47 protein-coding genes (2 of these 47 only partly in view) are annotated in these 57671 nt (G+C 41.3%); 28 read left to right on the top strand and 19 right to left on the bottom strand.

The window, feature by feature from the left end; genetic code table 11:
- From ACYVM0_RS04820 to ACYVM0_RS04800, 5 genes are all read left to right on the top strand, one after another.
- Positions 1 to 2480 carry the end of a DUF7379 domain-containing protein gene (locus ACYVM0_RS04820; protein ID WP_460553290.1) on the top strand. 2866 nt of this gene lie to the left of the window's left edge, so the window shows 2480 of its 5346 coding nt (coding positions 2867-5346); its start codon lies beyond the left edge, outside the window; it ends in the stop codon at positions 2478 to 2480.
- A gap of 243 nt (positions 2481 to 2723) precedes the next feature.
- Positions 2724 to 4901, top strand: a complete 2178-nt coding sequence (locus ACYVM0_RS04815) for a S9 family peptidase (protein ID WP_460553287.1) — start codon at positions 2724 to 2726, stop codon at positions 4899 to 4901.
- A gap of 147 nt (positions 4902 to 5048) precedes the next feature.
- Positions 5049 to 6641 carry a M1 family metallopeptidase gene (locus ACYVM0_RS04810; RefSeq protein ID WP_460553284.1) on the top strand — a complete coding sequence of 531 codons (1593 nt, stop codon included), beginning with the start codon at positions 5049 to 5051 and terminating at the stop codon, positions 6639 to 6641.
- Between the two features lie 99 nt (positions 6642 to 6740).
- Positions 6741 to 7280 carry an RNA polymerase sigma factor gene (locus tag ACYVM0_RS04805; protein ID WP_460553281.1) on the top strand — a complete coding sequence of 180 codons (540 nt, stop codon included), beginning with the start codon at positions 6741 to 6743 and terminating at the stop codon, positions 7278 to 7280.
- The gene (locus tag ACYVM0_RS04800; protein ID WP_460553279.1) at positions 7273 to 9339 is read left to right on the top strand and encodes an anti-sigma factor family protein; all 2067 of its coding nucleotides are present in this window, start codon (positions 7273 to 7275) and stop codon (positions 9337 to 9339) included. Before ACYVM0_RS04805 ends, ACYVM0_RS04800 begins: the two co-directional genes overlap by 8 nt.
- Positions 9340 to 9429: 90 nt before the next feature.
- Here ACYVM0_RS04800 and ACYVM0_RS04795 read toward each other — a convergent pair whose 3' ends face one another.
- Positions 9430 to 11838 carry a WG repeat-containing protein gene (locus tag ACYVM0_RS04795; RefSeq protein WP_460553276.1) on the bottom strand — a complete coding sequence of 803 codons (2409 nt, stop codon included), beginning with the start codon at positions 11836 to 11838 and terminating at the stop codon, positions 9430 to 9432.
- A gap of 164 nt (positions 11839 to 12002) precedes the next feature.
- On the opposite strand from ACYVM0_RS04795, the gene ACYVM0_RS04790 reads away from it, so the two are divergent.
- On the top strand, positions 12003 to 13355 hold the full coding sequence (locus tag ACYVM0_RS04790; RefSeq protein ID WP_460553273.1) for a TlpA family protein disulfide reductase: 1353 nt from the start codon (positions 12003 to 12005) through the stop codon (positions 13353 to 13355).
- Between the two features lie 63 nt (positions 13356 to 13418).
- Here ACYVM0_RS04790 and ACYVM0_RS04785 read toward each other — a convergent pair whose 3' ends face one another.
- Both ACYVM0_RS04785 and ACYVM0_RS04780 read right to left on the bottom strand, forming a co-directional pair.
- On the bottom strand, positions 13419 to 14642 hold the full coding sequence (locus tag ACYVM0_RS04785) for a T9SS type A sorting domain-containing protein (RefSeq protein ID WP_460553271.1): 1224 nt from the start codon (positions 14640 to 14642) through the stop codon (positions 13419 to 13421).
- A gap of 211 nt (positions 14643 to 14853) precedes the next feature.
- Positions 14854 to 17292 carry a prolyl oligopeptidase family serine peptidase gene (locus tag ACYVM0_RS04780; RefSeq protein ID WP_460553268.1) on the bottom strand — a complete coding sequence of 813 codons (2439 nt, stop codon included), beginning with the start codon at positions 17290 to 17292 and terminating at the stop codon, positions 14854 to 14856.
- Positions 17293 to 17507: 215 nt separating this feature from the next.
- On the opposite strand from ACYVM0_RS04780, the gene pelA reads away from it, so the two are divergent.
- The 7 genes from pelA to ACYVM0_RS04745 all read left to right on the top strand — a co-directional run bounded on the left by pelA (position 17508) and on the right by ACYVM0_RS04745 (position 26674).
- Positions 17508 to 18680, top strand: coding sequence for a pectate lyase (gene pelA / locus ACYVM0_RS04775; protein ID WP_460553266.1), 1173 nt, complete (start codon positions 17508 to 17510; stop codon positions 18678 to 18680).
- 277 nt (positions 18681 to 18957) lie between these two features.
- A complete protein-coding gene (locus ACYVM0_RS04770; protein WP_460553264.1) occupies positions 18958 to 19539 on the top strand; it encodes a porin family protein in 582 nt (193 codons plus the stop codon).
- 144 nt (positions 19540 to 19683) lie between these two features.
- Positions 19684 to 20127, top strand: a complete 444-nt coding sequence (locus ACYVM0_RS04765) for a DoxX family membrane protein (RefSeq protein WP_460553262.1) — start codon at positions 19684 to 19686, stop codon at positions 20125 to 20127.
- A 221-nt stretch (positions 20128 to 20348) separates the two neighbouring features.
- A complete protein-coding gene (locus ACYVM0_RS04760; RefSeq protein WP_460553260.1) occupies positions 20349 to 21212 on the top strand; it encodes a CE1 family esterase in 864 nt (287 codons plus the stop codon).
- A 99-nt stretch (positions 21213 to 21311) separates the two neighbouring features.
- Positions 21312 to 22274: an aspartyl protease family protein gene (locus ACYVM0_RS04755; RefSeq protein WP_460553257.1), complete on the top strand. Its 963-nt coding sequence runs from the start codon at positions 21312 to 21314 to the stop codon at positions 22272 to 22274.
- Complete coding sequence (locus ACYVM0_RS04750; protein ID WP_460553254.1) at positions 22271 to 23710, top strand: hypothetical protein; 1440 nt, start codon at positions 22271 to 22273, stop codon at positions 23708 to 23710. The genes ACYVM0_RS04755 and ACYVM0_RS04750 overlap by 4 nt, the downstream gene beginning before the upstream one ends.
- A gap of 534 nt (positions 23711 to 24244) precedes the next feature.
- Positions 24245 to 26674, top strand: coding sequence for an outer membrane beta-barrel protein (locus ACYVM0_RS04745; RefSeq protein ID WP_460553251.1), 2430 nt, complete (start codon positions 24245 to 24247; stop codon positions 26672 to 26674).
- A gap of 129 nt (positions 26675 to 26803) precedes the next feature.
- Here the strand turns inward: ACYVM0_RS04745 and ACYVM0_RS04740 are convergent, their stop codons facing one another.
- Positions 26804 to 27235, bottom strand: a complete 432-nt coding sequence (locus tag ACYVM0_RS04740) for a hypothetical protein (protein WP_460553248.1) — start codon at positions 27233 to 27235, stop codon at positions 26804 to 26806.
- 41 nt (positions 27236 to 27276) lie between these two features.
- Positions 27277 to 28605, bottom strand: coding sequence for a hypothetical protein (locus ACYVM0_RS04735; protein ID WP_460553245.1), 1329 nt, complete (start codon positions 28603 to 28605; stop codon positions 27277 to 27279).
- Positions 28606 to 29151: 546 nt separating this feature from the next.
- Here ACYVM0_RS04735 and ACYVM0_RS04730 point away from each other — a divergent pair.
- The 8 genes from ACYVM0_RS04730 (at position 29152) to ACYVM0_RS04695 (ending at position 36900) form a co-directional block, all read left to right on the top strand.
- Positions 29152 to 29805 carry a hypothetical protein gene (locus ACYVM0_RS04730; RefSeq protein ID WP_460553242.1) on the top strand — a complete coding sequence of 218 codons (654 nt, stop codon included), beginning with the start codon at positions 29152 to 29154 and terminating at the stop codon, positions 29803 to 29805.
- Between the two features lie 84 nt (positions 29806 to 29889).
- Entirely contained in the window at positions 29890 to 30567 is a 678-nt protein-coding gene (locus ACYVM0_RS04725) for a hypothetical protein (RefSeq protein ID WP_460553239.1), read from the top strand.
- A 160-nt stretch (positions 30568 to 30727) separates the two neighbouring features.
- Complete coding sequence (locus tag ACYVM0_RS04720; protein ID WP_460553236.1) at positions 30728 to 31147, top strand: helix-turn-helix domain-containing protein; 420 nt, start codon at positions 30728 to 30730, stop codon at positions 31145 to 31147.
- 438 nt (positions 31148 to 31585) lie between these two features.
- Complete coding sequence (locus ACYVM0_RS04715; RefSeq protein ID WP_460553233.1) at positions 31586 to 32581, top strand: SDR family NAD(P)-dependent oxidoreductase; 996 nt, start codon at positions 31586 to 31588, stop codon at positions 32579 to 32581.
- A gap of 76 nt (positions 32582 to 32657) precedes the next feature.
- Positions 32658 to 33488, top strand: coding sequence for a helix-turn-helix domain-containing protein (locus tag ACYVM0_RS04710; protein ID WP_460553230.1), 831 nt, complete (start codon positions 32658 to 32660; stop codon positions 33486 to 33488).
- Between the two features lie 12 nt (positions 33489 to 33500).
- Positions 33501 to 33944: a hypothetical protein gene (locus ACYVM0_RS04705; protein WP_460553227.1), complete on the top strand. Its 444-nt coding sequence runs from the start codon at positions 33501 to 33503 to the stop codon at positions 33942 to 33944.
- 493 nt (positions 33945 to 34437) lie between these two features.
- Positions 34438 to 34929, top strand: coding sequence for a hypothetical protein (locus tag ACYVM0_RS04700; protein ID WP_460553224.1), 492 nt, complete (start codon positions 34438 to 34440; stop codon positions 34927 to 34929).
- 582 nt (positions 34930 to 35511) lie between these two features.
- Positions 35512 to 36900, top strand: coding sequence for a T9SS type A sorting domain-containing protein (locus ACYVM0_RS04695; protein ID WP_460553221.1), 1389 nt, complete (start codon positions 35512 to 35514; stop codon positions 36898 to 36900).
- 60 nt (positions 36901 to 36960) lie between these two features.
- Here ACYVM0_RS04695 and ACYVM0_RS04690 read toward each other — a convergent pair whose 3' ends face one another.
- From ACYVM0_RS04690 to ACYVM0_RS04660, 7 genes are all read right to left on the bottom strand, one after another.
- Complete coding sequence (locus ACYVM0_RS04690) at positions 36961 to 37353, bottom strand: hypothetical protein (protein WP_460553218.1); 393 nt, start codon at positions 37351 to 37353, stop codon at positions 36961 to 36963.
- Positions 37354 to 37361: 8 nt separating this feature from the next.
- Positions 37362 to 38129 (bottom strand): cupin domain-containing protein, encoded by a 768-nt coding sequence (locus ACYVM0_RS04685; protein WP_460553215.1) that lies wholly within the window; start codon positions 38127 to 38129, stop codon positions 37362 to 37364.
- A 79-nt stretch (positions 38130 to 38208) separates the two neighbouring features.
- Positions 38209 to 38946, bottom strand: coding sequence for a TMEM175 family protein (locus tag ACYVM0_RS04680; RefSeq protein ID WP_460553211.1), 738 nt, complete (start codon positions 38944 to 38946; stop codon positions 38209 to 38211).
- A 159-nt stretch (positions 38947 to 39105) separates the two neighbouring features.
- Positions 39106 to 39492, bottom strand: coding sequence for a GerW family sporulation protein (locus tag ACYVM0_RS04675; protein ID WP_460553207.1), 387 nt, complete (start codon positions 39490 to 39492; stop codon positions 39106 to 39108).
- Between the two features lie 31 nt (positions 39493 to 39523).
- Entirely contained in the window at positions 39524 to 40015 is a 492-nt protein-coding gene (locus tag ACYVM0_RS04670; protein WP_460553204.1) for a hypothetical protein, read from the bottom strand.
- Positions 40016 to 40165: 150 nt separating this feature from the next.
- Positions 40166 to 40666 (bottom strand): hypothetical protein, encoded by a 501-nt coding sequence (locus ACYVM0_RS04665; protein ID WP_460553201.1) that lies wholly within the window; start codon positions 40664 to 40666, stop codon positions 40166 to 40168.
- A gap of 124 nt (positions 40667 to 40790) precedes the next feature.
- Positions 40791 to 41846, bottom strand: coding sequence for a nucleoid-associated protein (locus ACYVM0_RS04660; protein ID WP_460553198.1), 1056 nt, complete (start codon positions 41844 to 41846; stop codon positions 40791 to 40793).
- A 128-nt stretch (positions 41847 to 41974) separates the two neighbouring features.
- Between ACYVM0_RS04660 and ACYVM0_RS04655 the strand changes: the two genes are divergently transcribed.
- The 6 genes from ACYVM0_RS04655 (at position 41975) to ACYVM0_RS04630 (ending at position 50613) form a co-directional block, all read left to right on the top strand.
- A complete protein-coding gene (locus ACYVM0_RS04655) occupies positions 41975 to 42376 on the top strand; it encodes a BlaI/MecI/CopY family transcriptional regulator (RefSeq protein ID WP_460553195.1) in 402 nt (133 codons plus the stop codon).
- Between the two features lie 15 nt (positions 42377 to 42391).
- Positions 42392 to 44512, top strand: a complete 2121-nt coding sequence (locus ACYVM0_RS04650) for a M56 family metallopeptidase (RefSeq protein WP_460553191.1) — start codon at positions 42392 to 42394, stop codon at positions 44510 to 44512.
- Positions 44513 to 44701: 189 nt separating this feature from the next.
- Complete coding sequence (locus tag ACYVM0_RS04645; protein ID WP_460553188.1) at positions 44702 to 44923, top strand: hypothetical protein; 222 nt, start codon at positions 44702 to 44704, stop codon at positions 44921 to 44923.
- A gap of 712 nt (positions 44924 to 45635) precedes the next feature.
- Positions 45636 to 49016 (top strand): sensor histidine kinase, encoded by a 3381-nt coding sequence (locus tag ACYVM0_RS04640; protein ID WP_460553186.1) that lies wholly within the window; start codon positions 45636 to 45638, stop codon positions 49014 to 49016.
- Positions 49017 to 49319: 303 nt separating this feature from the next.
- Positions 49320 to 49865, top strand: coding sequence for a lipid-binding SYLF domain-containing protein (locus ACYVM0_RS04635; RefSeq protein ID WP_460553182.1), 546 nt, complete (start codon positions 49320 to 49322; stop codon positions 49863 to 49865).
- Positions 49866 to 50109: 244 nt separating this feature from the next.
- On the top strand, positions 50110 to 50613 hold the full coding sequence (locus tag ACYVM0_RS04630) for a DinB family protein (protein ID WP_460553179.1): 504 nt from the start codon (positions 50110 to 50112) through the stop codon (positions 50611 to 50613).
- A gap of 111 nt (positions 50614 to 50724) precedes the next feature.
- Here the strand turns inward: ACYVM0_RS04630 and ACYVM0_RS04625 are convergent, their stop codons facing one another.
- From ACYVM0_RS04625 to ACYVM0_RS04595, 7 genes are all read right to left on the bottom strand, one after another.
- Positions 50725 to 51519 carry an ABC transporter ATP-binding protein gene (locus ACYVM0_RS04625; RefSeq protein ID WP_460553176.1) on the bottom strand — a complete coding sequence of 265 codons (795 nt, stop codon included), beginning with the start codon at positions 51517 to 51519 and terminating at the stop codon, positions 50725 to 50727.
- The gene (locus tag ACYVM0_RS04620; RefSeq protein WP_460553173.1) at positions 51516 to 52295 is read right to left on the bottom strand and encodes an ABC transporter permease; all 780 of its coding nucleotides are present in this window, start codon (positions 52293 to 52295) and stop codon (positions 51516 to 51518) included. The genes ACYVM0_RS04625 and ACYVM0_RS04620 overlap by 4 nt, the downstream gene beginning before the upstream one ends.
- A 116-nt stretch (positions 52296 to 52411) precedes the next feature.
- A complete protein-coding gene (locus ACYVM0_RS04615; protein WP_460553170.1) occupies positions 52412 to 54178 on the bottom strand; it encodes an OmpA family protein in 1767 nt (588 codons plus the stop codon).
- 81 nt (positions 54179 to 54259) lie between these two features.
- A complete protein-coding gene (locus ACYVM0_RS04610) occupies positions 54260 to 55255 on the bottom strand; it encodes a hypothetical protein (RefSeq protein ID WP_460553167.1) in 996 nt (331 codons plus the stop codon).
- 41 nt (positions 55256 to 55296) lie between these two features.
- Positions 55297 to 55914: a kinetochore Spc7 family protein gene (locus ACYVM0_RS04605; protein WP_460553164.1), complete on the bottom strand. Its 618-nt coding sequence runs from the start codon at positions 55912 to 55914 to the stop codon at positions 55297 to 55299.
- 112 nt (positions 55915 to 56026) lie between these two features.
- On the bottom strand, positions 56027 to 56215 hold the full coding sequence (locus ACYVM0_RS04600; protein WP_460553161.1) for a hypothetical protein: 189 nt from the start codon (positions 56213 to 56215) through the stop codon (positions 56027 to 56029).
- Between the two features lie 430 nt (positions 56216 to 56645).
- Positions 56646 to 57152, bottom strand: a complete 507-nt coding sequence (locus ACYVM0_RS04595; protein WP_460553158.1) for a deoxycytidylate deaminase — start codon at positions 57150 to 57152, stop codon at positions 56646 to 56648.
- 130 nt (positions 57153 to 57282) lie between these two features.
- On the opposite strand from ACYVM0_RS04595, the gene ACYVM0_RS04590 reads away from it, so the two are divergent.
- On the top strand, positions 57283 to 57671 hold the start of the coding sequence (locus tag ACYVM0_RS04590) for a Gfo/Idh/MocA family protein (protein WP_460553155.1). The gene runs 601 nt beyond the window's last position; the window shows 389 of its 990 coding nt (coding positions 1-389); its start codon is at positions 57283 to 57285; its stop codon lies beyond the right edge, outside the window.

Here is a 57671-nt window from a genome sequence, read left to right as displayed (position 1 = left end):
TGGGATTGGGCGAACCGGGTAAACTGACTGCATTCCTGCTTACAAAAACTGTAGAACAGGGTGTGGCAAAATACCTGCTTGATATTAATGGTAAATCAGGCAACAAAAAAGAAATTGGTATATCTGCTTTAATGATAGGCTGCGGTTATGGAGGGCTTTCAATTGAAAATTCTGTAAAGGCAGTGCTGGAAGGAGTTAATAATGCCAACAACAAAGTAATACAATGCCTGGAGACTGATGCAAAGATAGTTCAGTCGGTAGAGTTTATTGAATTGTATGAAGACAAAGCGCTGGGCTGCTTATATGCATTGGGAAAAATTGAACGAAAAGAAAACCGGATCTATAATATCAGCATAGTCAATAGAAAAATAAAAGGACTGTTTGGTTTAAGAAAACGCCTGCCTGTTAACAGCTCCGATGAATGGTGGAACAGGCTTACTGTAAAACGCAAAATATCAAACGAGGGGGCACCGGGTAAAGAAGTAGCCGTGACCAGCCTTTTATTTAACGCTTCTACCAGCGATGCCAGGGAAGAAGAAAAAGAATTATTCAGCACCGGCCTTATTGACCCTTTTATAGAGCAGGTATCTTCTAAAAATCAATGGACTGCTGAAGCTGCAAAAACTCTTTTTGAATTGATGATACCCAATGAGTTTAAAGAAAGTTTAAAAAAGAAAGGCAGTATTTGCTGGGTACTGGATAAATATACTGCCGGGTATCCGTGGGAGTTATTACAGGAAAATGTAAACGAAACAAAGCCATTGTGTATTGGTGCCGGTATGATCAGGCAACTGGCCACCACTGCTTACAGGACCAATATAAAACGGGGCGCAACAGAAATGGCATTGGTGGTAGCTGATCCGCTGTTGAATGGTTTTATCGACCAGTTACCGGGCGCTAAAGCCGAAGGGGTATTGGTAGACAGTTTATTAACCACTAACGGTTACCCTAAAGTGTCGTTGATAAATAAAACCGCTCCCGAAATTGTATTGCAGCTTTTTAGTAATGATTTTAAGATCATCCACCTTGCAGGGCATGGTGTTTACAATCCCCTGGTACGCCAGAAATCGGGGATGGTGATTGGGGAAGGTGTATTTTTAACTACTGCCGATATTGAGCAGATGGGTACTGTGCCAGAACTGGTTTTTGTAAATTGTTGCCACCTGGGAAAAGTTGATAGTAACGGGGAAGAATATTTTAAAGACAGGTATAAACTGGCTGCCAATATAGGTACCCAGCTTATTGAAATTGGCGTAAAAGTGGTTATAGCGGCAGGCTGGGCTGTTGATGATGCCGCCGCTTCTGATTTTGCCAATATATTCTACACCAGGATATTTGAAGGATATAATTTTGGCGATGCGGTAAGTGCTGCAAGAACTTTTGTCTACGAAAATCACCCGGCTAATAATACATGGGGGGCATATCAATGTTACGGCGATCCTTTTTATAAACTGATCAACAGGTCGGTGGCCAAAAAAGAATATATGCCCAATTATATTATAGAAGAAGAAGCAGAGATAGACCTTAATAACCTGAGGAATGACCTCGATACAAGAAACATTACTTCGCTGCAGGCGGCTGAACGGCTTAAATCAATATCTGAAGCAGTAACCGCTGCCGAAATTGAAGGCGGCGCTATTTTTGAACAACAGGCATTGATTTACTATGAACTGGGAGAATATGATGAGGCGGCTAAAAAATATGCCGCACTTTTAAGATTGGAAAAAGCCAGTTATTCAGTATCCGCATTGGAAAAATATTTTAATTCGCTGGCCAAACAATGTATGCTGGATTTTAAGCAGGGCAAAAACAAAACAACTTTGGCGAATAGCATCGACTCAACTATACGGCAATTGAAAAAACTGTTAGAGGTAGGAAAAACAGCCGAACGATTCAGCCTGATTGGCAGCGCTTACAGAAGAAAGGCCATGATAAGTATCAGGCGTACAGAAAAATTAGCTGCCTATAAGGCCGCCGTTGATTTTTATAATAAAGCTTTAGAGGTAAATAGATATCCCTATCCGCTGAATAACTGGCTGGTATTGCAGATTATTTTAGACCTTACGCAAAAGGATGCAAAACAAATGGTGCTTACACCCGCAATAAAAGCCGCAACAAAAAAAGAGATCAACGCACTAAAGGCAAAAGTTGTTTTAACCAACGGCAATATGGATTACTGGACCGCTATCAATGATATATGTTTTGATTTTTCACTGATCATGCTTGATCTTGATGCTCATCGTGGTGCAGACAGTAAAAAAAATAATCTTTATAAAGACGACAAAACCTGGACAGGCCTTGCCAATAGTTACAAACACATCTGGAAACGTTACGGGTCAAAAGGAAAAAAACTGGCAGAAATAGAAAATTTTGAAATTATTGCAGATGCATTAAGCCTTTCCACATCAAAAATTGCCATTGATTTAAAAGACAGGGTAGATACATTAAAGAAAGAATTGGAACAATTGTCACTGGAATAAGCGGCTTCACAATTAAATTGAGCACACTCTTTTTATAATACTATGGCATGGTGCATCGTATGGCTATACAGGCGTTGATAAAGGCTTATGCTTACATCTTAGTGTGATATTTTATATACATACCTTCCGTTCATCATAAATTATACCCACCGTGGGCTATTTCATTATTTTATCTATAAATTTGGCATAGTTCAATACTTCTCCCTAACCTTTTGAAGCGCCATAAAAAAACAAAAAATCATTATGAGAAGAAATCTTATCGCAACAGCAATAATCTCCTTTATTGCGTTTCCTTCATTTGCACAACAAGACAAAAAAACAACAGCCGATTACGACCAGGCAACAAAGTTCCTGAGTTTCAACACCAGTAAATTAGTGTACAACAGCAATGTTAGTCCCGTATGGTTGCCGGATGGTAAATTCTGGTATTCTGTAAACACTGCAACAGGAAAACAATTTGTACTTATCAATCCTGCTGATGGCAGCCGTAAAACCGGAGCCGACCTTAAATCAATATTACCCGAAGGCGGCAATGATAAAGCACCTGCAATGGGCGGCCGCCGCGGTGGTGGTTCAGCAGAAGTACTTTCTCCTGATGGTAAAAAAGCAGCCTTCATCCGCAACTGGAATTTATGGGTACGTGATGTGGCCACTAAACAGGAAACGCAATTAACAACCGATGGCATAAAAGATTATGGTTATGCAACCGATAATGCAGGATGGAAACATAGCGACCGTGCTATTTTATTATGGTCGCCCGATTCAAAAAAGATCGCCACTTTTCAGCAGGACCAACGCAATGTGAGTGATATGTACCTGGTATCCACCAATGTGGGCACACCAAAACTGGAGGCATGGAAATATCCATTGCCGGTAGATAAAGACATCATTCGTATTGAAAGAGTAATTATTGAAGTGGAGCAACCTAAAGTGATCCGTTTAAAAATTCCGTCAGACCCCAGGAGAGGAACCTTATGTGATGATATAGCCTGCTCCGGTTCTTTTGATGACAACGAGTGGAGTACTGATGGATCTAAACTAGCCTTCGTTTCTACTTCACGTGATCATAAAGAAGAAAAAATGAGGATTGCTGATGCGGCAACCGGAGAGGTAAAAGAAATATTTGAAGAAAAAGTAGCCACACAATACGAGAGCGGTCAGGGTAGTGTAAACTGGCATTTCCTGGCTGGTACCAATGAGATCATCTGGTATTCTGAAAGAGACGACTGGGGCCATTTATACATGTACGATGCCAATACCGGTAAACTCAATTCGCAAATTACCAAAGGCAATTTTGTAGTAACAAGATTAATTAAAGTGGATGAGAAAAGCCGTGTATTATATTTTGAGGCCAATGGCCGTGAAAAAGGACAGGACCCTTATTTCAGCCATTTTTACAGGGTGGATTTCAGTGGAAAAAATTTAATGCTGCTTACACCCGAAGATGGCAACCATAGTATTACTTTATCTCCCGATAATAAATACATTGTAGATAATTATTCAAAACCTGATGTTCCGCCGGTATCTGTTTTAAGAGATGTAAAAGGTAAACTGATTGCTACACTGGAAAAAGCTGATATTACCAAACTGGTGGCTTCAGGATGGAAAGCACCTGAGCCCATCACTGTAAAATCCCGTGATGGTAAATGGGATCTATACGGGCTGATGTTTGCCCCCACGAATCTTGATAAATCAAAAAAATATCCCATCATCAATTATATCTATCCCGGTCCGCAGGGCGGCGGTGTTGGCGGACGTTCGTTTAGCCCTTCACGTGGTGATAACCAGGCGCTGGCTGAATTAGGTTTTATTGTAGTGGTGATTGATGGTACCTGTAACCCCGGCCGCTCCAAATCTTTTCATGATGTATGCTATGGTAACATGGCCGACAATACTTTGGAAGACCAGATAGGAGGCATAAAACAACTGGCAGCCACACGTTCATATATGGATGTTGACCGTGTAGGTGTATGGGGACATTCGGGAGGCGGCTTTGCAACTGCTGCAGCCATGTTCCGTTATCCCGATTTTTATAAAGTAGGTATTTCAGAATCGGGTAACCACGAGAACAGGAATTATGAGGATGACTGGGGCGAAAGATATATTGGTTTGATGACAAGAGAAACAGGTGCTAAATCAAATTATGACGGACAGGCCAACCAGAATTTTGCCACCGGCTTAAAAGGAAAATTAATGCTGGCACATGGCAATATGGATGATAATGTGCCGCCTTACAATACTTACCTGGTAGTGGAAGCATTGGAAAAAGCCAATAAGGATTTCGACCTGGTGATTTTCCCTAATGCTCACCATGGCTATGGCGCAGACAGCTATTATATGATGCGCCGCCGCTGGGATTATTTTGTAAAGAACCTGCAGGGTGCAGAAACACCAAAAGAATATAAAATAAAGACTGATTAAAACCAGGATTAATTTGCGTTGATATCTTAAAGAGATGCTGTATTATGCAAATGCTACAGCATCTCTTTTTTTGTATTATATTTAATCATCAGAAAGATCGTTATGCAACGGTCGGCCTTATCTTTTTTAATTATTTAAAATTCCCTAATGCTCCGTTTTAAGATCCTTTCCTTGCTGCTACTCTTCCTGTTGTCTTTAAGTATCACCATCAATGCACAAAATACCACGCTCATTGATGTGCAGCATTACAAATTTGAATTGACATTGGCCGACAATACAGATACTATACAAGGGATCGCATCAATAAAGACCAGGTTTTTACGCAGCACCAGATCAATTCAACTCAACCTCGGTGGCATTGATGCTACCGGAAAGGGAATGCTGGTAATGAGTGTTACTGCAAATGGTAAGAATATTTCTTTTACACACACAAATAATTTGCTGTTGTTACATACGGGCAAGTCAAATGCAGGTGATAGCGCCACTGTTGTTATCAGTTACAAAGGCATTCCTGCTGATGGCCTTATCATTGGCAAAAGTATTTTTAATAAACGTACTTTCTTTGGCGATAACTGGCCCGACCGTGCCCGCTACTGGTTGCCCTGCAATGATATTCCTGCAGATAAAGCCAGCCTTGAATTTATTGTTACTGCACCGTCTCATTACAGTATTGTAAGTAATGGAATAAAAGCCGGCGAAAACATGATTAACGACAGTACCAGGCTTACGCATTGGAAAGAAGATGTGCCCTTGCCAACAAAAGTAATGGTGATAGGTGCCGCTGATTTTGCAGTGAGCGATGCAGGTTATGCCGGCGATATACCCGTAACCAGCTGGATATACCAGGAAGACAAAGAGCAGGGCTTTTATGATTATGCCAAAGCAAAAGATATCCTGCAATACTTTATTCATTATGTTGGCCCTTACGGGTATAAAAAACTGGCTAACGTACAATCCAAAACTATATTCGGCGGAATGGAAAATGCCGGTGCTATTTTTTATTTTGAACAATCAGTAACCGGCAAAGGCAGGGTAGAAGACCTGCTGGCACATGAAATTGCACACCAGTGGTTTGGTGATATGGTTACCGAAACCAATTTTAAACACCTCTGGCTAAGTGAAGGTTTTGCCACTTACCTCACTGATATTTATTTGGAATCGAAATATGGAACAGATAGTATGTTGCACCGCTTATCCGGTGAAAGAGAGAGTGTGAGCGGCTTTGCAAAAAGATCGGCCTCACCGGTTATTGATACAACGTCTGATTATAAAAAATTGTTGAATGCTAACTCTTATCAAAAAGGAGCCTGGGTATTGCATATGCTGAGGAATAAAGTGGGTGACAGTGTGTTTAAAAATATCATCCGGGAGCAGTATCGCAAATATGCAGGCCGCAATGCATCATCCGAAGATTTTATTGCTACGGCAGAAAAAGTGTCGCACCAGAATTTACAGGCATTCTTTAAACAATGGTTGTATAAGCCGGGTATACCTGTACTGGCAACGGATTGGAAATATGATCCGGTTAAAAAGAAAGTACTCATTACTATTGAACAGCAACAACCGGGTTTATTTAACTTTCCTATGGAATTTTTACTGGTAACTGAAAAAGGGAAGTTGCTGAAAACCGTTACTGCACAAAAAAGAAAAACAGTAATGCTCTTTTCTGCCAGGAACAAAGTGACTGATGTTATACCCGACCCCAATACCAGGCTACTGTGGCAGGCGGTAAGTAAATAGGCTGTAATTGTAGCGCAGCCGATCTCTTTCTGAAAAATATTTTATTTTATTTGATGACCTTTTGCCAAAACAGGCATTAAGTAATATAAGCGCCCTGCAATGACTGATAAAGAAATTATAGACCATTTACAAAACAATAAATATTCGCTGGCTATAAAGGGCCTGTACAATATTTTGCCCTCCGTAAAGCAATACATTAAAGCCAATAATGGTACGGCTGATGATGCACAGGATATCTTCCAGGATGCATTGGTGATATTGTATAAAAAAATTCATGCCGGTAATTTTATTTTAACCGTACCCTTGAAAACTTACCTGCTGGCCGTGGTAAAAAATTGCTGGCTGCAGGAATTACGGCAAAGAAAAAAATTACCGCCCGGGGAAGCACCCGGTGATATTGCTGCGGCAGAATTTAACGAAGAACCCGGTTTTGCCTTTGCTAATGCAGCATTTAATTTATTGGGCAACAAATGCAAAGAGCTGCTCATCCTGTTTTATTTCAAACAAAAAAGCTTTAAAGAAATTGCTGCAGCACTGGCATTCAGTGATGAACGTGTGGCTAAGAACCAGAAGTACCGGTGCATGCAAAAAGCAAAAGACAATTACTTAACCCTTTCTAAAAACGGCACTCATGAATAATAACAGCATATTAATAGACCGTTACCTGCAAAATGAAATGAGTGCTGAAGAAAGAACGGCTTTTGAAAATCAATTGGCTGCCGATAAAGCTTTACAGCAGGAAGTGTATTTGCAGCAGCAAATAATAAAAGCTGCCACCACTGCCGGGTTAAAAGGAGAATTTGCAAAAGCCATCCATAAAAAAATTATTACCAGGCAATTATTACAATGGGGTGCAGTAATCGGGGTGGTTGCTATTGCTGCAGCTTTATTTTTTACGTTTAAAAATAATAGCACTGCAAAAGAAAAAAACAGGCAGGAGCAAAGTAAAGCAGTAGAAAAATTTGAGATCAATACTGCTGCAGATACAATTATTGAAACCAAGGACGGCGTTGTATTCGGCATACCGGCCGATGCATTCGGTACCGGTGGAAAAACAGTGCAGCTGGAAATAAAGACCGCTTTAAGTGCCTTCGATATTATTAATAACGGGCTTTCCACAACAAGCAACGAGGCTTTGTTGCAAACAGCCGGTATGTTTTATATCAATGGTTTTGTGGATGGCAAAGCTGTGCCGCTGGCAAAAGATATCAGTGTAAGTGTGCCTGCGAATACTATCAACCCGAATATGCAATTATTTGATGGGGTAGAAGACAGCAGTGAAAATATCAACTGGGTTAATCCTAAACCGGTGGAGAAAAAATTACGCACTTATGATATTACCACATTGGATTTTTATCCGGTTAAATATATTCCTACAGTAAAAGCATTGGGCAAAGCGTACCAGGATAAAAAATATACGGATAGTTTGTATTATTCTTTTAGTGGTTATCCAAATCAACAAGGTGTTATGGAAGAAGTTATTGGCGATTCTGTTGTGGCAATTCAAAAAGAAGGAAATGATTATCCTTCCGGAGATACCGGAAAGTTGGAAAAAAAATTGGATGCATTATCAAAATCAAAAATTGCTTCTGATCTCTCAACTGATTTTTCAGCTTACCAGGTAGATCCTTCTATAATCAGAGCTATCTGGAATAAAAAATTCAATAATACTTTTCTTGCTACAAAAGAATTTGAGGAAAGACTTCGGTTTATGCATACACTATGCACTGCAGAGTATTTAAAAATCTATTTGAATAATTTAGATAAGCCGTTGTATGTATCGGACAAACTTTGTGCTAAAGCTTTGGGTGGCGATGCGTATAATAAATTCGAAGAATTTGCTGCAAGAAAAGACGGAGGCGTAATAATCCCCAATGGTATGCAGCAAAAACTCAGCAATTACTTTCAGCAAAAATATAAAGCCTATAAAGATGCCGCAGCAAAAACATGGGCTAAATACCAGCATACATTGGATAGTTTAAGTACAATAGCAGATGTAAAAAGGCGTGGGCAATTGATTGATGATTTTAAAAGAGACAACAACAATTTCAGGGAAGAGTTTTGTGCGAATGTTACGGATGCGTACCGGCAGATAGGGCAGGCGCATGATTGCAACGATAATTTAAGGGCGCCATCTGCACAATATTACAATACCACCATCAGCAGTACCGGCTGGAAGAATTTAGATGTATATGTTTATGATGCTACAGTAAAACGCCAGGGCATGACCTACACAGACCCTGTAAGTGGAAGAACTGCTACACTTACTTACAGCGCTGTTTCTTTTACTATAGAAAATGCAGCACAGTTTGACCGGGTACTGGTGTATTTAATTCCTGATAGCCTCAGTAGTTTTCAAAGAGTAGCAAAAGAAGGCAATGTATTTAAAGAACAACTTAACGGGCTGTTTAAGTACGAAGCCATAGCAGTAGCTTATAAAGGCACACAGGCTTATTTTTTCAAACAACAAAATGTACAGGCAAAAGATTATGTGCTTACTGTTTTGCCGGTTACAGATGAAGCATTGCGTAAATCACTGAATACTTATTCGCTTAGCAAAGGCAATGCGCTAAAAAATGACTTTGACTACCAGTTATTTGAACAACAGGAAACCATACGCCAGGTACAGTTGCAGAAAGATATGGAGTTCAGGGACAAGATTGCGGCGTCTATTTTTACATGTGGTAGTAAAAAATAAAAAGAGATGCAGTGGTAGAAGGACTGCATCTCTTTTTTAAAATACAACGTAAGTGATTTTAGTTTGATAAGCTACCAGGCTGCTGATCGTTTATTTTATTTCCACCAGCAATGAATAATTGCCCGCCTTATCCAATACAATGCTCATGTTCAAACTTCTTACATAACCTGTAGTGGCAGTTAAGGTATGTATCTTGCCATCTTTATCCGCAGGGTCATCACTGGTCTTAAATTCCCAGTCATCAACAAGGCAGGAGCGGATGAGTTTTTCATACTCATTAAATTTCTTCTCCACCTCTTTTTTATTGGCAGCAGCAAATATTGTACTGCTGTATAAGGTACGGAATCCTTTTTCAATGGTCGCCGTTTTACCTTTTACCAATTCGGCAGTAGTGGCGTAATAAGTGGCAGTAAAAATGCCTTTCTCCACTTTTACAACATCACCTGTTGCAAATTCAAAATAAGCATCGGCATGTTTTTCAATAAATTTTAACCGGCTGCAAAAATCGGCATTGGCGTTTAATGCCATTGCCGCAGGAGATGCTAATTTTTTACCTGCAGAGTAACGGCCCGTCTTTCCCGGTTCAGAAGAAGTGATGAATAAATTGTAATTGCCTTCTTCCTGTAACACCGTATCTAATTTTGCCGAGCTTTGATATTGATTGGCATCACCGATCATAATGGCTTGCTTACCCGAAGGAGATTGCAGAACAGCAGCAATGGTAAATTCCATGGAACTGATATTCAGTTTTACACGATCGCCCGCTTTAACGGTAATTGGATAGTTATCAATATAGCGTTCCTGTTTATCTGATGATATTGCTGCTTTTGTATCGCCTGCTGACAAATAGCCAACATACACATCATCTTTTTTTATTTCAGTACCACCATCAGACGGATGTTCATTTAATTCATTGGGTTTGTTCACATACTTATCATCTTCCGATTTTTTTATGGCTATTGCGGCAGCAGCGGCATCATAATATTCGGTGCCCTTTGTATCAATATAATAACCCAGGTCGGCACCGCCGTTAAAATTTACCCAGGCAATACCATTATTGAATTCATAGGCGTAATCATATTTAAAATCGGTAAAGGGTTTATATTTTGCAGCCTGTGTGGCAAAAGCTTTTTTGTGGTCTTTATCTTCCAATATCACTATACCATTGCTGAAGCTGGTTATTTTTTCGTAGTTATCTTCCACCACTCTTTTTCCTGCGCCATTAACAGGGTAATAATTATAATCAGCATCTGCCACCACGGCATACCCGTTTATAAATTCACCGGCATAATTGAATTGAACATCAATATCCATCTGGCCTCTTTTATTGCTGTAGCCATAATCAGAAGTAAAGCTGCTTCCTTTGCTTACTGCAATCATGCCATTGGAATAACCACCGTTTACCTGGCCGAATTTTTCTGTGCTCAACGTTTCCCCCTTCTTGTTTATCAGCGTCCACCTGCCGGTAGGGTTGGACGCAATATCATCTTCTACAATTGCCGCCACGCCATTTTTAAAATTCTCTGCATTTTTATATTTGCAATTCAGCATCTCCTTACCGTACTGATCTATATAACCGTACCGTTTTCCGTCATACACTTTGCATAACCCGTTAGAGAATTTGGGAAAGTAAATAGAGAACTCATATTTAAACGGCGTTACCTCTCTTCCGTAACCATTTATAAAAGCATAATGTTTATTGAGTGCTACAGCAGCAAGGCCATAATTAAAATCATCAGCCTCATCATATTTCATCTCTGTAATTTCTTTACCGGTTTTATCAATAAACCCATAGTAACCATTAACTGCTTTTACCCTTGCAAAACCATTGGTAAAAGGGTACACATATTTATATTTTGCGGCAACGACCACCTTGCCTTTGGTATCTAAAAAACCATATACGCCACCACTGCTGTAGGTCATTCTGCCTTCCTGTGCTTTTTGTATGGAGCTATATGTGGGTGCAAGCACGGTATTACCTGATGAATCAAGTATACCCCATTTGCCATTAAGGTTAACGGCAGCAACGCCCTCGGCAAATGGTGTTGCATCCTGGTAAATGGCAGGGATAATTATTTTCTTTTGCTGGTTGGCATAACCCCAAACCTTGCCATACCGGTAAGGAATTAATGAAGGCGTAACTAACGACAAGGCATCTTTCAGCACATACTTGCGGCGTACAACGGGCACATCGGTTTCCACACCGTTATCTTTCATTCGTATGGTAACGGTGGTGCCTTCTGCGCCTGCAATCATTTTTACCACATCAGCCACATTTTTATTTTGGGTTGACACACCATCCACAGCCGTGATCCACGCAAACCCCATCAGGTTAGTTTCTGCTGCGGCAGAATTTTCCATGATCTCAATTATATAAGGCCACCGGCCGGTGGCTATTGAATCGGTACCAATCCGGGCACCAATGCCTGCCTGTGCAAAGGCAGTGTTACTGAAAAATGTAAATAATATAACAGCAAATACAAAGGATAATTTTTTCATTTTATGGAGATCATTTTAACAGGAAGATATGCTTACAAATATCTTCAGAATACAAATGGCTATAGTAAGTACTGGTGGGTATTTTACAAATGTGGTTCCCGGTTAAAACCAACCCGGCATCATTGGTCGTTGATAAAATTGTACATTTGACTCAATCTTCTTTTATGAAAAAATATATACTGGTATTAATGGGCTTTTGTTGTTTACCCGGCGGTTTAACAATAGCACAAACCAAAAAAGATGTTGTAGAGCTGAGTGGTACATTAGCACATTTCAGCAATGAAGTAGAAGTGGAAGACATGTCGGAGTTGCAATACCTGCTACCTAAAACAACTGAGCGGCTTGTTGTACCCGATGCCACCAATGGGCAGTTCTATATCAGATTTAAAATTACCGCACCCAATTATTTTCGTATCGGGAGAAATGCGCTATACCTTTCCCCGGGAGATAACCTGAAAGTATTTATTGATTATAACAATCCTAAAGCAGCAATATTTGAAGGCAGGGGTAGTGCAGCCAACAATTTTTTGCGGTCTACACCTTTTCCAAAAGGAGGCTCTTATATGGAAGCCGGCAGCAAAGCGCAAGCTACGCCCGGGCAAACGATTGACTATATTTTAAGCGCCGCTGCACTGCGTACCCGGCAACTGGATAGTTTGAAAACAGTAACTGCGGAGTTTAAACGTTTGGAAAAAGGAAGGATACAGGCAGATATCATAAACAGTTTGCTTGACGGGCAGATATCCTTTTACAGGCCAAAGGCCATTCAGAAAGATTCGGTAAAGCTGAAACAATACGGTGACGAATATGCGGAGTTAATAAAACCTTATGTAGATCAGTACACCGGGAATTTTACCGACGCATCGCTCTTAAAACTGGTGGTATACCGTGATCTTGCTGATACTTTATCCAGGCAACATGGAAAACCAAAGGACCTGCAGCAGATAAAAGACTGGTTACAGGCTACCGCTGTAATTGAAAAATTAAAACAGGTAAGTGATAAACAATTACTGGAAAATTTTAAGCCGGAAATTAAAACGATCAAAACTGCTGCTTACCGTAATGCAGTTAATATAACGCTCAATACTTTGCTGCAATTTGGTAAGGGAGATATTGCTGCAGATTTTACAGCCACAGATACTAATGGCAAGGCCATCTCACTCAGCAGCTTTAAAGGCAAAGTAATTTATATCGACTTATGGGCCACCTGGTGCGGACCCTGCATGCAGGAAATGCCGCACTACGAAACATTGAAAGAAAAATACGCCGGCAATCCCGGCATTGTTTTCATTTCTTTATCTGTTGATGATAACGAAACTTTATGGAAGGCTAGTGTGAGTGCAAGAAAAGCAACAGGCAATCAATGGCTCATCAACCGCAATAAACTGAATGCGTACAATATTGTAGGTATTCCCCGAACCTTATTGATCAATAAGGATTTTAAAATGGTGGATATGAATGCACCCCTGCCTTCATCAAAAAAAATTACCGGTATTATTGATGCATTATTGCAATAGCATACAATAAAAAAGCCGCCTGTAAACAGGCAGCCTTACTTTAACCATCAAACCCCTGTAATTTTAATTTTTAACCAGTTTTGTTTTATACAGGCTGGCACCATCTGCATCGGTAATGCTGATGATATACATACCAACGGGTAACTGCTGTACCTGTGTTAAAACAGTACTGTTATTGCCTTTCACCACTGTCCGGTTTTGTTGTAATAATTTTCTGCCGCTTGCATCACTGAAAGTGATGGTAACTTTTTGATTCGTTGTACTATTCAGGTCAACCTGTACCTGGTTTACAAAAGGATTAGGAAAAGTATTTGCGTTGATGCTGTTGGCAGCCATTATCATACGCACAGTGTTTGAATAAGTGAAACGTCCGTTATTATCGGTTTGTTTAATGCGGTAATAATTGGTGCTGCCGGGTTTGCTATCAATGCTGTGGTATAAACGCAACCCCTGGCTGTAACCTGCTGCTGTAGCAGAATCCATCGCTATCCAATTAACTGCATCAATGCTTTTTTCTACCACAAAATTGCGGGTATTGCTTTCTGATAAAGTTTGCCATTGTACAGAAACAATATCACCCGAACGTTGTACCGAAGCTTCCAGGCCGGTTACCGGTAATGGGCCGGGAATGCTCGCTGCCCTTGCAAAAGTAATATCATCAATAGCAAGGTCATTACCACAACCGCCGGATGAGTTATTGATAATTCTGTACCGTAAGCTGGTTACGCCTGCAGGTACAGAAAAGCTGCTGCCCACAACCACCCATGTGGGTGAAGCAGACTGGGGAATAAATCCGGTAGTAAAAGTAGTGATTGGTGCAAATACGCCTGTAGCTGAGTTATAAGACTCTACAATAAACTGCAGTTTGGGTAACAGTGCCGATGAGCCGCAGGTGCCCAGGGTATTGGTATTCATCACATACAGGTACATGCTATAGGTAACGCCGCTTACAATGCTGTTTACCGTATCCCTGTAAAATTCAGCTGCCGTCATGCCTGCATTGATCACCATACAACGGCCATTGGTATTTCCGGTATGGTCTGTTGTATTATGCCACTCCGGGCGGCCATTGGTTTGTTTATACAACATATAATCGCCATCATTAAGACTGCTGCTGTTATTAAAAGCATAAGTGGTTCTGCCTGCTGCCAGGGCCGCTTTTGAGGTGCCGGTACCAAATGTTTCTTTTATATAAATGGAATCAGGTACATTGGTTTGAGCTGCTACCTGTAATAATAAAGAAAAGAGGAGGGTTACTGTGAGGATGAGGTAAAGTTTTGTTTTCATAATTTCTTTTTTCACTTATATGCCACAGCCGTGCCAATAGCATAAGTGATTTATTATGAATAATTTTTGAAGCGAAGGGTACCGGTAATTTTTCCAGAATCCGGAAAAGTGTACAAAATCCGGAACATTCTTTACGGTAATAATAGCACAAAAAGCACTGCCACTCCTGTATAAAGTGGTGTGCTGGTGACGCGTTATTTAAATGGCTGAATTATTTTTTCAGTACGTCTTCAAACAGGTTAAAGATCCTTTTGTATTCATCCGTCCAGCTGCTGGGTTCGGCAAAATCGTGGTCTTCCATAGGGAAGGGCGCCAGTTGCCAGTTATCTTTCCCCAGTTCTATCAAACGTTGCGATAGTTCCACCGCATCCTGGAAATGTACATTCACATCCATCATGCCGTGGCATATCAGCAGGTGGCCTTTTAAGCCTTCGGCAAAATAAAGCGGGGAGCTTCTGCGGTAAGCAAGGCTGTCGTTAAAAGGCTCATTTAAAATATTGGCAGTATAACCGTGGTTATAATTGGCCCAGTTAGTAACCGGCCTTAATGCGGCACCGGCAGCAAACACTTCCGGTTTGGTAAACATCGCCATCAGCGACAAAAAACCTCCGTAAGATCCGCCGTATAAACCAACATGTTGCGGATTTACGCCGTAGGTCTTTACTAAATAATTTACAGCATCTACATTATCATCCAGGTCCTTACCACCCATGTGGCGGTAAATGGCCGTACGCCAGTCGCGGCCATAGCCTGCACTGCCGCGGTAATCAATATCCATTACATAATACCCCTGGTCGGCAAGCAGATTATTAAACATGTATTCCCTGTAATAACTGCTCCACCATTTATGGGCATTTTGCAGGTAGCCGGCACCGTGTACAAACAATACGGCAGGCTTATTAGTATGTGGTGTGGCGGGTTTATACACCCTTGCATATACCAATGCGCCATCAGCGGCCGTAAAAGAGATCACTTCCGGGTCACGCCATGCATACGATTTAAATTCATCGCTTTGCGCTTTATTGGTGATCTGTTCTGCCTTTCCGCCCGGCTTATTTTCCTGTAAAAATAATTCCCATGGTTTGGTGGAGTAGGAATATAGAATGCCGATATACTTTTCATCAGGCGAAATGGTTACCTGGTTGGCACCGGTCATTGTGGTAATGCGTTCCTTACGGCTATCAGCAATGGTTAAACGATAAAACTGCTGCTCACCCGGATGCACTTCGTTGGTGACTATATAAAAATATTTTTTGTCCCTGCTTAATTGCGCCTGTTCTACTTCGTACTTACCTGCCGTTAAAGCCTTTCTTTGCCCCGTGTTTACATTAAGTGTATATAAATGCGAATAGCCTGTTGCTTCTGATTGAAACCATACGGTATTATCATCCGTCCACCCAAAATTGCGGCTGAAGCCAATACCGGGGCCACCTATCCAGGCTTCATCTCTTTGCCGGTCCAGTAATTGTAACCTGCCGCCACGTGCTGTATCCCACAACATCAGCCAGCGGTCTTTATTATCCCTGGCCCTTATATCCACCAACGCAACATTCCCTTTGGGCGACCATACTAAAGCGTTAAAAGTAACGGCCCTGTTTACAGGATTTTTGGAACGGCGTTCCAGGTCCTTAGGATAATCCTTTACATAATCCGGCAGGTCTTTTATTCCCGGGATAGAGTCTGTCTTAATCGCAATTACAGTATCCCTGTTCCTGTCGTAAATATAAAACTCAGATACAGCCTGTTGGGCACCAACTTTTGTACGGCCATTTATGTCGGTGGTAAAACCCGATTCTGTTATATAACTGGGTACAATAGTGTTTTTGGTATTGGCGGCTGCTTTAAATAACCGGTAGCTTACAAAACGGCCATCAGGGCTGATACTGAGGCCCTGCAAAATTTTATCTTCTATATTAATACTCCTGATCTCTTTGGGTTTAGGTAAAGAACGGTTATAGGCTTCACCACTTTCCCGGTCTTCCTTTCTTGATCGTAATACTTCAAAATATTGCAGCTGGTCATTTTTCAACCACTCTTCCTGTGGGTTGCCCTGCGGTCCGCCATCCCTGTTGGTTCTTGCAGTGGCATTGCCGCCCCTGTTACCAAAAGTATTTGTTGCGGCAGGGGCTGCAGCATCGCCGGATTTTAAATTGGTCAGCTGCAATGTTTCGCCGCTTGCAATATCCCAGGCATATAAATTCTGGTTCCTGCTGTATACTATCTTTGTTTCATTAAAAGAAAACTGCGGATTATTTTCTGCATCAGTGGTTTGGGTGATACGCCTGGTTTTACCCGTCCTGGTATCCACATAAAAAATATCACCGTCTTTACTATATACGTAAGCCAGCCTGTTTAAGGTATACACGTAATTACCTGTATTATTCAGCGCCTGTATTTCCTGTGGCTTTGCCTTTGCAGGAATTTTATTACTGGTTGAAATGTAATAGAGCGAATCAGCTGCTGCTTTTTCCGGGTTCCAGCTAAAATAAAGTGTATTGCCATCATTACTCCATTGCAGGTCCGAGGGAGAAGTACCGATCCATTTGGGGTCCCTCATTATTTTGGCCACAGTTAATGTGCCAGGTTTATTCTGGGCAAAGGATTGTAAAGATACTGTCAGTAACAGCAGGCAGGAAAAAGGTTTTATCATCTACAGCAGTTTGAAACCTCAAATATATTGCATAATAATACTTTAAAATGCAGCAGCAGCAGTGTTTTTTGATAAACTGCCGTTTATTTATAGATGCCCTGCAGGCGGCATCTATGAGTAAACACGGTTATTAATAAATGAAATGTTAACTGCCGCAGGTACAATAATATTTACCGGCAGGCAGGCTTATATTTACGTTACTTAATCAACGTATAATGCGCTATATCTTTTTGTTGTTGGCATTGCTTGCCGTATCGCTTGCTCCCAAAGCACAGGCAGATAATAAAAAACCGGTTATTGATCTTTCTATTTTTAATGATGCCGCCAATCATTGGTATGCCATACCCGATAAGGGAACAGTGATCATGCCCGGGCCGGGCCATCCCCGTTATAAAGCTGATGAAATAACTGCCATTGCAGATAATATTTTATTATTCCAGAAAGACAATGGCGGCTGGCCAAAGAATTATGATATGCAGGCCATACTTACACCGGGGCAGCAGGATAGCCTGGTAAAAGCAAAAGCCGTTTTAAATACTACGTTTGATAACCGTACCACCTACTCACATATCAGCTACCTTTCAAAAGTGTACAGCTACACACACGAAGAAAAATATAAAACGGCCGCATTAAAAGGACTGGCCTATATTTTAAAAGCCCAGTATAACAATGGCGGCTGGCCGCAATACTATCCGTTGGAAGAAGGGTACAGCCGGCACATTACTTACAATGATGATGCTTTTGGAGGTATCATGTTATTATTAAAAGATATTGCAGAAGATAAACAGGAATACAGTTTTATTGATGCTGCATTGCGTGCACAATTACAAAAAGCGTATGATAAAGGGTTGGATTGCATGCTTAAAACACAGATCAACGATGCCGGCAAACCCACTGCCTGGTGCCAGCAATATGATGAAAACACTTTGCAGCCGGCGTGGGCAAGAAAATTTGAACCCCCGGCCATTTGCAACGGTGAGAGTGTGGAACTGGTGCAATTATTAATGAGCATTAAAAAACCGTCAGCAGCGGTTATTGATGCAGTACAGAATGCCGTGGCATGGTTTAATGAATCAAAGATCACCGGTATAAGAGTGGAAACCTTTGCAGCACCGGAAATGGTAACGCCCTTCCGCATCTCCAAAACTGATAAACGGGTGGTAAATGATACAGCTGCGCCACCAATATGGACACGCTATTACGAACTAAAAACACATCGCCCTTTATTCTGCAACCGGGATAGTAAAGTAGTGTACTCGCTGGCCGAAGTGGAAAGAGAAAGAAGGGATGGCTATGCATGGTACACTTACGAACCCCAGAAGATCTTACAAAAATATCCGGCATGGCAGCAGCAATTTGCACCCGGTAAAAATGTGTTGCACCCTTAGGTAAAACAATACTATTTTCCGGTAATTTATTTTACTATACCCGTAGTGTGGTATAAAAATGTGTGAATGATGTAACACCATATATAAATTCTGTAACAAAAAATCCTTCCATGCACATCATCTTTGTACCAGCAATTATTACTTTATAAAATTGAGCATACACACGTCAGGTTTTGAATTGTGGCCCTTGATCTTTTCAGGGGCTATTTTTTTCAGGATGCGTGGCGTAAAGGAATAGTTGCTATAAATCAATTTAAACTATTAAAAACAAACGACAATGAAAAAGTATGTAACAGTGGCCTTGGCCGCAATTTTAATTACCGCAACGGTACAGGCACAACATGTAAATATTGGTATTAAAGCAGGGCTGAACCTGTACAATCTCCATAATGATAATGGTGTTGAATATGATTCAAAAGCCGGGTTAAATGCCGGGCTGATCGGCCATATACATCTTGCCAAACAACTGGCATTGCAACCCGAAATTGTATATTCCGGCCAGGGGGCAAAATATACCACAGCCAACGTGGAAACAAAATTAAAAATGGGCTATATCAATGTACCGGTAATGGTGCAGTATATGTTTGATAACGGCTTCAGGTTGCAGGCAGGCCCGCAGGTAGGATTTTTGGTAAGTGCCAAATCCGAAACCAATAATGTGAATACAGATTTTAAAGACAATTTGAATAAAGTTGATTTTGCACTGGGTATGGGTGTGGGTTATGTATTTGTACCCACCGGTTTTGGTGTGGATGCAAGGTATAACCTTGGCTTAAGTGACATCAGTAAAAACAGCGCTGTAAAAACAACCAACAGGGGTTTTCAGCTGGGAGTATTTTACTTGTTCGATCATAAATAATCAGGTACGTATTAAAATAAACGGGCGGGCATTTTGCCCGCCTTTTTTTTGCATCTGCTGATAATTCTCATGCCGTATTATGACGATCATCAGCAGGTATAGCTGCAGATAATTTTTATTTTGAGCCAATAAAACTTGTTTGCTATGAAAGAAACGTTCAGCATCAGCAGCCGTTCGCTTACCGTATTGCGTTGCAGTATCGGCATCATTTATATCTGGTTTGGCATGTTGAAATTCTTTCACGGTTACAGCCCCGCCGAAGACCTGGCGGTTAACACCATCCATAAACTAACGGCAGGCTTAATACCGGCGCAAACCAGCCTTATACTGCTGGCGTGCTGGGAAACCCTGGTTGGCGCTTTACTATTACTGGGTTTACAAACAAAAAAAGTACTGCTGCTGCTGGTATTGCATATGCTGTGTACTTTTACCCCATTAGTTTTCTTTCCCGGATTATCTTTTAAATTTTTGCCTTACGGGTTTACATTGGTAGGGCAGTACATCATGAAAAACATTATCATCCTCAGCGCTGCCTGGGTACTATGGCAGGCCATACCCGAAAAAGAACCCTTACCCATAGCCGATTAAGTTAATTTATTATATAGGCATAAAGGGTATATACAAAAACATAAGAAGGCTTTTTTCCATCCCATCTATAGCCATATTGCACATCAAAAATTCAAATTATCCCTGCTCGGTTATGGGGTACCTTATATGTTCTCAATACCGCTATGGTTCAGATCCCTTCCTTATTTTTCTTTAATTGAGTCTTTCATTAAATTAATATCTTTACGGGCAAAGATGTTGCCATGAAAAAATTACTCTCTTTTTTACTTTTACTCATTGCTGTTACCGCAAAAAGCCAGCTGATCACCGATTCTCTTTTAATTGAACAGCACTACCGTACTTTCAGTTACAACACCCCGACAGCGAATTTAAAAAACGGCAGTCTTATGTTTGTGATGCATGGCTCCGGCGGCAGCAGCAGCGATATCATAAAGCGCACCACCAAACTGGAATCCTTAGCTGCCGGCCAAAAATTACTGGTGGTTTACCCCAACGGTTACCTGCACTATTGGAACGAATGCCGCAAATATTCCACTGCAGTGGCCAATAAAGAAAACATTAACGAACAGGCTTTCTTTGAAGCGATGATCAGCTATTTTCACACTAAATATAATATCAGCGAGAAGAAAGTCTTTGCTGCAGGTTTTTCCGGCGGGGGGCACATGGCGTATAAACTGGCCGCAACCATGCCGGATAAAATAAAAGCCATCGCTGCCGTGGTGGCCAATATGCCCGACAGTGCTTCCTGCGACTGTACACTGGCCGGTATTGCCAAACCGGTACTTATTATTAATGGCACCAAAGACGAAACCAATCCTTACAATGGCGGCGAAATGTTTGTGAACAATGCCAGCTTTGGTGTGGTACGCAGCACCGAAAATACTTTTCATTACTGGGCATCACTGGCAGGCTATACAGGCGAACCGGTAAAAACATTGTTGCCCGATACCGATCCTAAAGACCAGAAAACGATTGAGGAATATGATTACCGCCGCAAAAATAAACCCCCGGTTACATTGCTCAAAGTAGTGGGAGGGCACCACGATTATCCCAACGATATTGATGTATATGTTTTTGCCTGGGCTTTTTTTAAATCCGTAAAATAAGCCGGTAATCCATTTTTCTTTTTTATCAGGTTGCTTTAAACTACATTAGTAAATCAATTGCCGCTATTTATAAAAAGCATTAATTACTATACCCGTATTATGTTTATTGCACTGCTTGTAATGAGCAGCAGTGCAGTTACAGCGCATGCCCATACCGGTTCTTTGCCTCCCAAAAAAATAGCTATTACAGTACAATCATTGCAGGATGCATTTGCCACCGATTCCGTTACCTGCACCATTCCCTTTAGCCGTGCCGGCAACCTCATTTTATTAAGGGCAAAAGCAGATACTACTGACGGGAATTTTATTTTAGATACCGGCGCTCCCGGCCTGGTACTCAATATTACATACTTTCGTGACTATCCCTCCACCACCGAAATAAATGAGGAACAATCAGGCATTACCGGTGCCGCTTCCGGGGTTAAAAAAACACAGGTGGGGGAACTTACTTTTGGTTGTATACAAACCGGCCTGGTGCAGGCCGACCTGCTTAACCTTGGCCACCTGGAAAATACCAAAGGCGTAAAGATACTGGGGCTTATCGGGCTCTCGTTATTCAGGCAGTTTGAAATGATCATCGATTACGAAAACAATCTTCTTTACCTGCACCGCTACGCTAAAAAAACAGCCGCCATTTACAAAAACCCGATGCTTAAAGATACCAGTACCTACAGCGTGGTGCCGATAGAAATATGGAATAATAAAATGGTGGTGCGTACCATAATGGCGGGGAAAAAATTACGTTTAATTATTGATTCGGGGGCCGAATCAAATGTACTGGACAGCCGGCTGCCCAATAAAATATTTGAGAATGTGGAAGTGCTGAGGCGTGTGCAGCTGCTGGGAACCGGCGATAAAAAAGTGGATGCCCTGTATGGTAACTTAAACAACCTTACTATCGGCGATCAGAATACGGGCAGCCTTCCGGTACTCATTACCAATCTTGAAAAAACATGCCTGGCAGATAATAGTTGTATTGACGGTATTTTAGGATTTGATTTCCTGTCTTTACATAAAATAGGGTTTAACTTTGTTAATAATAAAATGTACATCTGGAAATGAGGCGTTGTAAAACGATACTATCCCATTGGTTAAAATTGAGCCCTGTATTATTGTTCCTGCTTTTTGTACAGCAGGCACAGGCCCAGGTACCGGTAAGAAATTACAGCATTAAAAATGGTAAAATGTTTATTGCCATTGGCAAAGATCTCCCCGCTGCAGCACTGGATAGTTTTATAAAAAAATACGAACTGGCCGACCTGGACCTGCAGCATTTTATAAAGAACAGCATTCCCGATTCCCTGCACAAACTGGGCTGGACGGTTGATGTAAACAATAATGAAGTATTCGTCATCAGCAAACCATTGTTCAGTGCAGCGGATATCAGCAATCCATTAGATAAGATCATTTTTACACCGCAGGAAGGTGGCGACCTGGTAGCCCCGGCTAACCAGGTGCATTTTGGTGCCAATAAGTTTAAAAATAAACCGGCTTTTACGGTTGCCGATTCTGTGGTAGCCTTCTTTTTACGCGGCCAAACCAATGCCACTGCCGTAAAACTGGCCGGCAGTTTTACCAACTGGCAAAACGGGGCATTGCCCATGAGTAAAACAGACAGTGGCTGGATAGCTTATGTAAAACTGGGCACCGGCAAACATTTGTATAAATTTATTATTGATAATAACTGGAGGATCGATAAAGATAACAGCCTGGTTGAAAACGATGGCAGGGGCAACGATAACTCGGTGTATTTTAAAACCAATTATACGTTTACACTAAATGGTTATGCCAGTGCAAAAAAAATATACCTGGCCGGTAGTTTTAATAACTGGCAGGAAAAAGACCTGCTGATGCAACGTACTGCCACCGGCTGGAGCCTGCCCGTGTATCTGTCTGAAGGTACACACACCTATCGCTTTATCGCCGATGGCAGCTGGTTTACTGATCCGGCAAACCCCGATAAATTACCTAACGAATTCAACGATTACAATTCGGTGATACGCATTGGCAATCCTTACATATTTAAGCTGGATGGTTTTTTAAACGCCCAAAAAGTGGTGCTGCTGGGCTCGTTTAACGACTGGAGAGACAATGAACTGTTGATGACTAAAACCGCCACCGGCTGGCAACTGCCTTATACCCTGGGCCCCGGAAATTACGAATACCGGTTAAGTATAGACGGTAACCTTACTGCCGATGAAATTACCAAAGGCAATATGGCATTGGTGATAGCCCCCAATTATACCTTCCGTTTAAAAGGGTTCGACAGTGCCCGGACGGTATGTGTGTCCGGCGACCTTAATAACTGGAACCCCACTTCCTTCCGGATGAAGAGGGTAGGTGATGAATGGGTTTTTCCTGCACATTTAAACAAGGGCAAGCACCGTTATAAGTTTGTGGTAGATGGTAATTGGATACTCGACCCCGCCAATAAATTATGGGAACAGAATGAGCACAATACCGGTAATTCGGTTTTGTGGATAGAGGAGGAGCAATAGTCTTTTTGTGGTTTTTTGTGCAATCTTATTTTCAATGGTATCCTTTCAGCATTGGCTTTTAGTAAACTCTTTTAAACCTGTTGCTTTCGCTTCCATCCCGAATGCTTTAGGGACCTAACTGCGAAGGGGCTGGTGAAAAAATAAAACCGATGGCATCCCAATATTGCCGTTGTGTCCTGCTCAGCAAAGCGTTTTGAAGTATGGGCCCCGGATAAATTTTTACCTGTCCCGAAGAGCGAAGCGAAACCCGGGAACTTTTTTCTCAGCAGCCCTTGATCCTGCCTGCCGGCAGGCAGGTTTTGTTTCTTTTCATCAGGGAAAAGAAAAACTGGCAACCAGCATACAGCACAAAAAAACAAAAACAGTAACCCTCCAAAAGCCGGGCATTTCATTGAACATTGATTACTGAACATTTGCCTCTTTATGTAAAAAGCCGACAACCTGGTACCTTCCAGCTGCCTTTACCCAAACCCATACAACCACTGAACAAAAACACCCGAGCCGGAAAGCACTGTTAAGCTATCTTCGCCACCAATGAAAAAAATACAATCAGTAATTGCAGCCCTCCTGTTATCTGCAGGCATATTGGCGCAACAACCTGTACAGGAAGCCGCCACCGGTTTCACGGTTACAGTGGTGGATAATAATACGCAACCTGTTGAAAACGTTACGGTAACAATACTTTCCGGAAATAAAATAATACATACTGTAATCACTGATGCCGGCGGCAAAGCCAGCTTCTCCAACATCAGCAAAGGCACATATACATTCAAACTTTCGCATACCGGCTACCAAACCACTACTACCCAGGCGTATGATATTTCAACAGCAGGCAATAAGATAACTCTGGTATTGCCCAAAGCCACCACCACGTTGCAAGCCGTAAGTGTCACTTCTAAAAAGCCACTGATACAGCAGAAAGAAGGCAAAACCATCATTAATGTAGATGCTGCAGTAACCAATACCGGCACCACGGTTTTGGAAGTGCTGGAAAAATCTCCCGGTGTAATGGTAGATAAAAACGGCGGCCTCAGCCTGCAGGGCAAGGCCGGTGTGCTGGTAATGATTGATGATAAGCCCACTTACTTATCCGGCGCCGACCTCAATAATTTACTCAGCAGCATGAACTCTACCCAGGTAGACCAGATTGAACTGATGCCCAACCCGCCGGCAAAATATGATGCCGCCGGCAATGCCGGTATCATCAACATCAAAACCAAAAAAAATAAAGTAAAGGGTTTTAACGGAACGGTTACACTATCCGGTTCGCAGGGCGTGTATCCAAAAAATAATAACAGCCTCGTCTTAAATTACCGCACCGGAAAATTCAACACCTTTTTTAATTACAGTGCCAACATCACTAAATACTTCACCGAAATTTATGCACTGCGTAAATATTACGACCAGGGTATGGTAACAGCCATACTCGATCAGCCCACTTATTTTTCGGGTACGGTGGTAAACCATACTATAAAAACAGGTATCGATTATTATGCAACACCCAAAACAACCATCGGCCTTGTACTCGGGGGCACAAGGGTAAAACGCAATGGCACCGGCGATGCTACCGCCACCTGGCTGAATGCTGCAGGTACTGTTGATTCTGCGGTGGGCACCAATGTTATTAACATAAGCCATTACAAAAGCAATTCGCTCAATACTAATCTGCGGCATGCCATTAATAAACAACAAGACCTCGCCATCGACCTCGATTGGTTAAGCTATCATATCACCAACGAGCAGCAATTCAATAATCATTTGCTGGCTGCCGGTGGTTACAACCAGGCGGCAAGGGGCAATATTCCCACAGCCATTACAATACTTAGTGCAAAGGCCGATTATACCTTGCGCTTTGCAAAAAACAGTACACTCTTATCCGGTTTTAAAACCTCTCATATCCGTACCGATAATACCGCAGCCTATCAAAACTTTGATGGCAGCAACTGGCAGGAAGATTATGGCAGGAGCAATCATTTTATTTACGAAGAAAATATACATGCGCTGTACAGCAGTATAGAAACCAGGTACAAGCGCTTCAGCATGCAGGCGGGCCTGCGGTACGAAGCTACCGGCTACAATGCCCGCCAGCTGGGCAATATACAGGTAAAGGATTCGGCCTTCAGCCGTAATTACAACGGGCTGTTTCCCGGTGGTTATATCAGTTACCAGGCCGATTCCTCCAGCAGCTTTACGTTTACGGCCGGCCGCAGAATTGACCGTCCGCCTTTTCAAACGCTGAATCCGTTTACATCCATCATCAATAAATATACCTTTCAGAATGGCAACCCTTTTATTGTGCCGCAATACAGTACCAACCTGGAGCTGAGCCATCAATACAAACAATTGCTCACCACCACCATTGCCTACAGCATAGTGAAAAATTATTTTTCGCAGATATTTTTAAATGATACCGCCACCGGGCTGCTCTACTATTCGCAGGGCAATGTGGGGCGTACACATAACTTTGGTGTAAGCACCATGCTGTCTGTAGCACCCGCCAAATGGTGGAGTTTTACGCTGCAGGCATTGTACAACCATAAAGAATTAAAAGGCTTTAACGGCGATGCCAACTTTAAAAGCAATATCAACCAGCTTAACCTGAACATGAGCAACCAGTTCAGCTTTGCAAAAATATACAATGGCGAGCTCAGCGGCTTTTACACCACCCGTGCCCGTAACGACCTGCAGGAAGAACTCTATCCCACGGGGCAGCTATCCCTTGGCGTTAGCCGTCCGGTTTTAAAAAAGAAGGGCACGCTAAAACTCAGCCTGCGTGATATCTTTTTTACCAATGCCATGGAAGGGCTTACACAATTTCCCAAAGCCACCGAGTACTTTATCCTGCGCCGCGATAGCCGGGTCATCAACCTGTCTTTTACCTACCGTTTTGGCAAGGCGTACAAAGCCACTAAGCGAAGCGGCGGAAGCGCAGGCGATGAAATGGAGAGGGTAGGCAACGGGTAGGAAAAAACAAATGTTCAATACTCAATGTTCATTGAACATTATTTTAAAACAGCTTTCATTAATCAAAGGGTCTCAAAAAAAATGCCCCGTAAATACCGGGGCTATCTTTATTAAAACAAGATCAGGAAGCTATTTTAAAAATATTTTAAACACATGGCCGCAGCTGTAACAGGCGGCATAATCGTTGCCCTTGCCGCCGCAGTAGCTGGCCGTATAACTGGTACTTACTGTGGCCCCGGCTGCAATGGACTCCTTTTCAAAGCCCGTCATTTCGGTGGTTACATTAGGAATGTTATAAGTAAACACCACCAGCACTTTTATTTTATCAGCCGAAACATTCTTTGTTTCCACCGTTATCTTGCAGCCTTTTTTTGAAGCCGATAACATGGCCCGGCATTCTATCTTGGTTCCATTGGGAAATTCGCCCTGTTTCCATGCCGTCCATTTATCATAAGCGCCATCACTGTCAAATTCACCATTTAAAGAGGTGAACACTTTTTGGGCATTGGCCTGCAGCAGGCAACCAAGGCACAGCATAAATAGCAGTATATACTTTTTCATAATTGTTGTTGTAAGATTAGGAGAATAATTTTTTGTAGTAATTATAAACTGAAAATGTTCTTTACCGTTGCCTTGTACTCGGCATTATTATCTAAGGCACCGGCCGGTGCATCAAATTGAACCAGTATCATTCCTTTGGGTAAATAACCAAAAAACTTGCGCTCTGTTCTTGCTGCGCCGTTCAATGTAAAACTGATATCAAAACACCGGCCTGCAATATCACCTGCGGTAAGGTCTTTTACTTCGGAGTACGTTATGCCGGTGGCTGTTGTATTAATGGAAACAAAGCCGGCCTTTATCTGTTCTACCAGTTGCAGTTCGTTGCCTTTTTCGGTAACGGCTTTTTTGGCTTTTAATGCTTCGGCATTGTATCCGGTACCGTAGAGATCTTTAAGGTAATTATCCAAAAAATCGGCCAGCGGGTCATTGGCCTTTTGCCCTTTTTTATAAAAGAGTATGGAATAACTGTAATCTTTTACCTGCTTTTCGCAATACAACGATACATAGCGTACGGTACCGTTATTAAATTCTGCTGTGGGGCAAAGGTTTTCAATATTGCCTTCCAGTATCTTAAAACCACATTCATTATCCAGGTAAGTGGTAATATCGCTGGTAAGCCTGGCGTACGGCGCATACGGGTTATCGTAATACAGCATGGCAATGGCATCAAAATTTATTTTATTGCCCGGCGCCGCCGCATAATCGATAGTAGAAAAGCCGCCGTAAGAATTATCTGTAGTAGTAAACAGCAGGCTATTGTTCAGGTAAAAATTCCAGGTAAGTGTTTTTTTCTCTATGCTGATGGTATTGCTGCCTGCAGCCACAAAGCCTTTGGCGGCAGCAGCCGTAAACAAGGTTTCTTCTGCATCATCAGGTTTTACCCGGGCAGCGATGATCTTTACATCGCCATTGCCGTTAATTAAAAACGTAAAGCTGCGGTCGCGGTAATCCATTTTACCATCAATGGTTTTGCCCCAGTTGGAGCGTACGGTAGAAATATCCGAACGCCTGGTGGTTTGCAGGCCGCTGTACATAGTGGCATCACCCGCCACCTGCTTAATAGTTACACTCAGCCTGCCATTGGCATACTGCCAGCATTCCTGCTCGTACTTTTTATTGGTGGGGTTGCCTATCCACAGGCGCTTATCGTTTTTGGTATTATTAACGGCCAGCCCATCCCCGCCCAGCGAAATAGAAACTCCCTTGGGTGCAGTTACCCCAAAATCCATTTTTTTCGCTTCCTTCCATTCGTCCTTACGGTCGGCAAAGGCATTGGTAATGGTGGCCAGGGTTTTATACTCCTGCGCCTGTATGGTGCAGGTAAAAAGCAGGCACAGGCTTATGGCTGCGGTGGTACATACTGTCTTCATCAATCAGTTTTTAAGGTTATTAATGATGGGTAAATGCTTTTTAACGCAAAGCAAAAAAGATGCTGTAATGTAAGGCGGGTGGAGTTGGGGGAGAGTGTGAAAAAAGTAGTAGGGGGAAAATGACATCGCCAAGATATTAAGGCTTTGAAGCATGCAGATGAGATAGATGGAAATTGAAATTGAAATGATTCGTATATAAGACAAAGATTTGATCTCTCCGCCGCCGTGGGGTAATATCCGCATAAATCTTCGCCGCCGTCTGGGTTTTAACCAACGGCGTACACTGCAAGCAAAAAAGTGCTAAGCAGCTAACTCACATGCAGCCAAACTTAGCAGTTTAATGTTTAATTTGCAGCTGTAGTTAACTACAATTTCTATTCTAACAACCACCCATGCGCCAAACATAAATTGTTACCACGGCAACAGATAATGTTTTTGTGATTCCGGCACCACACAGCAACTTTCAGCTTTAGTGCTTAACTTCAACCAGGCAAATTATTCAGCAGCGCCAATTAAGTGACCGCTCTATAAGAAGTCATATCTGTCATGACAACAACAAAAATCATCACCAATACTATTTATTTTGCAGGGCTTTTGGCTGCTGTAATTGTTGACTTAAAAAATTTTCAATTTTATTATGCAATTATTTTTATAGCCATTCAAATTATATTAATAATTACGGAGTATATTCTTTACAACAGGACAATTCCGAACGAAGCAGTGCTCATTAAACAGCCCTCTGCCTTCACTTTAAAAGATCTGCTGATAGTAATTCCTTTAATGATTGTAGTGTTTGCAGGTTTTAACCTTTTATTCAAATGGTTTAATACAAAATATTTAGTGATGATTATATTCATTAATATGCTCTCTATGATAATTCAATATGTAATAGTAAACGGTAAAACCAGGGCTACATTATTAATTGATAAAAACAAGCTGGTAGTTAATGACCTGTTCCTGAAAAGCTATAATCTGGAAAATTTAAAGAGCATAAGTTTTGACGGGTTTAACGAAGTTTATACGGCTGTATTTGCAAAGTCAAAGAAAATAAAAATTAAGCAGGAAGATTTTGTTCAGGACGATTTAAACAAGTTTATTGCGGTTATGGCAACCAAAAGCAATTGCGGAGTCGTGCTGTCTGACAATATCAGGAATGAAATAACTGCTGCCAACATTCCTGCAAGCGGGGTTGGAAATTAAAGCTTCCGCCAATGTGATTAACACCGCTCCAGCTTTACCAAAACAAAAGAAGGTAGGATTGACTACTATTTGTAAAAGCCAACGATGATACACAACAGCAACCTTAAAAAAACAACAATAAACAACAACCGGTTACCGGATTTTTACCTGACCATGCAAACCGCCTTAAAACATATTGAAACCTATTATCGTAACAAAACGGCAACATGCCTGGCAGCGTTTGACTATGGCGAAACCAATATCAGCATACATTGTAACAAAAATATCCTGAAAGAAATTGATACCGCATTAATAAAAGAAAATGCAGCAGTAATAGCCTGGATAGAACACGATAGTAATGCCAATAACTTTGCCATAATAACCTGCAATACCGTAACCGGTGCAGCAGCTTCTTTTGCGTTGTATGGGGCGCCGGATTTTGACGGCTACTACTTTTATACTTTTGTATGGATAAAAGATGCATTGTTTTGTATCTACGAGGGCGACCATAATTATTTTTATATTCACACCATTGAAAATAATAACGCAAAATATATAGCGGTAAAAGGAGATGCTGTAAGAGTATTTGAAAACTTTATAACCTTTCAGCACTACGGAATAAATGAACCGGTTTATAAAGTTGATATTCCCGGCTTGCTCACCAGCATTCCATTGACTGAGGCAGAAGCAACGGCTTTAGATATTATGCCGGCGGGTTTAGGTTTAATGTACTATGCCGGCCATAATTTTTACAGGCTGGCTAATGTGCCACACAAAAAATAAAAAATAGCAGCTGCCAATTGCGTAAACACGCCAAACCAATTAACCCCACCCGTTAGTACCGCATTCGCTGCAACTACCTCCATTCAATCTTATTTTTCCCTATTTTTATATTGCAATAACGCAACTAAAACAGTACATTTAACATCTGACAAATATGACTATGACAGATAAAAAAATACACGAAGGCCACAACATAAAACGCTTTAGAGAAATGCTGGGCATTAAGCAGGAAGCCATGGCACAGGAACTGGGCGAAGACTGGAACCAGAAAAAGATTTCCTTGCTGGAACAGAAGGAGACCATTGAACCGGGTATACTGCAACAGGTTGCTGCCGTGTTGAAAATACCGGTGGAAGCTTTTCAGAATTTTGATGAGGAACAGGCTGTGAATGTGATTGCAAATACATTTGGTGATAATGCCTTTAGTAATTCTTTCAACAACGGCACCATGAATTTTAATCCCGTTGATAAATTAGTTCAACTCCACGAAGAAAAAATAGCCTTATACGAGCGCATGCTGAAAGAAAAAGACGAGATGATGGCCAAGCTGGAAAAAATAATAGCAGCGCAGGAAAAATAATATTGCAGCAACAGCACATTTTAATTACTCCGCCATATGCACAGCACCCGGTATAAACTATACAGCTGCACTGGCTGCGGTACATCCGCCGGTAATGCCGCACCGCCTGCATTCATCCTTCGCCATCCTTCGCTGCAGCGTGCAGTATCCTTCGCTTAGCACTTATGCATCCTTCGCTCCTCATTGCACCCCACCATACTAACCATTGCTTAGGTATACCAGTACCATTGCATACGGGTACCACAAGCCTTTGCTGGTATGCCGCATAGCCTTATGCACAGGTGTACCGGCAAGCACCCCAAAGCCCGTTCTGCAGCTATGCCTGATCATCACCGGCAAACCGGCCTTTTAAACAAACCATATTCGGCCGTTTAAACAAAACCACCACAAAACATCCGTTCTACTTTTGTTCCGTTAAAAACAATTAAAAAATATACAATGGAACAAAACAATTACCAGGGCGCATTACAGCAACCCACAGGCTCGGGCTTTAATGCTGCCTCAACAGCAACCGACGTTATCAAAGGCATTAACCTTACCGGCAAGATCGCTATTGTAACCGGCGGCAACACCGGCATTGGTTTGGAAACTACTAAAACACTTGCCGCCGCAGGCGCCACCGTAATAGTGCCGGCAAGAGATATGGAGAAGGCCCGAAAAAATCTGCAGGGTATTGCTAATATAGAAATAGCAGCCATGGATATGATGGACCCCGATTCGATAGATGCATTTGCCAATCTATTCCTGGCATCGGGCAGGCCGCTGCATTTACTCATCAACAATGCCGGCATTATGTGGGTGCCTTTGCGCAGGGATAGCCGTGGCATAGAATCGCAGCTGGCCACCAATTATTTAGCCGCCTTTCAGCTTACCGCAAGGTTATGGACGGCGTTGAAAAAAGCGGGCGGGGCAAGAGTGGTGAATGTATCATCCCAGGGGCACCAGTTTGCACCTTTTAACTTTGATGATCCCAATTTTTTACAGCGGGAGTACGAAACGCTGCAGGCCTATGGCCAATCTAAAACCGCCGCCAATTTATTTGCATTGGAACTAGATAACCGTGGCAAGGCATTTCAGGTAAGAGCGTATTCGTTACATCCCGGTTCTATCAACGGCACCGAATTAAGCAGGGAAGCACCGGTTGCACTATTTCAGCAAATGGGATTTTATGATGCCGATGGCAATATGCTGCCGGAAGTAGCCGCATCATTAAAAACAATTGCACAGGGCGCTGCCACCACCGTTTGGTGTGCTACCAGCCCGCTGCTGGATACTATTGGAGGTGTGTATTGCGAAGATGCTGATATTGCTGTACCGGCTGATGATGTAACCGTAACCAATGGCGTAAAATTGTATTCGCTGGATGAAACTAAAGCAAAGCAGTTGTGGGCAATGAGCGAAGCCATGACAGGACTGCAATTCAATGTGGGTTAATATAAAATAAACTGTATGATAGTTTCTATTTTTGCAGTATTGATTTCTTTTTTAAAAAGGAACAAAAAACAAACGCATGGAGTATAAAGCGAAATACATTACGCCGGATATAAAACTATCCTGCTACGATGATAAGTTTTTTAAATCGGATATCCTGTTCGATCATCACATGCTTATCTGGTTCATTTCAGGCGAAACAAAAATTGTGCAGGCAGATGCTACCTATTATTTTAAGCAGGGCGATATATTTTTAATTCCCCGTAACCAGCTGGCCACCATTATTAATTATCCTAAAAACGGGCAGCCGCATAAAACGGTGGTGATGCATTTGTCGGCCACCAGGCTGCAGGAATTTTATACTCACCTTAACGTACAACCGAAAATTGCTGCTACGCAAAAAATACTGCGGTACAGCAATCATCCTTTACTGGAAAGTTGCCTGGCATCGCTGATACCTTATTTTAACATGCAGGATATCCCGGAAAATATTGCAGCGCTTAAAATAACCGAAGCCATCAGCATTTTAAGGTCAATTGATAACAGCATTGATAATGTACTGGCCAACTTTGAAATACCCGGAAAAATTGACCTGGTAAGCTATATGGAAAAGAACTTTATGTTTAACCTGCCATTGGAAAAATTTGGTTACTTAACCGGCCGCAGCCTTACCACGTTTAAACGGGATTTCAGTAAAGCTTTTAATACCACGCCGCAAAGGTGGCTTACACAAAAACGTTTGGAGCTGGCGCATTATCATCTTGTGGAAAAGAAAAAGAAACCCATTGATGTTTGTTACGAAGTAGGCTTTGAAAACATGTCGCATTTTTCTTTCGCTTTTAAAAAGCAATATGGATATTCACCTTCGGTATTAACGGGGCGGCGGGGTACTGTTAATGAAGCGCAATAAAACACCTGTATAATGAAATACCTGAAAATTATTTTTATCACCGGCCTGTTAACGGGCATTGGTTATTTCGTATTCCGGGATTATATCGGTTTATATACCAAAGGAAGTTTTGCCTATGTGTTTGAAGCAGATAAAGATGATTCCTACGATAATTTACTATTTGTAAAAAAAGTAAAAGGAGAGCAGGAGTGCAACCGTCTTTTGCAGGAATTGCTGGAGGAAAAAAACAGGGACCTGTTAAGTAAATTAACGGCGGTCAGGTATATCAATGAAAATAGTAAAAAAGAATTTTTGCATACACTTACTTCAGTAAAAAATAATTTTGAAAAGATCGGGCCTGATTCCAGCTGGGCAGTACATATAAAAAACAATGTTACCCGTTTATGCTATTTAAAAAATACTGCTATTGTGCCTTATCTTGATGAAACTATAAAAAAGCTGGGGGCGGGGCAGTGATTTTTTCGCCGCTTCGGTCTTCGCCGCTGTATGGCCTTTGGTGGTATGCCGTGTAGCCTTGTGCGCAGGCGTACCAACAAACATTCCGAAGCCCGCTGCCACTAATCACCAAAGGAAGATTTTTTCAGCGCTCCCGAAGGAGTACCTCTGGCCTTTTTTGGTATGCCGTGTAGCCTTGTGCGCAGGCGTACCAACAAACATTCCGGAGCCCGCTGCCACTAATCACCAAAGGAAGATTTTTTCAGCGCTCCCGAAGGAGTACATGGATCGTTCCGTGGGTTCAACCAATGGCATATATCGCTACCATAAAAGTAAAGTGCAGTAATTTGAAAAGTACAGATCCCTTTGTTGCAGCTGGTATTGTAAAGCAAACCGATCAGCATAAACGATAAATATCAGGAACTTTTTAGCTTAAGCGTGGTGCTGCGCCTATACATTTTAGGGTTATATTCAATAATAACCATATCTTGAAGCCTAACCTTAAAATTTATGTATGAAATACTTTGTATCGGTAGGTATGCTTTTGTTTGTTTTTACAGGAATATTGTCAGCACAAACACCTCCAAAACCTGTAGTCATCAAAACGGGCAATATGTCTGTTGCTGATGCGGAAACAGAACGTATAAAAAAGCTGGAAGAACAAAATGCCGAACTGAAAAAGCAACTGGAAGAATTAAAATCCACCGTAACAATATTGTCGGGAAAATTTACCGAAGTGCAAAAAGATAATGCCGCCCTAAAACTTACGGTTGTTGGATTAAACAATAACATGGGTACATTAAAAAACAGTATCAGTGCTGCCGAAACAAATTTCGCAAGTTTTAAAAACGGGGAGTATGCAACACATACGCATAAACTGCATGGTATGGTGGGCAACGAAATGACCACGGATCGTCATTTACTGTTGAATTCATCCGGCGGCAAAACCGGGCTGGCCTTATCTGCCTGGGCAAGCACCACTACAGCCCCGGAACCTAAACAATAAGCTATTTGTTCCTAAGTAATAAAAAGATGGTTCGTGTGTACGAACCATTTTTTTTATGTGCTTTCCGGTACCGCCTGCTGCTATAAGTGATTTTTTCGCCGCTTCGTTCTTCGCCACCGTCTGGCCTTTGTTGGTATACCGTGTAGCCTTGTGCGCAGGCGTACCAACAAACATTCCGAAGCCCGCTGCCACTAATCACCAAAGCAAGATTTTTTTCAACGCTCCCGAAGGAGTACCTCTGGCCTTTGCTGGTATGCCGTGTAGCCTTTTGCGCAGGCGTACCAACAAATATTCCGAAGCCCGCTGCCACTAATCACCAAAGGAAGATTTTTTCAACCCTCCCGAAGGAGTACCGGTGTACGGCTGGTTATAACCAACAGTGAATACTGCTACTATAAAAAGTTTATTGCTATTAGGTTCACGCTTCATTATTGCGCTTCTATCTTTTATGCACACAAAAAATCATCCACTACAGCAGTTGTAGAATTCATTCTAAAATAGCATAGTAGCCTTTGTAAAAACAGTTATGGTGTGTAAACAAATACATTGTTTGGTATAATTTTGAATTCAAATCCAATATGTATGTATCCCTTTTTACCCAAAACCGCTATGCGCCGGCATAAGTCTGTTACCGTATTTGCCTGCAGCATTCTTTTTTCCACCATATTTTTTTTAAGTGCCGGCACGGTACAGGCGCAAACGCTTAATACAGGAGATTTTGCCGTGATTGGTTTAAATACTTCTTTCAATACTTCCGTTACATCACCCTTAGGGCCAGACGAATTTGATATTCTTGCCCTGGCCAGTATACCGGCAGGTACAACGGTAAAAATTACCGACAGGGGATGGAATGGCTCGGCCTTGCTAACCACCAGTACCGGTGATGGTGTAATGAGCTGGACAACAACCGCCATTATTCCTCCGGGCACCGTGTTTAAAATTACGGTTACTGCCGGTACCACACCTGCTTTAACTATCAGCCCTACTACCTATGGTACACCTGCAATTACCGCCGGGTGGACGGCCACTTCATCCCTGGGTGCGTATGCCAATGTTGGCGACCAGGTGATCATTTACCAGGGTAATGATATTACCCCCTCTAATTTTGTGTATGGCTTTAACAGCAGCGGCAGCACTGCTACCGCCGCAGGAAACTGGCAGATTGCTTCCACTTCTGCAAGGGATAGCGACCTGCCCACGGGACTTACCAACAATACCGCATTAGATGGCACCGTTGCGGCTACAGCAGTGGCTTTTACCAACAATGCCGGCGGCTATTTTGCCAATAACTTTGTTTACAGTGGCATCAGAACGGGCAATAAAGCAAGTTTATTGGCCGCTATTGCCAACCGCTTTAACTGGACGTACACCACTACACTGGCTACCACGTATGACCTGAATATCGGCGGTACTTATTTCCCGGGAGCCAATCCTGTATTTTCGTTGGGAGTGCTGGCTGTAAACCAGCTTAGTTTCAGCGGCAGCACCACAGCTTCCTGCAATGTGCTGGAGTGGCGCAATAAAGGCGAGAACGACCTGTTTGAATACATCGTGGAAACAAGTACTGACGGCCGCTCTTTTACAGCCATAGATTCTGTAAGGGCTACAGGTGCCGCAGATTATATATTTGGTGTGCCGGGCCCTTTGCTGCCACGCAGTTATTATCGTTTAAAGATGGAAGACCGTGATGGCAGCTTTACCTACAGCAGTACTATTCTTTTGGTACAGAAAGATAACAGCAGGCAGCTGCAGGCATATCCCAACCCGGTAACGGATGTACTGAATATTTCTGCCCCGGAAAAAATACTTCGTATAGTGGTAACTGATATTAACGGGCGGCAGTTGTATGAAACCACAGGTAATGGCTTATTGCTGCAGAAAATCAACATACAATTTTTGCCGCAGGGCAGTTATATAGTTACAGTAAAAACTGCTGCAGATACCAATACGTTTAAAGTGGTAAAGCAATAATTGCGCATAATATGTCACCGGGGAAGCGCTGCTGAAAACGGGAGGTCTTGCAACAGGTTATTAATGATCGGTATACCTGGAAAATATCTTCTGTTTCTGCTGCAGCAGTTCTTTTGTAATATCAATATGAAAGATGGAACGCCAATGTGCATCCTGTAAATGTATCCAGATATAGGAATTGTATAGGGCAAGGGAATCTTTAGATAATGGAAGCGTTACAACATGAGTGGCTGAATCTATAGGTACTGCTGCATAGGTTAAAGTAGAATCATTTTTTCTTTGCCGTATGTACACGCTGCCAATGGGGGTTTTATATGTGCAGGTAATGGTATTGTTTTTTACATCATAATAAACCCTTTTGTCTTTGGCACCCCGGCCCGTGGCATCAAAAATACCTCCGCAGCTGCTAAGCAATACTAAAAAACATAAAGACAGGGTAAATAGTTTGTACATAAGATTTCTTATCTCCATTTAAAAGCATAATAGCTGCAGGGTTTTTCGCTGGCATTGCCTACGCCATGCAGGGTACCACTTGCTGCAATAAATATGTCGCCGGCAGTGCCGGAATAATTTTTTCCATCAATGGTCATTTCAGCTTCGCCTTCAATTACCAGGATAATTTCGGTATCCACATGCCGGTGCGGTGCATGGCTGGGCCCTTTTTGTTTAAGGTAAGTGATATGCATTTCGTAATTATCGCACATGGCAGTGGGGCGGTCAAAAAATTTACGGGTGCCTTTGTTATTGGCTTCGGTATACTTTAAAGAATCATAATTAAGCAGCAGGGCACCGCCGGCCAATGTGCTTCTTTCCATATTCATTTTTTTACTGCGGAACTGCAACACATAATAGGTGAGCGGGCCTTTGCCAATGTTTTCCAGTTGCTGTGCTTCCAGCGGCGGAATCAGGATAACACTGCCTTTGCCCAATACAGCGGTTGTATTGGCAATGGTACATTTCATGGTGCCTTCTTTTATAATGATCAGCTCTTCAATATCTTTTTGTGTATGGGCAGGCCTGGCCGCAGCACCTTTAAATTGTGTGGTGGCATGTATGCTGAAGTACTCCAATTCGGCTGTGGTGCCCTGCAATATTTTACGGCTCTCCCTGAGGCTGTCTTTTTTTACCTGCAACTCATTCCAGTGATATACACCGGAGCCAATGGGTTGCAGTTGTGCCAGGGCGTTGCAGCAAAAGAAAATTGCAGATAGCAGGATAAAATGTTTCAACGGTTATAATTTATTATTCTTTAACTAAAGGTAATAATTTAACAGCGATAGTTTGCCATCAGCAAAATGCCCGGCGATATCATTCTACCCGTTTTACATGCTGCAGTTTTTTTACCTGCCTGTTGAATTTTTGCCGGTTGATCAACAGCAGCAACGGGATAGATAGATAACAGCAGCCTGATAAAACGGGGGCGCCTGAAAAGGCCAGCAGCATACTGGCTATGGCCACCAGGGCATTCCACCAGGCACCTCTTCTTTCTTTTTGTGTAAACAGTAGTTCGTAATTATTCAGCTGCAATTTTCCGGCGCAGAATAAAGCCCTGCTGTAAAACAAAAAGATAAGCATCCAGATACAAAAATAACCTGCACCAAATAAAATGATCAGGTAAGGAAAATCATGATTGGAAAGTACCATCAAACCTTTTTCAGCAGCTTTGGGAAATAAATTGATGCCCGTCCAGGAACTGAGTAAAACGGCAAACAGGAATTTTAAAGGGTATACATAAAACAGGATGAGCGCCAGGTAGGCAAGATTAAGCACAATGGTAATAACATCGTGTAACCCATAATAGCGAAAAAAAAGGTATTGCTGGTACCACAATAAAAAAAGCACTGCTACTGTAGCAAAAAAAGGCAATGCCCCTTTCACGATCAGTAATAATTCTTCAAAGGTCTGGGGTACTTCAAGCGAAGCCACCAGCAACGAAACAGAGAAGGCAAAAACGGCATCGCTTAATGCTTCTATCCTGAGTATTTCTTTTCCCCTGTGATGAAATTTTTTATTGCCATAAAGGCTGGTGATTTTTTTACGGAGCATTTATTTTTTTTGGGGCGAAAAATAAAGCAGGGTACAATACAGTAAAATGATATTCGTCAGCCATTGAAAGTATACTCGTTATCGCTGCCTGTTTTGGTACAGTAATTAGGCTGTTAAATACATGAGCCGTAAATTTTACGGCTCATGTAAAACTGTTGTTTAAGCAACAGGTTCTGCTACGGGTTGTTTTTTCTTATCCAGGAATTTTTCCAATAGTTCAGGCACTTTTTCAAAAGCGGCACTTAAGCCTTTGCTGGTTGTAGCAGGAATAAATGAGATCTGGCTGCCACGGGTAGCCAGGAAACCCATTGGCGCCACACCCATACCGCCGCCGGCACCGGAGCCACCACCTTCGCCCTTGCCTTTACCGGCCATATCTCCATGGCCTTCGCCGCCACCATAACCCAGGCCCATACCAAATTTAATTACCGGTACGCAGGTAAATTCTCCCAGTTGAAAAGGTTGCCCCATTACAGTTTCTGTTTTCATTTCTGATTTAAAAAAATCAGTAAGTTGTTTTACGGTTTCTTCAAGATTAACTGACATAAAATTGAGTTTAAAGGTTATAAAAATGATCTTATTTTATCCATGCATATAGTATTCGCCATAGCGTATTTCTGGTGATGATAACGGCATAGTTTTCATCTTTAAAATTCACGGTTACATATTTACTAACCGGGGGAAGAAAATTCAACGGGTATAATTGTGCATTAAGGGGATAGTTGCCGGTATCAATAACAATCCTGCATTGTATCACCCTGAATGTTTGAATTATTTTAAGCAGCCTGGGCCATGGAATGGCTTTTGCTTTTTTTGTTTTTACTGCTGCCGGTTTTTTCTTTTTGCTGCTTCGGGAAAAAAGTTGTTGCAGCAGCCATTGTTTTTTAAAGCACAATATTTGTAACCTGAACCACCAGGCATTATCTTCATACTGCAACATCACTTTGCCAATACTGATCCACCTTACACTGATCAACGCAGTTCTGGTGTCTGCGTATAACTCAAGTGTGGCAAACAGGCACCAGCACAACAGCAGCAATACCAATGCAACGATTATTATAATGATCATCTGTAAAATTGCATGCTGCAAAAGGCAGAAGCAATGATTGTGCTCAACGATAATGATGAGCGTAGTTATGGCTGCAGCAAATAGCCGGCAGTAAATGATTTTTTATGCTGCGGATAGTTATAAAGTGTAACACCGGGACTGTTCAACATGCTACAACCTGATCTTTACCGAAATACCCGGCTGCATTTTTACAACAAGATTATTTTGCTGTGGCAATACTATTGGCTGCCGGTTAAAGCTTACGGTAGCGGCTTTATTGGCATTGTGTGCTGCACTTATAAAAAACGGTATGCTGCCCAATGAACAGCCCAGGCCGGTTAAAAAAAGCACGCCGCCGGTTGCGGCTTTATCATCGTTTTTGCTGCTGAAAAGTTCAAAGTTATTGGAGAATAAAACACCTCCCGAAACGGCCATCAATGCACCACCGCCCAGCAATATCCAGCCCGCAGTACGCTGGTTCCTGCTTTTTTGCAGGTACACAGCCTTGTTTGCCGAAGTGTCAATTAAATGCCCGGCCGCAGCGGTTATGGTATAGTGAGGTATGAATTGAAAATTCTGCTTCACTACATTATCATTGTTACGCTGTGCATATGCAGGCTTTGCGTAAAAAGCCGTTGCAACTGCAGCGATCAGCATCAATAAAGTTTTCATGATAAATGTTTTAAATGATCAGCAATAAGTTTACTACAGGTAAAATACGGTGCAGTACTTTACATCACTATAATGGCTGTCATTAAAACAATTGATTGTTATCAAGGGTATTTGTTACCACACATCAATTCTCCTCCCTGAAATACACTTTGTAATAATTCAGGTTCATTGCTTCATCAAATCCTTTTTCAATTAATTCCTTATCGCCGTGGATATAGATGTGAAAATTCTTATCCAGTTTTAAAACGCTTTTAAAAGTACGGGCCTGTTTTTTTACGGCTGCATTGGAGATGGCGAAGGAGTCGGGGATAGGGGTATTGTATTCCTGTTCGTAATTGGCTTTATAAGTTTTAAAAGATTCTATACCTGCTTCGTTATTGATCACTTCGTAAGCAAATTCATCCATATTAAAGGTTTCATTCTCTTTAAAATATTTCATCGAGCGGTTCAGCAGGTCTATCTTATCTGTTTTGGTAAGGTCAAAAGAGTTTTCCAGTTCTTTGGTCACAAAATCTTTGTATACACTTAAGGTATTAGTGGTTTGATTAAAGCCGTCGTTACGGATCTTCAGCTTTAAAAAATCATCTACCCAATAAGCTGCATCGGTGCTGCGGTTGGTTACATCAACGATGGCTACTTTATAACCGGCTTCTTTTTCGGTATTAAAAATAATACAGCCCTTATCTAATTTTTTTATGTTGATGGCTTCCTGCTGGTAGCCCATTTCAAAATTGTTATTCTTATTTTGTACGGTAAGGTAGGGCTCTTTGGTTTCCGATTTAAACATACCAATGGCATCATGCAATTCGCCTTCTATCTGCAGGTTGGTAAAATAGGCTACATACAATTCACCTGGTTTTATTTTAGGGTGATTGGATGCATCGTATAAATGTTTTGCCAGTTGCCGGCTGTTTTCATGAAAGGTTCCGGGATCGTTGAATATTGTTTCAGCAAAATGAAATACTTCATTCAGGTTAAGGTCTTCGCTGCTATGCCACAAACGATACACCTCATTTATCTTTTCAAAAGGAGAGAGGAAGTATTGTTGCAACAATTTATTTAAAATATCATCGTCTATTTCAAGGGGCTGTTCCGACAGTTTATATTTTTCGTCAAGTAGTTTATTGCCGGTCTGGTGTATGGAAAGTGTTTGTAATACTGCTTCAAAATTAGAGATCATCAGGCTGTTGTTTTTAAAATTTGTGGCGAAGTTAATGGTGTTGCTATAATTTCCCTGTTTTCACAAAACTTTTACAAAAAAAGCAACCTAAATATTTGTTCGTACGAAATATTTCCTACCTTTAGATCATGAAACAGGATAACAGTAATAAACTAAATGAACCCACCCGGTCGGAATTGGAAATATTGCAGGTATTGTGGAAGCATGGCCCGTCTACAGTACGTTTTGTGAATGATACCTTGAACGAAATGAAACGTGCTGTACAATATACTTCCACATTAAAACTGATGCAGATAATGACGGAAAAGCAAATGCTTACCCGTGATGAAAGCAGCATGAAACATATTTACCATGCCGCCATTGAAGAGCAAAAGACCAAGGGCGCCCTGCTGGAAAAATTTGTGGATTCAATGTACGAAGGTTCGGCCAGCAGCCTGATGCTGCAATTGCTGGGCAATAAAAAAACATCTAAAAAAGAATTGCAGGCCATTAAGGATATTCTTGCCAGGTTCGACAAAGGCAATAAATAATTATACCATTATTATATGCAGCAACTTGTTATAAATACTATTTTCCCGGGTAAACTGGTGCAGGCCTTATGCTGGATGCTGGTGCATTCCTTATGGCTTGGGCTTGCCTTAACAATAGTAACCGGTAGTATTATAGTAAGTACCAAAAAGCAGACTGCAGCGTTGCGGTATAACCTGCTTGCGGCAGCATTATTTTTATTTACGCTTGCTGTAATGGTGATTTTTATAATGCAGCTTACGGTAAGTGAATCAACGGCCGGCAACAACATTATCTCAGCCACAAATAGTATTGCAGCTGATAATAATGGCCCAGTGTATACAGTCAATACTAATGCCAGCGGATTTACTTCCGGTGTAATTAATTTTTTTAATACACATGCTGTATGGGTGGTATGCTGCTGGCTTTTAATGATCGTATTCCGTTGTATACAATTTGCCGGAGGCTTGTATACCATACAACAAATTAAAACCACACAGCTTACGCCGGTGGATGCATACTGGCATGAACGCATTACCCGGCTTGCTGCTGCTTTAAATATCAGGCGCAAAGTGCAACTGGTACAATCGGGTATTGCCAGGATGCCCATGGTGGTGGGGCATTTTAAACCGGTGATACTTTTTCCGCTGGGTGTATTAACCACGTTACCGGCAGCAGAAGTTGAAGCTGTGCTGTTGCATGAGCTGGCGCATATCCGACGCAAAGATTACCTGGTAAACCTGTTGCAGCATTGCACAGAGATCGTATTCTTTTTTAATCCGGCTGTGTTGTGGGTATCAGCATTAATAAAAGCAGAGCGGGAAAATTGTTGTGATGATATTGCAGTGGCGCATGCAGGCAGCAAAAGAAATTATATCAATGCGCTGGTCTCTTTCCAGGAATATCATTTGCATAGCATGCCATATGCTACTGCATTGGGCCAGGATAAAAATCAATTATTACAAAGAGTAAAACGTATGCTTTACAATAACAATAAAACACTTAATACCATGGAAAAAACATTTTTAGCCGTATGCTTCGTTGCCACCACATCGCTGGCTGTATTTTTTACCACTACTTCTACTGCACAAACCAATGGCGCAGATACCATACAGATAAACATGGATACAACCATTTCCATTGCCAGTAAACATTACGATCCGGCTGATTTTGCAGAAGGCTCTGCCACCAGTTACTCAGAAAAAATAAATGGTATTACACATACGCTGGTTATTTATAAACAAAACGGAAAATTGTATGAAGTGTATGGCGATATCACCAGCCTTAAAATTGATGGCAAAACCATTCCCCAACCGGAGTGGGGAAAGTATAAGAAAGTTATCAGTGAGTTGAGAGCCGCACACAAAAATGAGCTTACAGTAAACAACGATAATAGTGAGCTGACTCAAAAATTAAAGGCAGAAGAAATGGCATTGCTATCGCAGCAGGATAAGATACATGCAGAAATGCAAACGCTGCAATTGCAAAACGGGGATAAACAAAAGCTGGAAGAATTGCAATTACTGTCGCAGAAAAATACGCTGAACGCAGACATGCAGCAACTGCAGTTACAGGCTGCAGATAAAAAGAAGCTGGAAGAGTTGCAGTTACTATCACAAAAAAGCAAGCTGAATGCCGACATGCAAAAACTGCAATTACAGGGTGCGGATAAACAAAAACTGGCAGAGCTGGAATTGATGGCACAAAAAGATAAACTGAATGCTGAAATGCAGCTATTGCAATTCCAGCGTGCAGATAAATTTAATGCAGAACAACTGCTGCTGCAGGCATCGCAGGATAAATTAAGTGCAGCACAAACGCAACTGTCACTTGAAGAAGCAAAGGCAAAAGCTTTGGAATACGATAAGGCCACTATGTTACAATTGCAAAAAGCGGCCTCACTGAATAAGGTACAGCAGCTGAAACTTGAAAGAGAAAAGAAAGAACTGATACAGGCGGATATACAAAAACAAAAAGCTGAATTAAAAGAACAACAAAAAGAACTAAAGCTAAAGCAGGCTGAACAAAAGCAAAAAGACGCCGAACTAAAGGAACAACAAAATGAAGAAAAGCTGAAACAAGCCGAAATAAAAAATGAAGCAGCAGAAAAAAAAGCTGCCGAGGCAGAAAAACAAGCGGCAAAAGATGCGACAAAGTAAATGCTGCAGCTGTAAACCAGTGCTGCGAATAATAATTGCTTATTAAATAATGTTATTGGCCGGCAAAAAATTATTACCGGTGTAACTTTTTTATTTTCTCCACGTATAATAGTGTTTTAGTTCGGGGATTTTGCAACACCTGCAATTATATCAATAGCAGGTTACTGATTACCTGCTTAATATTTTTGTATGCAGCAACAGGACCATGTGTGGCAATTGATTGCCGCTTATCTTACCGGAGAGGCTTCGCCTGAAGCATTGCAGGAGCTGCAGCAAATAATACAAATTGATCCCGGGCTTAAGAATACTATGGCATTGCTGGCTGATTTCTGGCAAACAAAAACCGGCGAAAATACAGCTGAAATAAATGATGCCTGGGCTAAACAGCTGCAGCGTATGCAACAAGATTAAAACAGGGCTCATTTTTTTAATATTAAAGGGTATTCGTAAACTCACCCTGTAATTTTTAGTAGGCCTTACATGTGCTGTGCGTAAGACTACCAGCGGGTGCAAAGAGAGTGATTTTTTTTACGCCGTGTTATCACCATTAAAATTTTTGTTTGCTGCAGTAAAAAATGGGTGCAACAATATATTTTAAAGCAGTGCCTGCTATAAAATACAGCTGTTATTTTACCACGTATATTTAGTTGCCATATTTTTTCCGCTACGGGTGGCCTTGGTATAGTTTTTGAAAAATAATAGCAAATCCAATTCTATGAGAGCTATTTCTTTTCTGATCCTTGCAAGCCTTATTTTATTCATCTTATTCTTTGTGCTGGTGAGTATGTTTTTTACCATGTTCTTCAGTTAAAAAAATTACCTGCGCCGGTAATTTATGATGCAGTAAAAACCTGCATTTATTGCCGTATGTTGCCCCGGATCATTTATTGCTGCTGTACCTACCCGTTGCTGTTGTAGTAGGATGCTTACAACTTTAACCCATTTTGCACTAACAGATATCAATTTATAAAGCGCAAATTTGTGTGTTGCTTTTGTAATACCCCCATCAGCGTTGCCTGTTGTAATTTAATGGATTTCATAGTAAAGAAAACATTCATTTGCCGGCAACTTTAGTGGTATTGTAAAAGAAAATGAATAAGCACTCATCAATCCATTATCATTTATGCGTTCCGGAACCCGAAAAACCACTGCGGCCTCAAGGCACCTGCTTTTTAATATTTTCAATACCTCACCGGATAATAGAAAATTTTCGGGGCTTGCAACAGCCACTAAGGAAAATCCTGTACTGGATGCCGTTTTCAATTCTGATTTAATGGCCATAGCAATTGCTGATGATCACAATGATTTTATAGAGGTGAACACAGGTTTCTGCTCTTTATTCGGGTTCACTAAAACCGAACTGTTGGGTAAACCACTTGAGTTTTTATTGCCGTCCATTCAGCAGCAGCCGGATGAAAGCACCGTTACAATAGCCATTAAAGCATCAGAAACAGTGGTAGCATTTAATGGTGTATTGCGGCATAGCTGTAAAAACGGTGGGTATAAAGATGTGGAGATATCTACGCAAAGTATTGATCATAATGGCAAAAAAGTATCGTTGATATTAGCAGTGGATATTACCGGCAAAAAACTGGCAGAAGAAAGGATAAAATACAGCGAAGCCAGGTTAATAGAGGCGCAGGAAGTTGCCAAAGTGGGTAGCTGGGAAACAGATCTTTCTACATTGGCAGTAACCTGGTCTTTACAAACCTATCGCATATTTGAAATTGAACCGGGTAGTTTTGCCACCTCACACCCCGGTTTTTTAAAATTTGTACATCCCGATGACAGGGCAATGGTAGATAAAGCTTTTACTGATTCATTGCACAACAATGACGTTAATGTTATTGAACATCGTATCTGCACTGCCGGTAGTAAAATAAAAATAGTAGAAGAGCGCTGGCGTATTTTTCGCAACCAGGAAGGCTTGCCGGTAAGGGCAACAGGTACTTGCCGCGATATTACCGATCAGAAACTTGCGGCACAAAAAATTCTGGATAGTGAATTAAAATACCGTTCGCTGATTGAACAGGCTACCGATGCTATTTGCATTACCGATGCCACAATGCGTATTATTGATATCAACCCGATTGGTTGCCAGTTGCTGGGGTATAGCAAAGAAGAATTTTTAAAACTGACTCTCGCTGATTTGTTTTTTGCAGAAGACCTTGTTACCAATCCTTTTAAAACAGATGCATTGCAAACCGGGAAAGTAGTAAGTAACGAACGGAGGTTTAAAAGAAAAAACGGCAGCAGTGTGGAATTGGAGATAAATGTAAAATGGCTTGATGATGGCAGGTTTGTGGTATTTGGCCGTGATATTACAGCACGAAAACTGGCAGATATGGCATTGCAGGCAGCCTATAATGAAAAAAATACCATACTGGAAAGTATTGCCGATGCATTTTTTGCTGTTGATAAAAACTGGACGGTGACTTACTGGAATAAAGAAGCGGAAAAAATGCTGCACACACCTAAACATACTGTTCTGGGGCGGCATTTATGGGAAGTATTTTCTGATAGTATCGATTCCATATCCTGTAAACAATACCAGCTTGTACTTACAACTAAACAGCCTGTTATTTTTGAAGATTACTACCAGGCATTAAATAAATGGTTTGAAATAAGTGCTTATCCTTCAGCTTCGGGCCTGTCTGTATATTTTAAAGATATTACAGAACGTAAACAGGCCGCCCAGCTGATAATAGAAAGCGAAGCCAAGTACCGTACTTTATTTGAACAAAATGTGGCCGGTGTTTATCAAACCACTATTGAAGGTGTGATATTAAACTGCAATGATGCTTTTGCAAAAATGCTGAAATATGATTCCCCAAAAGAGTTGCTTTTAAAAAATGCCGGTGAATTGTATTTTTCTCCTGCAGAAAGAAATGATTTTGTTAATACAGTAATTACACAGAAAAAAATACATAACTACGAAAGCACTTTAAAATGTAAGGACGGTACTTCATTACATTTTATAGAAAATATTTCGCTGCGTAAGGATGACCTGACCGGCGAAGCTTTTTTTGATGGTATATTAATAGACATTTCAGAAAAAAAGCAGGCCGAATTATTGCTGAAAGAAAGTAATGAAAGGTACAATCTTATCAGCAAAGCCACCAATGATATGGTGTGGGACTGGGATCTTGCAACAGGAAAAGTATACCGCAATAAAGAGGGCTGGAGAAAAATTTTTCGTACGGCACCCAATGAAATTGAGAATGGCTTAACAGGCGCATGGGAAGAACGTATTCATCCCGAAGACCTGGAGAAAGTGCAGCGGGTAACAGATGCTATACACAAGGCAGAGAAGAATTTTTTTGAAGTGGAATGCCGTGTAAGAAGGGATGATGGCACCTACGCTTATGTACACGACCGGGCATACATTGTACGTAATGCCGGTGGTATAGCTACCAGGTTAATTGGCGCCACGCAGGATATCACCGGCAGAAAAGAAGCTGAGGCAATTTTAAAAGCATCTGAAGAAAGATACCGTTACCTGTTTGATAATAATCCTGCCAGTATTTTTATCTGGGATATTGATACTTTTAAAGTTCTTGAAGTAAATGATACAGCTTCCAAAGTATGTGATTTTAATAAGAAAGAATTTTTAAATAAAACGGTTTTAGATATTTGTTTGCCAGGGGAGCACGAAAAAATACGCCAATTGGCCAATGCGGCCAGGAAGGACCCGGGCTTCAGAAAAAATACCACCTGCAGGCATATCAGTAAATCCGGGGCTGTTATGTATATGGATGTGGCATTGCATGGCATAACGTTTAAAGGGCGGCCTGGGGTATTATCTTTAGCCACCAATATCACTGAAAAGGTACACCTGGAGAAAATGCTGGAAACAGAAAAATTAGCCAAACAAAAAGAAATTACAGCAGCTGTAATTTCTGCCCAGGAAGAAGAGCGGCAGGAACTGGGCAGTGAATTGCATGATAATATCAACCAGGTACTGGCAGGGTCTTTATTATACCTGGGCCTGGCTAAAAAAGATCTTAAAGATGAACATGCCTACCTTACGGAAGCAGAGCTGCTGGTAAGTTCTGCTATTGATGAAATAAGAAAATTGTCACATTCCCTGATACCACCATCATTAACACAATCAGAATTTTTAGAAGCACTGAGTAATATAATACAGGCCACAGAAAAAAGCAGCGGTATCATGATCTGCCTTCAGGCCGGTGGTTTTGATGAAAGTATGGCATCGGATAAAATGAAACTGAATATCTATCGCATTATACAGGAACAGTTTACTAATATCCTTAAGCATGCACAGGCCGAAAAAATTATGGTACACTTAACACGGGAAGATGAAAAAACAATACTGAGTGTTAAAGATGATGGAAAAGGTTTTGATACTGCTAAAAAATCCGGCGGCGTTGGACTGATGAATATCAGAACAAGGGCTTCATTATTCAACGGGGAAGTGACTATTATTTCATCACCGGGCAAAGGCTGCGAATTGAGAGTGGTCTTTAATGCTTCACCCGAATAAAAAGCCACCAGTAGTTGCTGGTGGCTTCCCGGCTGCATTGGCCGGGCAGATTATTTGCCGGGCATTCGGTTAACTTATTGTTACCGAAGGTGCCCATGACTGATCTGTAGATTGCATGAATACCTCCTTTTTATTTGATGAATACTAAAGTTACTGAATTATTAATGGTAACTACAAAAAGTTGTATCAGAATTTCCCCAAATTGCTGCTGCTGTTCCGCAATGTTTTAAGCACTACCTTATAAAGCTGTTGGCAAATTTTTTGTTTATTACAAGGTAAGTATTTACTCTTAAAAAATTAATTATGAAAAGAAACAGCATTATCAGCCTGTCAGTAATAATGATGGTATTGGCAGGTGTTTTTATTCCGGCACAAAGCAGAAGCCAGGATAGTAAAGAAAAAATTACAGGTGACAGTAAAGCAGCTAAAGCCGCATTTATTAAAACCGATCCTTCAATGAAAGACTTGTTTGACGGTTCTTATGGTTATGTGATATTTCCCAATATAGGCAAAGGAGCTGTTGGGGTAGGGGGTGCAGCGGGTAACGGTACTGTTTATGAAAAGGGAAAACTGATCGGTACTGCAAAAATGCTGCAGGTAAGTGTAGGTTTTCAATTTGGCGGGCAGGCGTACAGGGAAGTGATCTTTTTTGAAAACAAAGCTGCTTTAGATCATTTTAAAGATAATAAAGTTGAATTCTCCGGGCAGGTATCAGCTATAGCTGCAAAAAGTGATGCCTCTGCAAATTCACAATACAGGGAAGGTGTAAAAGTATTTACCGAAGGAAAGAATGGGTTAATGCTGGAGGCTGCAATCGGCGGACAGAAATTTACTTATACGGCATTGTAATGAGTAACTTTTATAATAACAATAAAAGCTGCCGGTCTATTCCGGTAGCTTTTGTTGTTAATGGCTATTGCCAATAATCAGCCGGGCAAAAACGGGGAAGAATCTTTTCTCAAAAATTAAAACCAATATTTGTTTACACCAGGTTGTTGTCGCAATTAATACCTTAACTTGTCGTAATAGTACCGTATTTTTTATCGGTTATCGTTTTATTTTTATGAATAATATTCATTAAAAAAATCTTTACATGGAAAGAGCTATTGTAATTGCTATTGATGAAACCACTACTGAACTGTTGCAGGCCATTGCACAATTTACTGATGAACAATTCAACCGTATTCCTTTTGAAGGAAGCTGGACAGCTGCACAGGTTGCTGAACATTTATATAAATCAGAAGCCGGTTTCCCCGTGATATTAAAAAGCAGTACCGTGGCTGCTGATCGTGCTGCAGACGAAAAAGCCGCCACCATCAGGTCCCTGTTCCTGGATTTTACTACTAAATTAAAATCGCCTGATTTTATCCTGCCTTCAAACGAACCGAAAGAAAAAGAAACACTGTACAATGCCATAAAAAATAACCGGGAAGAAATTACAGGCCTTATTGCCTCCACAGATCTTACCAGGATATTCCCGGAGTTTCCTTTTCCGCAATTAGGAGAATTTACAGGGCTGGAATGGCTTACTTTTCTTGTTTGTCATTCTAAAAGACATACGTTTCAATTAAAGACTATTTACGAAAAGGTAAAATAAAAAGTGTAGCATTTCAATTTGCCTACCTGGCAGTTTTTGGTACAACAGATTTCCGGATAAAAAAATAAAACATCTCCCTTCTGTAAAATTGAAGAGAGATGTACAGTTAAATTACAGGCTGGCTTTTATTTCTTCTACGGTTTCAATAAATGCGCTGTTTCTCTTGATATCTTTCTTCCAGGCAAGGTCACGCTCAATAAGATCAATTTCTTTTTTGATGGTAGCCCCGGCTTTGCCAGGCTCTTCACCCATAATGAGTACGGTATCAGAAATAGCAACCGATGTGTTAATATCATGCGATACAATGATGAGCGTTTTCTTTTCATCCGATACAGAAACCTGCAGCAACAGGTCAGTTACTCTATCCAGTACACAAATATCCAGGCCAGAAAAAGGTTCATCCAATAATAAAAAATCAGAGCCTTTTAATAATTGCTGTATAATGCTTACCCGCTGTCTTTGCCCGCCGGATAGTTGTTGCGGATATTTCTGCAGTTCGCCACTAAGCTGGAAATCAGCAGCATATTTTTCTATCATTTCTTTTTCTTTTCCTTTCAGCAAAATGTTTTGCCGGGCTGCCAGTAACAGCGATTGCAATACTGTTCTCCATTCAAACAAATAATAGTTTTGAAATATCACTCCCATATCACCGGCCTGTACCACTTTATCATTTTGTATGGTAACTGATCCGCCGCCGGGCTTTTGTAAACCGGCTAATATCTTAAACAATTGCGTTTTACCAATACCGCTTCTGCCGATAAGTGAAACTACTTGTCCCTGTTGCATACCGGGGCGTACAATGTCTTTGATACAAAAATTAATGTCACGCAAAATAATTTTATCAGCATAAGAAAGCTGAATGTTTTTTGCTTCTAATAATACGGTTGTTTTTATACAGTCTGTCATGATGTTACTTGTTTTAATTTACTGTGAGGAAATAGCCAATGCCTTGTAGAGCCTAATAAAAAGTCGAAGCACAAACCAATAATGAAAATCACTAATTGCAATGCGATCACATTGGTAAGATCATTATACTTGTTATACTTGATCAGTAAAGAACCAATACCGCCTTCGCTCATACTCAATCCTTCCACCATGGTGATCATTAACCAGGAGATAGCAAAATTCTGGCGCAATATTTCAAATACCTGGTCGGCCTTACCCACAATGATCACTTCATACAAAGTTTGCCAGTTGTTATAGCCCAATGTTTTGCACAATTCATATTCCTGTTTGTCGATATTGATAATTACCGCAAGAAAAGATGTGGTAAAAAAGGGTACGATACCGAATACCAGTAGTGATAATTTCAATTCACTGCCATCTTTGGTCAATAATGTAAAGATGAAGATCAGGCCTGTTAAGGTTAAGTACCTGCATTTTACAATAAACTGTGCAATACTTTTAAAAAACGGTATCACAGAGGCATAAGCAAAGAACAAAGTGATAACGATAGAGTAACACATGGCTTTTAAAGTAAGTACTAAACTCACCACCATATTATCTAAAAATAATTTGGATGTAATGAGTGTGCCAAAAGCCGTTGCAACATTGCCTGGTTTGGGAATCAATCCTGATGATGCCGTTTGCCATAACAGTAAAGTGGCCACTACCTGCAACACGATCATAATGGCAAGTGTTTGTTTGCTGATGACGCCAAATGGTTTAAATATATTTTTCATTGTAATTAATAGTTTAGAGTTAATAGTTCATGGTTGATAGTTCATGGATGATAGTTCATTGTTCACAGGGTATGATAATCTTCCCATGAACAATGAACTATTAACTATCCACTTTCTTATTCACCCAACACGATCTCCACACGGCGGTTTTTACTTTTACCGGCTTCAGTGGTATTATCAGCTATGGGTTTAGCGCTACCAAAACCTTTTGCTTCCACCCGGTTTACAGGCAAGCCTTTTTTCTGTAAGTATGCTTTTACAGCGTTGGCTCTTTTTTCAGACAATGGTATGTTGGTTACATCAGTACCACTGTTGTCAGTATGGCCATACACACCAATCTTTAAACCTTCAGCAACTACAGCCGATTCAAAAATTTCGTCCAGCAACCTGTAAGAAGCAGGTTTGATGTTGGCAGAACCTGTTTCAAATTCTATGCTGTAACTTTTTGATGAAACAGTGGCTGTGATCTGGTCGGCATATTTTGTTTCAATCGCCTTGCCCTGCATAAGGTCAGGGTGATTACTGATCACACTGAACAAAAAGCTTTTATCCACCGCCTTTTCATACGGCATGAAAGTGGGCATCAGCGAAGGATACATTTTTACCATCAGGTTACCGAAAGTATTGTACACAGCTTTGTAACGATCCACTTTATCTTCACCTAAACCGTAGGTATTCGCCATGTCATTAAGGTTGAATACCATACTTCCGCCAAGGCTTACCTGCTGACCCTGTATATCTTTTTCCACAATACCATTATAGTATTTCAGCCAGTAATCGGCATCTTTTTCCTGGTATACATCGGCACTCACTTTAGCAGCAAATGCTTTTGCTTCGTTAAAGGAACGTACCTGGTCGCCAGCCTGGGCCAAAGCAATGATCATGTTTTCCACGTCTGTTCTGTGGTCGTAAGCCCATTTTTTAATGGCAATGGTTTGGTTTGGCATTTGTGATGCATACTGCCTGGTATTGGCAATAGTTACCAGTCCGCCTTTTTTAGTAGCAATGTTTACGTCGCCGGGTGTCCAGGTGGCCACACCATCAACAGTAACAGTGGTATCATTGCCGGTTGTTTTACCATTTCTTACGATCTTTCTTTTTTCGCTGTACCCTGTGATGTACTTATTGGGCGCATCAAGGAAATCATTCGCCGCAATGATGTTGATCGCATCAGCATCATACGTGGTTTCATCAGGGTTTACTTTTAAACCGTTGTCACCAGCCCATTTCAGCAGGATGTTGATGTCACCGTCACGCAATACACCGGCCACACATTTACCTAAAGCATTTTTGGGGTCCTGTTTCCATGATGCAGGTGCCATCACCTGGTCTTCACCATAGGATTTACCGTGTGTTACCGGTATAATGATAGGTTGGTATTCAGGGCCCAGTGGTTCCAGTTCTTTAGACAATGAAGTCATAAAGGCGGGCATACCATCACCCATAAAAGTGATCAGTACAGCAGGTGTGTTAGGATTGTTCTTATAATCACTGGCAAATTTTACCAGGTCTGCCATCTGCCTGTTACAATCATCCTGGCGTACATAAGTAACATCAAGGTGGGCTTTATCAAACAGGGAATTCTTTGTCGTTCTTACGCCACCGTTAGCATACATACCACTGAACTGGCTGTTCCATGCCATACGTTGCCATGTGATCTGCGTACCGCCATTTACGGCGTTTTCACCCGAAGGTAAAGGCAGTAATACGGCATTGCCACTTAGTGATGCGTCCGGTGCATCGGGCAGGGTTACTTTACCAGGGTCTACTGACTGGCTTACTTCTTTAGGACGGTTTTGATACCATCTCACACTGAATATTGCTGCGGCTACTACTGTAGCGATAATAAATAATTTTCCGGCGGGTTTTAATTTAACTGACATAGTTGTATGTTTTATTTTGTTTTTTAATTTTTTTTACTCGAATTGTTTTGTTTGTTGTTTTCCTGTTTTGGAAAGTCAATACTAATCCAGCAGGCCTCTGTATTTATCTGTGATGTTTACATCTTTCAATTTGCCGGTATTGCTGTTGTTATCCAGGGCATTGCTGGTATAGTTGAAATCTGTATCCAGGTCAAAGCGGTTGATGAGTTCGATAGCCTGTGCAGATTTTGCTTTATCTTCCAGTACCTTATCATCCATAAACCTGGATGTAACATCTATCGCTGATTTTATGTGGCCTATCTTTTCGCCGATCTGCTGTTTCAATACAGCCAGGGCTTTTTCTGCATCCTGGTTCAGTTCATCATCGCCTTTAAACGCTTTCATGGCGCTGGTTACGGCTGATAAACCTGTGGTTACAGAATAATACAGGTCCTTCTTTGCTTCCAGGTCAAGCTTTGCATCTTCCAGCATGATACCGCTCTCTTCATAAGCTGTATCAGAGAATTTGATGAGCTTGTTCAGGTCGCCCACTATCGGTGTTACATTGTCGATATATTCCCGGCAACGCAAAACATTGTTGGCATACAGGTCAACCTGTTTCGACTTATCCTTTTCCTGTTGCAGAATTTTTACTTTCTGTACATTCAGCATCAGCTCCTTTTCTTTATCCTTTAGTTTATCCATCAGTTCACTTTGCTTGCCTTTTAGTTTTGATGATTGCTGAAACAACGTATTCCTGTCTTTATAACCCTGTTCAATTTTTAATTGCAGGATGTTGAAAGGATTTAACTCGATAGCCAAACCCAATGTGTAATTGGCAATGAACTCAGAAAAATAACGGATAGCCCTCCAGAATTTTTTATTGGTTACTATCATCAGCAATACGCCAAGGATAGTGCCGCCGATGATAAGGTTCACCAGGTTCCAGGTTACAGTTACCAGCCACGGTAACACGAAAGTGAGGAACGCATAGGTCAATCCTGCAAAAAGCGACAGCCCGATAATGGTGGTGGCGATATTTTTAGGTTCGCTGAACCAGCCCGGTTTTTTTGTTTGTTTAATAAGTGTGTTCATCATTGTTGTTGTTTTTGATGGTGATTAATAGTTGTTAATAATTGTTAAGCGATATGTTGTTTTATTTTTTCAATGTCCAGGGCTATCTGCTGCTTCATGTTTTCTGAAGCTGTTGTATACCCGCCGGTATTGTTTTCAATCTTTTCCTCATTTTCCTTTACTTCGGCATGCAGCAATTGAATCTGATTTTGCAGATCAGCGATCTCTCTTTGCAATTGCTCCATACGTTGCTGCTTATTTAAGATTTCCTGTTGTTTGGCCTGTACTTTTTCTGCCAGTGCGGCATCAACAGTAGAACTGAAATTGGCGGCATCCGTTTCCAATAGCTTTAAATAAGCGGCCGCTGTTTCAAGCAGTTTGTTCTTATCAAGGCCCTGTACATTTAATCCTGCGAATGCAGAGCTATACCTTAGCTTTTCATCTGCAATGCCACTCATTGCCTGGGTCATCTTTGCAAATTCAAAGTAATCGGGGCCGGGCAGGTTAGCATCGCTGAACAACTTGTCGAAATACTGTTTAAATTTTTCGCTGTTGTCAGCAGTTGCTGCTCTTGTCGTAGCCGGTGTGGAATGCTGTTGCGTTTCTTCCGGTACCGTAACAGATTTTTTCTCTTCTGTTATGTCCACAAATGCCGAAAGGATTTTTTTTCCAAAACTTGCCATAGTGTTGTTTTTTAATGGTTAATTACTCAGGTTTTATTTTTGTTTGGGCATAGCATGGCCTGTATGGCTTTCGCCATATTTTTTTAGCCCGCATTTGCTTAATGAAAAACTATCAGTAACGCAGGGGTGCTGTGATATTGAACGGATAGTCGGTTATACTATCAGGCTCAACATTATCCTGCGGCGCAATGGTTATTGCATGCTGCAACGATTGCGCAAACACCTTTGTTTTTTTGATGATCACCATCAGTATACACATGAGTATAACGGTACCGGTTATCACCAGTTTAAATAGCTTCATTTTGTGAATGCTGTTTGTTAAGGTTGAAAAAGATTTACCACTGCTTGTAAGCGGAAGTAAAATCGTTACGATTAAATCTTTACTGTTTGAAGAAGTTTACAGGCTGGAGATATTCCCGGGTGGATTTTCTCTCAATCTTACGAGAGTAAATCTTTTTACCAGAAATGCATGTGTCATAATAGTTGGAGTAATACTCCTTTTTGATTTGGAGACGTAAAGATATATTGGCGGCAGAAACTGCTATAGCGAATACGGTACAAACGGGACTTGCGGTTTCACAAATGGTAAAGTACGCCTGATGAATGGTATGTTAAGGTTTGGTGGAAGGTAAATAAGGTGGACGAGTGGCGGAATAGAACAACAGAACTGCTTGTTTATCAGCTATAAAGAGAAATCAGCTTGGTTTTGCTAATAAAATTAGCAGCCCGTCTTACACATCGTCCTCGTTAAATGAGAGTACCAGGTTATTAATTGTGGTATGCACTTTTCTATAGCTGACACCAGCTTTGTCCAGCATCAGTTTTGATGCTTTTGCTGTGTCGGTACCGGCATATTTATCCGACAGGTAAACTACTTCTGCAATGCCCGATTGTATTATAGCTTTGGCACATTCATTACAAGGGAAGAGGGCTGTATAAATTTTGCAGCCGTGCAGGTCCATACCAATATTATTAAGGATAGCGTTTAATTCTGCATGGCAGATATAAGGATATTTTGTTTCCAGGAAATTACCTTGTTTATCCCAGGGAAATTCATCATCACTGCAACCAATGGGCAGTCCGTTATAACCTGCACCCACAATTTTATTTTTATCATTTACAATACAGGCGCCTACCTGCGTATTGGGGTCTTTGCTTCTGCAGGCGCTCAATAACGCTACACCCATAAAATATTCATCCCAACTGATATAGCCTTGTCTTTTTTGTAATGCTGGCATAATTGTTATTAATTACTGTGGCTACGAATGTAGGGAATTTAGTTTTTTAATGACCGCTTTTTTATTTGCTGCGCCAACAAAAAATATAGTGATAAATTACAGTGTCAAAAAAAAATATAAAATCATTGTTATGAATAAAATTCGCTGGGGCATTTTAAGTACCGCTAAAATTGGCAGGGAGAAAGTGATACCGGCCATGCAGGCGGGGAATTATTGCAGTATTGATGCCATTGCATCCAGGGATATGCAGCTGGCGCAGGCAACAGCTGATGCATTGGGTATACCTAAAGCCTACAACAGTTATGAGGCTTTATTAAACGATGCGGATATTGATGCGGTGTATATTCCTTTGCCCAATCACCTGCATGTGCCCTGGGCAATAAAAGCCCTGCAGGCCAACAAACATGTGCTTTGCGAAAAGCCCATTGCGCTTTCGGCGGATGAAGCTAAAGTGTTGCAACAAGCTGCACAGCAACAGCCACATTTAAAACTGATGGAAGCGTTTATGTACCGCCTGCA

This window comes from Ferruginibacter profundus (assembly GCF_054783275.1).
This window is presented reverse-complemented; position numbering and strand designations above follow the sequence as displayed.

Excerpts from the sequence above, each read along its gene's own strand:
- ACYVM0_RS04815 (WP_460553287.1), top strand. The coding sequence starts at position 2,724 with ATGAGAAGAAATCTTATCGCAACAGCAATAATCTCCTTTATTGCGTTT.
- ACYVM0_RS04810 (WP_460553284.1), top strand. The coding sequence starts at position 5,049 with ATGCTCCGTTTTAAGATCCTTTCCTTGCTGCTACTCTTCCTGTTGTCT.
- ACYVM0_RS04805 (WP_460553281.1), top strand. The coding sequence starts at position 6,741 with ATGACTGATAAAGAAATTATAGACCATTTACAAAACAATAAATATTCG.
- ACYVM0_RS04800 (WP_460553279.1), top strand. The coding sequence starts at position 7,273 with ATGAATAATAACAGCATATTAATAGACCGTTACCTGCAAAATGAAATG.
- ACYVM0_RS04795 (WP_460553276.1), bottom strand. The coding sequence starts at position 11,838 with ATGAAAAAATTATCCTTTGTATTTGCTGTTATATTATTTACATTTTTC.
- ACYVM0_RS04790 (WP_460553273.1), top strand. The coding sequence starts at position 12,003 with ATGAAAAAATATATACTGGTATTAATGGGCTTTTGTTGTTTACCCGGC.
- ACYVM0_RS04785 (WP_460553271.1), bottom strand. The coding sequence starts at position 14,642 with ATGAAAACAAAACTTTACCTCATCCTCACAGTAACCCTCCTCTTTTCT.
- ACYVM0_RS04780 (WP_460553268.1), bottom strand. The coding sequence starts at position 17,292 with ATGATAAAACCTTTTTCCTGCCTGCTGTTACTGACAGTATCTTTACAA.
- pelA (WP_460553266.1), top strand. The coding sequence starts at position 17,508 with ATGCGCTATATCTTTTTGTTGTTGGCATTGCTTGCCGTATCGCTTGCT.
- ACYVM0_RS04770 (WP_460553264.1), top strand. The coding sequence starts at position 18,958 with ATGAAAAAGTATGTAACAGTGGCCTTGGCCGCAATTTTAATTACCGCA.
- ACYVM0_RS04765 (WP_460553262.1), top strand. The coding sequence starts at position 19,684 with ATGAAAGAAACGTTCAGCATCAGCAGCCGTTCGCTTACCGTATTGCGT.
- ACYVM0_RS04760 (WP_460553260.1), top strand. The coding sequence starts at position 20,349 with ATGAAAAAATTACTCTCTTTTTTACTTTTACTCATTGCTGTTACCGCA.
- ACYVM0_RS04755 (WP_460553257.1), top strand. The coding sequence starts at position 21,312 with ATGTTTATTGCACTGCTTGTAATGAGCAGCAGTGCAGTTACAGCGCAT.
- ACYVM0_RS04750 (WP_460553254.1), top strand. The coding sequence starts at position 22,271 with ATGAGGCGTTGTAAAACGATACTATCCCATTGGTTAAAATTGAGCCCT.
- ACYVM0_RS04745 (WP_460553251.1), top strand. The coding sequence starts at position 24,245 with ATGAAAAAAATACAATCAGTAATTGCAGCCCTCCTGTTATCTGCAGGC.
- ACYVM0_RS04740 (WP_460553248.1), bottom strand. The coding sequence starts at position 27,235 with ATGAAAAAGTATATACTGCTATTTATGCTGTGCCTTGGTTGCCTGCTG.
- ACYVM0_RS04735 (WP_460553245.1), bottom strand. The coding sequence starts at position 28,605 with ATGAAGACAGTATGTACCACCGCAGCCATAAGCCTGTGCCTGCTTTTT.
- ACYVM0_RS04730 (WP_460553242.1), top strand. The coding sequence starts at position 29,152 with ATGACAACAACAAAAATCATCACCAATACTATTTATTTTGCAGGGCTT.
- ACYVM0_RS04725 (WP_460553239.1), top strand. The coding sequence starts at position 29,890 with ATGATACACAACAGCAACCTTAAAAAAACAACAATAAACAACAACCGG.
- ACYVM0_RS04720 (WP_460553236.1), top strand. The coding sequence starts at position 30,728 with ATGACAGATAAAAAAATACACGAAGGCCACAACATAAAACGCTTTAGA.
- ACYVM0_RS04715 (WP_460553233.1), top strand. The coding sequence starts at position 31,586 with ATGGAACAAAACAATTACCAGGGCGCATTACAGCAACCCACAGGCTCG.
- ACYVM0_RS04710 (WP_460553230.1), top strand. The coding sequence starts at position 32,658 with ATGGAGTATAAAGCGAAATACATTACGCCGGATATAAAACTATCCTGC.
- ACYVM0_RS04705 (WP_460553227.1), top strand. The coding sequence starts at position 33,501 with ATGAAATACCTGAAAATTATTTTTATCACCGGCCTGTTAACGGGCATT.
- ACYVM0_RS04700 (WP_460553224.1), top strand. The coding sequence starts at position 34,438 with ATGAAATACTTTGTATCGGTAGGTATGCTTTTGTTTGTTTTTACAGGA.
- ACYVM0_RS04695 (WP_460553221.1), top strand. The coding sequence starts at position 35,512 with ATGTATCCCTTTTTACCCAAAACCGCTATGCGCCGGCATAAGTCTGTT.
- ACYVM0_RS04690 (WP_460553218.1), bottom strand. The coding sequence starts at position 37,353 with ATGTACAAACTATTTACCCTGTCTTTATGTTTTTTAGTATTGCTTAGC.
- ACYVM0_RS04680 (WP_460553211.1), bottom strand. The coding sequence starts at position 38,946 with ATGCTCCGTAAAAAAATCACCAGCCTTTATGGCAATAAAAAATTTCAT.
- ACYVM0_RS04675 (WP_460553207.1), bottom strand. The coding sequence starts at position 39,492 with ATGTCAGTTAATCTTGAAGAAACCGTAAAACAACTTACTGATTTTTTT.
- ACYVM0_RS04670 (WP_460553204.1), bottom strand. The coding sequence starts at position 40,015 with ATGATCATTATAATAATCGTTGCATTGGTATTGCTGCTGTTGTGCTGG.
- ACYVM0_RS04665 (WP_460553201.1), bottom strand. The coding sequence starts at position 40,666 with ATGAAAACTTTATTGATGCTGATCGCTGCAGTTGCAACGGCTTTTTAC.
- ACYVM0_RS04660 (WP_460553198.1), bottom strand. The coding sequence starts at position 41,846 with ATGATCTCTAATTTTGAAGCAGTATTACAAACACTTTCCATACACCAG.
- ACYVM0_RS04655 (WP_460553195.1), top strand. The coding sequence starts at position 41,975 with ATGAAACAGGATAACAGTAATAAACTAAATGAACCCACCCGGTCGGAA.
- ACYVM0_RS04650 (WP_460553191.1), top strand. The coding sequence starts at position 42,392 with ATGCAGCAACTTGTTATAAATACTATTTTCCCGGGTAAACTGGTGCAG.
- ACYVM0_RS04645 (WP_460553188.1), top strand. The coding sequence starts at position 44,702 with ATGCAGCAACAGGACCATGTGTGGCAATTGATTGCCGCTTATCTTACC.
- ACYVM0_RS04640 (WP_460553186.1), top strand. The coding sequence starts at position 45,636 with ATGCGTTCCGGAACCCGAAAAACCACTGCGGCCTCAAGGCACCTGCTT.
- ACYVM0_RS04635 (WP_460553182.1), top strand. The coding sequence starts at position 49,320 with ATGAAAAGAAACAGCATTATCAGCCTGTCAGTAATAATGATGGTATTG.
- ACYVM0_RS04630 (WP_460553179.1), top strand. The coding sequence starts at position 50,110 with ATGGAAAGAGCTATTGTAATTGCTATTGATGAAACCACTACTGAACTG.
- ACYVM0_RS04625 (WP_460553176.1), bottom strand. The coding sequence starts at position 51,519 with ATGACAGACTGTATAAAAACAACCGTATTATTAGAAGCAAAAAACATT.
- ACYVM0_RS04620 (WP_460553173.1), bottom strand. The coding sequence starts at position 52,295 with ATGAAAAATATATTTAAACCATTTGGCGTCATCAGCAAACAAACACTT.
- ACYVM0_RS04615 (WP_460553170.1), bottom strand. The coding sequence starts at position 54,178 with ATGTCAGTTAAATTAAAACCCGCCGGAAAATTATTTATTATCGCTACA.
- ACYVM0_RS04610 (WP_460553167.1), bottom strand. The coding sequence starts at position 55,255 with ATGATGAACACACTTATTAAACAAACAAAAAAACCGGGCTGGTTCAGC.
- ACYVM0_RS04605 (WP_460553164.1), bottom strand. The coding sequence starts at position 55,914 with ATGGCAAGTTTTGGAAAAAAAATCCTTTCGGCATTTGTGGACATAACA.
- ACYVM0_RS04600 (WP_460553161.1), bottom strand. The coding sequence starts at position 56,215 with ATGAAGCTATTTAAACTGGTGATAACCGGTACCGTTATACTCATGTGT.
- ACYVM0_RS04595 (WP_460553158.1), bottom strand. The coding sequence starts at position 57,152 with ATGCCAGCATTACAAAAAAGACAAGGCTATATCAGTTGGGATGAATAT.